Source organism: Actinoplanes sp. NBRC 101535 (assembly GCF_030269225.1).
Taxonomy (GTDB): Bacteria; Actinomycetota; Actinomycetes; order Mycobacteriales; family Micromonosporaceae; genus Actinoplanes; species Actinoplanes rectilineatus.
Map to the genome: position 1 here is coordinate 1,088,539 of NZ_BSSY01000001.1, position 57,671 is coordinate 1,146,209.

The window sequence follows — 57,671 nt, forward strand, 5'->3', positions numbered from 1 at the left end:
GGCGGGCCGGGCACCGACGACGGCCATTACTACTGGAACGGTCAGCTGCCGGCCGGCAAGACCGGCAAGCACCTGATCTACTCGGTGTGGGCGCGGTCGGACAGCCAGGAGACGTTCTACGGCTGCTCGGACGTGATCTTCGACGGCGGCAACGGTGAGGTCACCGGGGTCGGCACCACGCCCAGCTCGCCGACGCCGTCGGCCTCCACCACCACGAACCCGCCCAGCGGCGCCGGCTGCTCCGCGATGTACAACATCGTCTCGGCGTGGACCGGCGGCTTCCAGGCCGAGGTGATGGTGCACGCCGCGGAGACCGCGGTGAACGGCTGGACGGTCTCCTGGACGTGGCCGGGGACGCAGACCCTGGCGTCGGCCTGGAGCGGCAAGGCGACCAGCAGCGGTTCGCTGGTCAGCGTGGCCAACGAGAACTGGAACGCGTCGGTCCCGGCCGGTGGGCACGTCACGTTCGGCCTGCTCGGATCCGGGACGGCCCCGCCGCAGGTGAACAACCTGACCTGTACGGCGGCCTGATCTGTACGGCGGCCTGATCTGTACGGCGGCCTGATCTGTACGGCGGGCTGACCTGTTCGTCATGGTCCGACCCGCACGGCGGCCGGGCCATGACGACGGCCCGACCTGTTCGTCATGGCCCGACCCGCATGACGGCCGGGCCATGACGACGGCCTGACCGCCGGGGATCTCGCGGCGCGCCCACCGACGTGCCGCGGGGTCCCCCGGTCGGGGTCGTCCGGACGTCGTCCCCCGGTCTGCGGAGACCGCTTGACGGCTCCGGACAGCAATCCGTACGTTACCGACATAACGCAGATAAGACTCACCCCCGACCGCTTCCGGTGGCAGGAACTCCGCCGGGGCCTGACCCGGCGCACCCTGCTGCTGGCCGGCGCGGGCGCCACCGCCCTGGCCGCCACCCCCGGCTCCGCCGGACAACGCGACCCGGTCGCCGACCGGCGCCGCCGGGTCTGCTCCTGGGCCACCGCCCCGACCGCCGTTGCCGCCGGCCGGGCGACCACCGTCACCGACGTGACCCTGCGCCAGATCGTGCACCTGAGCACCGGCGGAGACCAACCGTGCGTCATGGTGACCAACGAGTTCGGCACCCGCCCGATACGGATCGGCGGCGCCCGGATCGGCCGCCGCACCGGCTCGGTGACCAGCACCGACATGCTGGCCGGCACCGGCCGTGACCTCACCTTCGACGGGTCGCCCACGGTGACCGTCCCGGCCGGCGGCACCGTGCAGAGCGACCCCGCAGGCCTGGACCTGCCACCCGCCGCGGACCTGATCGTCGACCTGTACCTGCCGGACCGCACCGAACTCGGCACGATCAGCCCGAAGGCGTACCAGACCAACCTGATCTGCCCCGGCGACGTCACCGGCGCGGCCGAGGTGTCCGGCGCCCCGGTCAGCCAGTTCCTGCTCCTAGCCGCGGTCACCGTCCGCACCGACCGGAACGCTGCGGCCGTCGTGGCGTTCGGCGACTCGATCACCGCCGGTGCCCGCACCCGCAACAACGTCAACCACCGCTGGCCCGACCTGCTCGCCGCCCGCCTCCGGCACGCCGGCCTGGACCGGGCCGTACTCAACACCGGGATCAGCGGCAACCGGCTGCTCACCGGCTCGGACGGGCCCACCGGCCAGGCCCCCGACGAGGCGCACGTCGGCCCGTCCGGCCTGGACCGCCTGGACCGGGACGCGCTCACCCTGCCCGGCGCCCGCTACCTGATCACCCTGCTCGGTGTGAACGACCTCGGCCACGTACCGTCGGCGAGCGCCGACGACCTGATCACCGCGCACCGGCAGGTGATCGCCCGCGCCCGGATCGCCGGACTGGCCGTCCTCGGCGGGACACTGCTGCCGTTCGGCGGCGCCCGCGCCCTCTACGACAACCGGGCCAACCGGGCCCGGCGGGAGACGTTCAACGCCTGGATCCGGTACGGCGGCGAATGCGACGGCGTGATCGACTTCGCGGCGGCGGTGCTGGACCCGGACGAACACGGGCGGCTGCGGCCGGACTACGACAGCGGCGACCACCTGCACCCGAACGAGGCGGGCATGGGCGCGCTGGCCGACGCGGTGCCGCTGGACCTGTTCGCCTGAGCCGCCCGGGGCCGGCCTCGTTGGCTGGCCTCGCGCGGACTCGCTTGCCCGGGCTGCTCGCGCGGAACGCTTGCCCGGAACGCTTGCCCGGACCGCTCGCTCGGACTTGCTCGCGCGGACCGCTCGCCCGACCACTTGTTCGGACCGTTCGCCCGGACTTGCTTGCGCGGACTGCTCGCCCCGACCGCTTGCTCGGACCGCTCTCGAGCTTTCTGTCCGGGCTGTTCGCCCGGCGTTCGGATAGAGCTGCGTGATGCGCCGCCGGGTGGTGCGGCGGAAAGTTGGGAGCGCCCACGACCCCCCGTGAGCCCCGTGGACGCCGGACCATGGTGACGATCATGGTTTGCAAAACGTTTGCATCGTGGGCGATCGTGTGGACTCGGCGGTACGGAGTGCCCACGGGAGACGAAAGCGGATGCAGTGGCAGTTACTCGGACAGATGCGATTGATCGGCGAGGGCGGCACGGCCGTCGACCTCGGTCCGGGCAAACAGCGCTGCGTGCTCGCCGCCCTGCTGCTCACTCCGCGCCAGGTGGTGCCGGCGAGCACGATCATCGACCGGGTCTGGGGTGACGCGCCGCCGCGCTCGGGTACGCCGGTCGCCCCGTACGCCACCCGCCTGCGCCGCATCCTGGGCGGCATCAACACCGGCATCAACACCGGCATCAACACCGGCACCGGCACCGGCACCGGCACCGGCAACCAGGACATCCTGCGCTGGACGTCCGGGGGCTACCTGATCGACTGCGACCCGGATCAGGTCGACCTGCACCGGGCCCGCCGGCTGGTGTCCGAGGCCCGCGCCGCCGAGGACACCGGCGACGACCGGCACGCCACCGCCCTGCTGCTGCGGGCACTGTCCGGGTGGGAGGACCCGGCCCTGGCCGGAGTACCGGGCCCCTGGGCCGGACGGGTCCGCGACGCGCTCGGCCGGGAACGCCTGGACGTCCTCGCGCGCCTCGGGCGTACCGCGCTGCGGCTGGGGCGCGCCGACGAGGTGGCCGAGCGGCTCGGGCCGTACGCCGATGCCCACCCCACCGTCGAAGGCCTGGCCGCCGCGCTGATGAACGCGCTCGTGGTGGCGGGCCGGCCGGCCCAGGCGCTGGAGACGTTCGCGCGGACCCGGGACGCCATCGCCGACGAACTAGGCAGCGAACCGGGACCGGAACTGATCGCCCTGCACACCCGGATCCTGCGCGGGGACACGGCCTATCCGGCGCCCCGTCCGGGAGCGCCCGCCCAGTTGCCGGCGGACGCGGTCGCGTTCACCGGGCGGCGCAGGGAACTCGCACTGGTAGACCAGGTTCTGACGGGAGGCCGGGCGCTGTCCGGAGGCCAGGCCCTGACCGGAGAGCGGGCGCTGTCCGGAGGCCGGGCGCGGTCCGGTGGCCAGGCCCTGACCGGAGAGCGGGCGCTGTCCGGAGGCCGGGCGCGGTCCGGTGGCCAGGCCCTGACCGAAGAGCGGGCGCTGTTCGGAGACCAAGCCCTGTTCGGAGTGCGGGCGCTGGTCGGAGGCCAGGATCTGACCGGAGAACAGGCACTGATCGGCTCCGGCCCGCGGGTCGTGGCGATCACCGGGCCTCCCGGTGTGGGCAAGTCGGCGCTCGCCGTGCACTGGGGGCACCGCGCCCGGAGACGGTTCCCGGACGGCCAGCTCTATCTGAACCTGCGCGGCTTCGACTCCGGCGGCGCGGTGATGACACCCGAGGAGGCGGCCCGCACCCTGCTGGCGGCGCTGGCCCCGGACCGGCCCGCGCCGCCGGGACTCGACGCCCGCACGGGCCTGCTGCGCAGCATGCTCGCTGGGCGCCGGACGCTGCTGGTGCTCGACAACGCACGGGACTCCGGGCACGTACGGCCACTGCTGCCCGGCTCCGGCGGCTGCGTCGTGGTGGTCACCAGCCGGGACCGGCTGGCCGGGCTGGTCGCCTCGCCGGGAGCACTGCCGGTGCCGCTGGAGCCGCTGGACGACGGCGAAGCACAGGAACTGCTCGCCGGACGCCTGGGGACGGGACGCCTGGCGGCCGAACCGGGCATGGCGGCGACCCTGGCCGCGGCGACGGCGGGACTGCCGCTGGCACTCGTGACGGTCGCGGCGCGGGCGGCGCTCCGGGCCGGCCAGCCGCTGGCACAGGTGGCGGCGGAACTGGCGGCGTCCCGGCTGGACGGGATGCGCAGCACGGACGCGGCTACCGACCCGCGGACGGTGTTCTCGTGGTCGTACCGGGCACTGAGCCCGGCGGCGGCACGGCTGTTCCGGTTGATCGGCGTACATCCCGGGCCGGACATCTCGGTGGCCGCCGCCAGGGCACTGAACGGTTCGGGTGGGGACGGCGATTCCGGCGGTGGGAGTCGCTCGGGTGTTCTCGGGGTGTCCGGCGGTGGGAGTCGCTTGGATGTTCTCGGGGTGTCCGGCGGTTCTGAGAGCGTCGACGAAGAGCGGATGGCCGGCGGGCTCGGCGGGGCGGACGGGACCGATCGCGGGCCGTACCAGGTGGAAGAACTGCTGCAAGCTACCGGTGGGGCTGCCGGTGAGGCCGTCGGCGGGGTTGCCGCGAGTACGGTCGGGACCGAGGATGCGCTTGCCGAACTGGTCGCCGCCAGCCTCATCAGTGAGCACCGGCCGGGGCGGTTCGTCACGCACGATCTGCTCCGCGCGTACGCCGAAGATCTCTCGACCCTGGCGGAGAACGGCCCGGCGGTGCGCCGCCTGCTGGACCACTATCTGCACACCGGCCATGCGGCGGCACTGCTGCTGGACCCGCAGCGGGAGCCGTTGCGGCTGGGCGTGCCGGTGGACGGGGCGGAACCGGAGAGCCTGGACGGGGAGGCGGCGGCGCTGGAGTGGTTCACGGCCGAGCATGCCACGCTGATGGCGCTGATCCAGCTCGCCGCGGAGAGTTCCGGAACCGGCCGATCGTCCGACGGGCGTGCGCTGCCCCGACCCCGCCGGTCGGCTGAGCTCGGTGGTGAGCCGGGGCCTCACCACGTGGGGGCTCCGGCCGGGGCTGAGCACGGCTGGCAGCTGCCGTGGGCGATGCTCGACTTCCTGGACCGGCAGGGGCACTGGGACGACTGGATCACCGCGGGGCGGATCGCGGTCACCGCCGCCCGGCGCAGTGGCGCGATCCGGGCTGAGGGGCTCGCCCAGCGCAGTCTGGCCCGCGGGTACGTACAGGTCGGCCGGTACGACGAGGCCGAGCCGCACTATCACGAGGCGGACCGGCTCTACCAGGCCGCGGACGATCCGGCCGGGCGGGCGCACACCCTGTTCAGCATGAGCTGGATGCGGGAGCAGCAGGGACGCCACGACGACTGTCTGCGGTACACCACCGAGGCGCTCGACCTGTACCGGCGGGCCGGGCACCGGGTCGGCGAGGCGCGGGCACTCAACGCGCTCGGCTGGTACCTCGGACAGCTCGGCCACCACGACCTCACCCTGGAGCACTGCGGGCAGGCGCTGGAGTTGCAGCGCGAGCTCGGCGACCGCTACGGGCAGGCGGCGGCCTGGGACAGCATCGGCTGGGCCCGCCACCAGCGGGGCGATCACGGACCGGCGGTGGACGCCTACCGGCAGGCGCTCGACCTGTACGTGGAGGCGGGAGACCTGCTCGGTGAGGCGGAGATCCGCGAGCATCTGGGGGACGCGTTCGCCGCCGCCGGGAAACGGGCGGCGGCGGACGAACAGTTCGCGCTGGCGCTCGCACTGCTGGAGAAGCTGGACCATCCGGGGGCGGCCACCCTGCGCGCGAAGGCCGGCCCGTCAACCGGGTGAACCGCCGTGACACGCGGGACGGTTCCTGGTCGTGCTGGTTCGTGAGGTGCGTCGTGCCGGTTCGTGAGGTGCGTTGTGCTGGTTCGTTAGGTGCGTCGTGCCGGTTCGTGAGGTGCGACGGGTCAGTCCGTGAAGCGCGACGGGTCACCGGCGCCCGTCCGCAGCACCTCCGGGACGCCACCGGACAGGTCGATCACCGTGGTCGGCTCGGTACCGCACTCGCCGGAGTCGACGACCGCATCCACCACGTGATCCAGCGCCTCCTTGATCTCCCAGCCCTGCGTCATCGGCTCCGCCTCGCCGGGCAGCAGCAGCGTGCTGGAGACCAGCGGCTCACCCCACTCGGCGAGGATCGCCTGGGCGGTGGTGTGCGCGGTGATGCGTACCCCCACGGTCTTCTTCCTGGGGTGCAGCAGCCGTCGCGGCACCTCCTTCGTCGCGGGCAGGATGAAGGTGAACGGCCCCGGCGTCGCGGCCTTCACGGCCCGGAACAGCGCGTTGTTGATCTGCACGAACTGGCCCAGCTGCGCGAAGTCGTGGCACATCAGCGTGAAATGGTGCCGGTCGTCCAGGTGCCGGATCGCACGGATCCGGTCGATGCCGTCCTTGTTGCCCATCCGGCTGCCGAGTGCGAAGCACGAATCGGTCGGATAGGCGATCAGCCCGTCGCCGCGGATCAGATCCACGATCTGGTGGATGCTGCGCGGTTGCGGATTGTCCGGGTGCACGTCGAAGTACTTGGCCACTCGACGCAGCTTAGGCTCCGGAGATGGAGACCGTTCACCGACCGGCCGTTCGGGTGATCTGCATCGACGTCGACGGCCGGATCCTGCTGATGAACTGGGAAGACCCGACCGACGGCCACCGCCTCTGGGAGCCGCCGGGTGGCGGCATCGACCCCGGGGAGACACCACTGGAAACGGCCCGCCGGGAATTGATGGAGGAGACCGGCCTCGATCCGGGGGCCATTCTCCCCGGCTACGTCGAGGTCCATCGGGATTCCGTGTGGAAAGGGCGCCGGATGACCGGGCCGGAACAGTTCTTCCGGGCCAGGTTCGCCACGTCCAGGCCGTTGGTGGTCAAGGACGGGCTTCTGGAGTACGAGGTGAGCGAACTGCGGGCCGTCGCATGGGTCGACCCGGCTGAACTGGCGGCGTTGACCGATCCGGTCGAACCGCCTGGCCTGCGGGAACTCTTGGATTCGGACTGGCCGTAGTAGCGGATCGGCGATCTTGGTGCGCGCCGCCCGGGCATAGCGGTCGGGACGGGGGAAGCTTGCGGTGAGTCGTACAGGTGTTCGAAGATGGGGGTGTGCGGGAGGTTGTCGAGAAGTTGAGTGAGGCGGCGTCGGCGTGTGCCGAGGCGCCGTTGTGGCCGTTGCCGGACGCGGAGCTGCTGGGGTTCCTCAACGGCGTCTACCAGGCCCAGCAGGTGCTCCACGCCGCGCTGCTGCACGCGGTCCGCGAGGTGGAGGGTCGCGGCATCCCTCAGAAGGAGAACGTGGCCACCGCGAACATGTGGATGCGCACCCGGTTGCTGATCACCTCCCGGGAGGCCGGCGGGCTGCTCGCCCAGGCCCGACTGCTCGACGCCGACCCGACGGTGGACGCCCTCGTCAAAGCCGGCGAGGTCAACGCGTCGCAGCTGGCAGTGATCAGTTCGGTCCTCGGCGAACTGCCGGCGAGCCTGGACGCGGAGAGCAGACTCCAGGCGAGCCGGCTGCTCGGTGACTGGGCGCCGGTCCTCGACCCGGTCGAACTGCGCCGTGCCGGGAACCGGATCCTCGCCCACGTCGAGCCCGACGAGGGCGACACCGCGGAGGAGGAGCGATTGCGGCGGCGCGAGCGGGACGTGCATGCCCACCGATACTTCACGCTCAGCCCGCTCGGCGACGGGCGGATCAGCCTGCGGGGCATGCTGGACGCCGAGTCCGCCGCGGTGGTGAGCGCCGCCCTGGACCCGCTGTGCAGCCCCGCGGGCGCGGCGGCCGAACAGGCCGAGACAGGCGAGGCGCGGACCCCGGAACAGCGCCGGGCGGACGCGCTGGTGGAGATCTGTCGCGGGATGCTGGCCGGCGGCACGCTTCCGGAGAACGGCGGCGACCGTCCCCAGGTGACCGTGACTGCCGCCTTCGACGTGTTGAAGGGCGAGTTGACGTCCGGCGTGCTCGACGACGGTGAACCGGTGTCGGCGTCCACCGTCCGCCGGATGGCCTGCGACGCGCGGCTCCTCCCCCTGGTCATGGACGGGCCGGGCCAGGTGCTGGACGCGGGCCGGACCCGGCGACTCGTCAGTGGTTCGCTGCGCCAGGCGCTCGTCGCCAGGGATCGCGGGTGTACGTTCCCGGGCTGCGACCGGCCGTCGCGGTGGTGCGACGGCCACCATGTGCGGCCGTGGTCCGAGGGCGGAACGACGGACCTGGGCAACGTCACGCTGCTGTGCGGCTATCACCATCGGGTGGTGCACGACGCGAACAGCGGCTGGGAGGTGCGGATGGGCGACGACGGACATCCGGAGTTCCTGCCGCCGCCCCACCTGGACCCGGCCCGCCGGCCGCGCCGCAACCAGTTCCACCGGCGGACGTGAGGGGCGGGCGGGGCCAGCGGGGTGGGAGCGGTGGGAGCGATAGGAGCGATAGGAGTGGTGGGACTGATGGGAGCGGTGGGAGTGGTGAGGCGGCCAGTGTGCGAGTCAGGCTGCGGGTATCGGGTCGTGGCATGCCGTCTAGGGTGACATCAGGGCGTGAGTCGGAGCGTGACGTTGGGTGGCAGTTTGCCGGCCGGGGTGACATCAGGGCGTGAGTCGGAGCGTGGCGTCGGGTCGCGGCATGCCGTCCGGGGTGACATCAAGGCGCGAGTCAGACCGGGGCGTCGGGTGGCAGCATGTCGCCGGAGGCGGCGTCACAGTGTGTGAGCCAAGCCGCTGCGTCGGGTGGCAGCATGCCGTCGGGCGTGAGAGGCGAGCTGGTCAGAAGAAGATCGCCGGGCGGGAGCGGCCGCATGCCCATGGCCACGACGAGAGAGAAGCGGGGGCGGCGGGCTGTCAGGCGCGCGTCGTGATCGACGGACCACACGACCGGATCGTCGGGGGAGAGGACGGCATCGGATCCGATAGCGGTAGCGCGGGCTGTTCCGTTGTCGTTGCGGCTGCGGCTGCGGCTGCGGCTGCGGCTGCGGCTGTCGCTGTGGCTGTCGGCGCCTGCGTAAGCGCAGGCACCGGTGGCCTGGGCGGGGCGCGGCGTGGTGAACGCGGAGTCGGATCCGCCATGAGTAGGAGAACTCGTCAGCGGCGTGCCGTGGAGTTGCCGGCGTAACGCGATAGCGGCCCGCACGAGCGGCAGCGTGGGCGAGTCGAGGTGATCACCCCAACCGTCGGGTACGGGAAGCCAGGGTTGCCGTGAACGGGGTGTCCGCTCGTCCGGTGCCGGTGCCGGTGCCGGTGCCGGTGCGGGTGCCGGTGCCGGTGCCAGCTCCGATTCCCTCGGTTCCCCCGAATCCAGTTCCGGCGCCGGTTCCCCCGGTTCCCTCGGTTCCCCCGGTTCCGGTTCCGGTTTCGGTCTGTCTTCGTGCTCGGGACGGTGTGACTCGTCGTCGGTTGTCGCCGAGGAGAAGCCGTAGGTGCCGGCCGGTGAGCGGGTCCAGGGCAGCGGCACGCGGCAGCCGTCCCGGGACGTGCCGGACCGGAGCCAGGCCGGGTCCTGGCGGGCGTCCGGGGGTACGTCCACTTCGGGTAGGCCGTACTCCTGCCCCTGATACAGGTACGCCGCACCGGGCAGGCCCAGCACCGTCAGCACGGCGGCACGGGCGCGGGCCTCGTTGCCGTAGCGGGTCGGGGTGCGTACCACGTCATGGTTCTCGACCACCCAGGTGACCGGAGAGTGGCGCAGCAGCCGGTCCCCGGTATCGCGCCACGTACCGGCGTCCCACGGCGCGAGCAGGAACGCGAAAGCGAACGACTGGTGCAACCGGTCGGGGCCGACATAGCGGGCGGCGAGCTCGGGTTCCAGGTTCACCTCACCGATCAGTGCCCGCGGCGGGTCGTAGGAGTCCGCGATCGTCCGCCACCGCCGGTACACGCCGGTCACCTCGGGCTGGTCGCAGGCGAGCGGGTTGGCGCGCAGCCGCCCCGGCTGTATCCGGGCGAGGTCCTCGGCCGGCAGGGACGGTAGCCCGGGCGCCTTGAACAGGCCGTGCGCCACGTCGATGCGGACACCGTCCACGCCCCGGTCGAACCAGAAACGCAGCACGTCGTCGAAGAACGGGGCGGTGCGCGGGTCGCGCCAGTTCCAGTCGGGCTGTTCGGGGGCGTACAGGTGCAGGTACCAGGAACCGTCTGGAGTCTGCGTCCAGGCGGGACCGCCGAACACGCTGGGCCAATTATTGGGCGGTCGGTCCGCGGGCGCGGCGAAATGGAAACGGGCCCTGGCCGCGGCGTCCCCGACCACCGCGGCCCGGAACAGCGGGTGTTCCGACGAGCAGTGGTTGGGGACGATGTCGATGATGAGGCGCAGGCCCCGTTCGTGGGCACGGGTCAGCATGTCGTCGAACGTGGCGAGATCACCGAACAGCGGGTCGACGCCGGTGTAGTCGCTGACGTCGTACCCATGATCTGCCTGTGGAGACGGCTGGAAGGGCGTCACCCAGATCGCGTCGGCACCCAGGCCGGCGATGTGATCGAGGTGGGCCGTCAGGCCCGCGAGATCGCCCACCCCGTCGCCGGACGCGTCCGCGAAGGACCGGGGGTAGACCTGGTAGACGACGCCGTCTCGCCACCACTCGCCGTCCACGGCGGACAACCGGCCTGGCAACCGGCCTGGCAACCGGCCTGACAACCGGCCGGACGACTGACGAGCCTGCCGTGTTGATCGCTCACAGCGCCGACCAGACGACTGGCCTGGCAACTGACCGGACAACCGGCCGGGCTACCGGCGGCGGCCTTGCAGGCGGGTGAGGAGGCTGCGCAGGCGCTGCTGGTTCTCGGGTTTGGCGAGCTGGCGGCGACCCTGCTCGACCAGACGGCGGCCGCGGGGACTGTTCAGGAACGTTTGGATGCGCTGCGTGAAGGTGGGCATACCTCCAGTGTGCCCGTCTCCGTCCAGGAACCGTGGCGCGCGCCGAAGATCAGGACGATGCTGAGGACCGGATCCGTGCTGCAACACGTGAGGAGCTACGCCGTGGAGACCGAACTGTTCATCGCCGGCAAGTGGGTGCCCGCCACCGCGGGAGGCCGCTTCGACGTGCTCGACCCGGCGAGCGGCGAGGTGATCGCCTCGGTTGCCGACGGTGGGGAGGCGGACGCGATCGCCGCCGTGGACGCTGCGGCCGCGGCGGGCCCGGCCTGGGCGGCGACCCCTCCGAGGGTACGTTCGGAAGCGCTCCGTAAGGCGTTCGAGCTGATGACGGCCCGCGCCGACGAGCTGGCCCGGCTGATCAGCCTGGAGAACGGCAAGGCTCTCACCGACGCGAAGGGCGAGGTGGCGTACGCGGCGGAGTTCTTCCGCTGGTTCGCCGAGGAGGCGGTCCGGGGCGAGGGGGTCGTGGCGACCGCGCCGTCCGGGGCGAACCGGATCCTAGTGGTCCGCCAGCCGGTCGGCGTGTGCGTACTCGTGACGCCCTGGAACTTCCCGGCCGCGATGGCCACCCGCAAGATCGGGCCGGCGCTCGCCGCGGGCTGCACGGTGGTTCTCAAACCGGCCAGCGACACGCCGCTGACGGCGCTGGCGATGGCGGCGATCCTGGCCGAGGCAGGCGTCCCCGAGGGTGTGGTGAACGTGTTGCCGTCGCGCAGTTCCGGCAAGGTGGTCGCGGCGATGCTGCGCGACGCCCGGGTCCGCAAACTGTCGTTCACCGGTTCGACCGAGGTGGGCCGGACACTGCTCGCCCAGGCCGCGGAGAACGTGGTGAACACGTCGATGGAGCTGGGTGGCAACGCGCCGTTCGTGGTCTTCGGGGACGCCGACCTGGACGCCGCTGTCGAGGGCGCGATGCTCGCGAAGATGCGCAACGGCGGTGAGGCGTGCACCGCGGCGAACCGGTTCTACGTCGAGTCCACGGTGGCCCCGGAGTTCTCCCGACGGCTGGCGCAGCGGATGTCCGCCCTGGTGGTCGGTCCGGGCACGGACGAGGCGACGCAGGTCGGGCCGCTGGTCAACGAGGACACCGTGGCGAAGGTGGACGGCCTGGTGCGGTCCGCGCTGGACGCCGGCGCGGAGGCGATCACCGGTGGTGCCCGGCCGTCCGGTCCGGGGTTCTACTACCCGCCGACGGTGCTCACCGGGGTGGCCGCGGACGCGCCGATCCTGCGCGAGGAGATCTTCGGGCCGGTCGCGCCGATCGTGACGTTCAGCGGCGAGGACGAAGCGGTACGCCTGGCCAACGACACCGAGTTCGGCCTGGTGGCGTACGTGTACACCGGTGACCTGGCGCGCGGTCTGCGGGTGAGCGAGGCGATCGAGGCGGGCATGGTGGGCCTGAACCGGGGCCTGGTGAGTGACCCGGCGGCCCCGTTCGGCGGCGTGAAGCAGAGCGGCATCGGCAGGGAGGGCGGGCACGAGGGCCTGCTGGAGTACCTCGAGTCGAAGTACATCGCCGTCAACTGGTGATCTCTTTACGCATCCGGGCCAGCGGCACGGGCACCCCCGTACGGTCGTCCGCCAGGCGTTCGACGACGGTGAACCCGGCCGCCGTGTAGAGGGGCTCGCCGGACAGGGTGGCCATCAGGTCCAGGGACCGGAAGCCCTCGGCCGCGGCTGCCTGCTCGCACGCGGCGAGCACCATCCGCCCGATCCCGCGTCGGGCGTGGTCCGGGTGCGTGTACATCGCCCGCACCCGGGCCGCGTCCCGTGCCGGGTCGAGCAGCGCGGCGTCCCGCCCGGCGGAGTGGTCCCCGCCGTAGAGCGTGGCCCGGCGGCTCCAGCCCCCGCACCCGACCGCCGTCCCGCCGGGCTCCTCGACCACGAAGTACGTCCCGTCGTCGATGAGCTGCGTGTCCAGACCCATGATCGCCTGACTGGCGGCGATCTGTTCCGGACTGAGGAACGCCTTCTGCAGCTCCGCGATCGCGGCACCCATCACTTCGCGCAGCGCCGGGACGTCGTCCGGAGTCGCTCTCCTGATCACCAGTGTCATGCCGTCATTCTGCGATGACCCGCGCTCTCTGTGGCGGCGAGGTCGTTCCAAATCCGCGACCTGACGGGCGGGGATCTGGCGGATCAGGCAGGCCGTGACGCGGGCCGCCGTGAACTGGACGACCTCGGGGTGTGGGCCGACTTGTGTGGACCGAAAGTCATATCGAGGGGTGGCCGGCATGTGGTGGACCGAGAGTCATATCGAGGGGTGTCCGGCTTGTGGTGGACCGAGAGTCATATCGAGGGGTGTCCGGCTTGTGGCGGACCGAGAGTCATACCGAGGGGTGTCCGGCTTGTGGTGGACGAGAGTTATGCCGACATGCAGTCGACGCTGGTGGTGCGCGGTACCGCCCCGATCGACGACCCGTCCCGGCAGGTCGGCCCCTCGACCTGAAGGGCATCGTGCTCGCCTACACGGGCGGCGCGGCGGAGCCTCGGCGGGTCCTGGAGCGCCAGTCATGAGTGGCACGGGGACGACGGGTACGAGCGGCACGACCACGGGGAGGCGACGATGTGCTGGTGCTGGTGCTGGTGCTGGTGCTGGTGCTGGTGCTGGTGCTGGTGCTGGTGCTGGTGCTGGTGATGGCGTTGACGTTGACGTTGACGATGGCGGTGGCGCTGCTGATCGTGGGCGCTGTGCAGATGGATGCTCCGCTGATGATTCGCCCGTTGCTGGCTGGCCCGACGACGACCCCGACGGTGGCCGATTTTGATCGGGCGGAGCGGCTCGACTTCGACGTCGACAGCGGGCGGATGAGTGTCCTTCGGGAGCACTCGCCGACCGGTGGGTGGGTGCTCAGCAACCGGACGGTGGACGCGCCCGGGGCGGTGCTCACCGGGCCGGTCGATCGCACCAAGTGCGGCCGGCGCCTGGGTCAGGGCGCTTCGAAGGCCTGCTCCGCGTGGCTCGGCGAGCGGGGTCTGCGCCAGGAGCTGGTCTACGTGCCGAGCACCCGGTTCTGGTCGTTGCCATGGCGGGAGTTCGGCATCCGGGTTGCGCCGGCCGGGCTTCCGGTCGGTCTTGCCGTCTGGCGGGTACGCCGCGGCCTGTCGTGAAGTGATCAGCCTGAGCCCTGCTTTCCCGTGAACGGCAAAATTTGTTCCGGAAACGTGCGGACCTCGGCTCTCGTTAATTGTTGCCGCACCCAACAAAAGGGTGGCGCCGACCGTAGGGGTAAACCTGCACGGAAAAGCTTGCCCAAGGAGCAAAAGAGTAGAGCGAACACCTCCTCGAGGTGCCGCACCGATCAAGATCAAAATGGCGTGTGACGGACCCCCGGCACTGCGAGAAATGACCCCTCCTGCAACACATGGCGGCGATGACCGAATTCGGTCATCGCCGTCCGCTTTCGCCCCTCGGTAGTCGCCTCACCTGGACCAAGGGGTGATCGCCACCCGCAGGCGGTCAAAGATGATCAACCGCTCGGCCGGTTCCGCCGCTACCCCAAGATCGGTGATCGTATTCGCGCGGCCCGATCGTCGGACGGCCCCCGCGTCACCCGCGGGGCCGGCTCCACCGCCGCATTAATGCCCGCTTAGGCGTATTGAGTGACGGTGAGTGCAGATAACACCTTGCATTGGTCGCTGGCAGTGATTGTTTGGCAGTTACCGGTGAGATGTGAATAATCTTGCTCCCGGACCCGCACGATGTCGCCGCCACGGGACGCTGCCCATCGTCCGGCCGACCGTTCAGCGTCTCCGAGCAGCTCGGGATATACCCTGAGAGGACACCCAACGCCATGCGTAAGTCCCTGATCGCCCTGGTCGCCGCCGGCTTGTTGAGCACGGTGGGGTTGACGGCCTGTGACGACGGCGCGGACCCGAGCGACACCAGTGGCGGCGCCGCCACCACCGGCAGCGGCGGGACCGGTGCGACCGGCAAGAACGGCATCGGCGTGATCCTCCCCGACACCTCGAGCTCGGACCGGTGGACCACGGCCGACCCGCGCTACCTGGAGGCGGCGTTCGGCGACACCCCGCACGAGATCGTCAACGCGGACGGGGACAAGGAGCGGTTCAAGGCACTCGGCAACGACATGCTCGCCGCCGGTGTCAAAGTCCTGATCATCGCGAACCTGGACTCGGCCAGCGGCAAGGCGGTCATCGACGCCGCGAAGGCCAAGAACGTCCCGGTGATCGACTACGACCGGCTGACCCTCAACGGCGGCGCCGACTACTACGTCAGCTTCGACAACGAGCAGGTCGGCGTCCTGCAGGCGCAGGCGCTGAAGAGCTGCCTCTCCTCGAAGACCACCGGCAGCCCGGTCATCGCCGAACTCAACGGGTCGCCCACGGACAACAACGCGCACCTGTTCAAGGACGGCTACGACTCGGTGCTCCAGCCGATGTACGACAACGCCGCCTACACCAAGGGCCCCGACCAGTACGTGCCGGACTGGGACAACGAGCAGGCCAAGGTCATCTTCTCCCAGATGATCGAGCAATACCCGAACATCGGCGGTGTCCTGTCCGCGAACGACGGCCTCGGCAACGCCGCGATCGAGGTGCTCAAGGAGAAGGGCCTCAACGGCAAGGTCCCGGTCACCGGCCAGGACGCGACCACCCAGGGTCTGCAGAACATCCTCGCCGGCGACCAGTGCATGACCGTGTACAAGGAGATCAAGCAGGAGGCCGACGCGGCCGCCGAGCTGGCGATCAGCCTGTACAAGGACGTCAAGCCGCAGATCGCCGACAAGCTGAAGGACCCGGAGTCCGGCGCCTACGTCCCGTTCCGCAAGCTGGACCCGAAGGCGATCACCGCCAACAACATCAAGTCGATCGTGGCCAGCGGGTACGTGAGCTACGACAAGCTCTGCACCACGAAGTACACCCGGGCCTGCAAGAAGTACGGCATCAACAAGTAGAGCATCAATCGGTAGCCGGCAGCTACCGGGTGAGCGGCGGCCCTCAGGGTGAGCGGCAGCACCGGGCAAGAGACAGCGAAAGGGCCGGCGGACGAAATCGTCCGCCGGCCCTTTCATGTCGTTGTGAAGCCGGTTCGGGTCCCGCTCAGGGCATGGTCAGGAACAGCGCCCCGGCGGGTACGAGCGGAACCCGTCCGCTGGATCAGGCGAGCAGTTCCCGCACCCGCGGGATCACCACGGTCCCGTACAACTCGATGCATCTCATCAGCTGCTCGTGGGGCAGCGTCCCGTGCGAGAACTTCAGGTCGAACCGCTGGATACCCAGCACCTTCACCGTCTCGGCGATCTTCTGGGCCACCGTCTCCGGCGAGCCGACATGCCACGCGCCGTCGGTGATGTCCGCCTCGAAACGGTCCCGGGTCGCCGGCGGCCAGCCGCGCTCCCGGCCGATCCGGTCCAGGTTGCGCCGGGCGTGCGGCCACAGGATGTCCAGCGCCTCCTGATCCGTATCGGCCACGAAGCCCGGGCAGTGCACCGCGATCGGCTGTTCCGGCTGCTCCAGCTCCTTGAGCGCCCGGTGGTACAGCTCGACGTAGGGTTCGAACCGGGCCGGCGCCCCGCCGATGATCGCCAGGACCAGCGGCAGGCCGTACCCCGCGGCGCGGACCACCGACTCCGGGCTGCCGCCCACCCCGACCAGGGTGCGGATCCGCCCCGACTCGGTCTTCGGATAGACGTGCTGGTCACGCAGTTCCGGCCGGATCGAACCGGACCAGTTCACCGGCTCCTCGGTGAGCAGATGCGTCATCAGGTCGATCTTCTCGGAGAACAGCCGCTCGTAGTCACCCAGGTCGAACCCGAACAGCGGGAACGACTCGGTGAACGAGCCGCGCCCGAGAATGATCTCGACCCGGCCGCCCGCGACGGCGTCCAGCGTGGCGAAGCGCTCGTACACGCGTACCGGATCATCGGAACTCAGGACCGTGACGGCCGTGCCCAGGGTGATCCGCTCGGTCTTCGCGGCCGCGGCCGCGAGCACGATCTCCGGCGACGAGATCGCGTAGTCGTCGCGGTGATGCTCGCCGACCCCGAAGACGTCCACCCCGACCCGGTCGGCCAGCACCGCCTGTTCCACCACGTTGCGGATGACCTGCGCGTAGGAGAGAGGTTTGCCGTCCGCGCCGACCGTGACGTCACCAAAGGTGTCGAGTCCGAATTCCATCAGCGAATCCTAGGTCCGGGCACGCCCGCGAACCCGGCCTATGCCCCAGGCAGGGGCGCTGGTCACTCTTTTCCGGGCACGCCCGCGAACCCGGCCCATGGTCCAGGCAGGGGGGCGCTGGTCACTCTTTTTCCGGGGTACGCGTCAGCGCCGCCCGCGTGCGCTGTGACCCTTGAGGCGCCGGCCCATCTCCCGGGCGATCTCGTTCTTGGCGTCCCGTTCGGCCATCACCTGACGCTTGTCGTAGGACTTGAGACCCCGGGCCATGCCCAGCTCGACCTTCGCCCAGCCGTCCCGGAAGTACAGCGAGAGCGGCACCAGGGTCAGCCCGTTGCCGTCGTGCAGCTGGTTCAGGATCTTGATGATCTCGGCCTTGTGCAGCAGCAGCTTGCGGGTCCGCCGGGGCGCGTGGTTCGTCCAGCTGCCGAAGCCGTACTCCGCGATGTGCAGCCCGTAGAGCATCAGCTCACCCTCGTGCTCCCCGGCGAACGCGTCCACCAGCGACGCGTGGCCGGAGCGCAACGATTTCACCTCGGTCCCGGCCAGCGCGAGCCCCGCCTCCCACGTCTTCAGGATGGCGTAGTCGTGCCGTGCCTTCTTGTTCGAGGCGATCAGCTTGGTGCCGGTTTCCTTGACCACCCTCAGAGATTAAGACACGCCTGCCCCAACGGTCAGGATGCATCCGCCTCCGAGGTCAGGACACGCCCGGCGTCGAGGTCAGGACACGCCCGGCGTCGAGGACGGTTCCGGGTCGAGCGGAATCGGGCGGCGCATCGCGTACGTGACGCTGCTCAGCCGGTGCGGCTCATCCTTGACATGAATGACCGCACGGTCATACGCCTGCCAGCCGGCCAGTCCCGCCCGGTTCAGGTGACGCAGGTCGTCGAACCGTTCGTCGGTGCCCCAGCGCAGCACCCCACCCGGGTGGTGGAACGTGGCGGTCCAGTCCATGAACCGATCGGATCCCAGCGTGCCCGCCGCACGGTACTCGAGCCGCGCGTATTCCCAGTTGTCCACCGGATGATTATGCCGTCCGGACTGGACACTCGCCCGCCCGGGAGATCGCCGGTTCCCGGTCCCGGCCCCACCTGCGGCTAGGCTGCCCCAACGTGACGGACACCAGCGGTGAGACAGGTATCGGCGGGTCGGCGGACTCCATCGGCGGCGCGCCCGGGGAGGCGGGTCCACGGGGCAGCGGCATCCTGCGGCACGTGCCCGTGCACGACGGTTTCGTCGCGGCGCCCGGCCAGCGCGAGGAGATGGCCGAAGCCATCGACAGGCACATCGCCGCCCACTTCGGCCCGGTCGACTTCGTCCTCCACGAGCTCGGGTCGCACCTCGTCGGCGTGCACGTCTACGTCACCGAGCCGACCGAGGAACGACCGTTCCGGACGCTGATCACCTCCGGCATGAGCGACCTGCCGATGACCGTCCCGGGCGGGCACGGCATCAGCCCGTACGCGGAAGTGATGATCGCCCTGCCCGCCGACTGGCAGTTCACCGAGGCGGTCCACCCCACCGGCGACGACACCTGGGAATGGCCGATCCGGTTGCTCAAGGAGGTGGCCCGGCTGCCGCACGAGTACGCCACCTGGATCGGCCCGTGGCACTCGTTGCCCAACGGCGACCCGATGCTGCCCTACGCTCCGTCGGTACCGTTCACCGGCGTCGTGGTCACGCCGATGCTCCGCGTACCCGCCGAGGCCCGCACCGTCGTCGTGGGCGACGGCACGGAGATCTCGCTGCTGGCGCTGGTCCCGCTCCACCCCGGCGAGGTGACGGTCAAGCTCGAGCAGGGCACCGACGCCCTGATCGACATCCTGGACCGCGGCGCCATCACGGAGCTGCTGGACCCGTCCCGCCCCTCCTACGCCTGACCGTCGTCCTCCTCGGGTGGGGACGGCCGGTCAGGTGTCCCGCAGAGGACTGAGGCGGTCGTCCTGTGGCGGGGCCTCGTCGTACGGCCGGATGGGGACGCCCGCCTCGTCCACCCGGTCGCACAGCGTGTCCCACCAGTCCAGGGCGTCCAGTTGGCGCTGGAAGTCGTCGAAGCGGACCGGCCCCCACCCGTTCAGGGAGAAGTCGATGAACATCGACATGAGGACCGCGTAGTTCTTGCGGTACCTGCCGCCGGCCGCGTTCTCGTCGATCGTGATCGTCCCGTGCAGGCCGCCGTCAGTGGTGATCGTCGCCGAGCGTGCGTCGAAGTCGCAGGCGATGGTGCCCCTGGCGAAGGCGAAGACGGCCCTCCTCGTGGCCAGGCTGTCCGGGACGTACTTGCCCACACTGAAACGGAGGCGGATGTCCCGTGTCACGCCTTCCGCGACGATCCACGTGGGGGCGATCTCCTGCCCGGTGGCGGCGCGGATCTCGTCCGCGCGGGGCGTGTACCGGCCGATGCTGCAACCGGTCCAGGTCGGCTCGCCGGGACCCACCACGTGCCGGATGACGAGAAGCGGATGAACGGTCGTCTCGACGAACGGCCGCAGCGTCCCCGGCAGCTCCGTCCAGAGGCGGCTGTCGCCGACCGGTGACCGGGACCGGCCCTCCAGGAGCTCGACGTCGACCGACTCCAGGCGGCCCAGGCGTTCCCGGACGGTGGCCAGCTCGATGCTGTCGAGCAGGGAACCCGGCTCGCTGGTCAGGAATCCGCGATACGCGGGCAGTGGGTTCATCAGGTACGTCAGGGGCAGCGCCTTCTCCAGCGTGTAGTAGCTGAGGGCGAATCCGTTCGACATCAACCCGGGTTCGGCACGGAGGATGTCACGTTCGGCCCGTGACCAGGTGATCGGTTTCTCCACGGCGAAGCGCACGCCCGCCCCGGAGAGCGTCACCAGCTGCCGGAAGTGCGCGTAGGTGGGCGAGGCGATGATCGTCGGTGACCGGTCCCGGAGCGACGTCTGCAGCACCGTGTCCGGACTTGCCACCACGAGCCGGGCGGCCCGCCGGGCGATGGCGGCACGGTCGCTCTCCGAGGTCTGCTCCACCGTGGCGACCACGATGTCGTCACGGTCGTAACCCAGGGAGAGCAGCGCGGGAAGCGTGCGATTGATGGTGACGTCACCCGCCCCGATGATGATCAGATTCTGCGGGAGGCGCGTCTCGATACCCGGGTGTGAGCTGAGCACGACTGTAATTGCTACACCGAAGTAGAACAATGACGCAATAGCCACGCCGATACCTACCGGGTCGCCGCGTTCCGGATTTCCCACGGCGTCGACGAGCAGCGCACTGATGTGGCGTCCGGATATCAGCGCACCGAGCAATGCGATGATCGTCAGCACCACGGGGAGCGTGAGGAGATATTCCGCGGGATGGAAAATCGTGTAGCGGGTCTCGAGAAATCCCCGGAGCAGGCAGTAATAGAAGATCCACACGTTGGCCTCGACGAGGAACAGCCACTCGCCGCCGAGGAGCAGGACGTCGACCGCGGGATGGCGGCCCACCAGGCTGGACCGCGCCGTATAGACGGACAGGACCACGGCGAGGAGCGCGAGGAAATACCACTCCGTGAATGCCGAGGGGAAGTCCGGACGGAGATTCGTGGTCGGGCGCGCGGTGATGCGCTGACGAACCACGAACTTTATCCACTGCAGCGGGGAGGCGAGGCGCAGATAGTGTACGGCGTAGAAGGTCGCGAGTGGGAGCGGTGAAATTCGCCCACCCCACGTGAATGACGAGGATGTCGGCTGGGTCGAGACCGCGACCACGGTGGCTCTCATCTTGTTGATCAGTTTCCGCCTGAACCCGGACGGCATGCCCCGATGATAGGTGTTTCCCGTCGGTGAACGTCAATGCCGTTCTCAGGGTCGTCGCCGTCGCACGGCGCTCTCGTCGTCCCGCCGGCTGCCGGAGCCTTCATAGTGCATCGAGAGGGTCGGTGCGGTGAGTCGCCCTGAACGCACGTGGAGCCTGAACGCACGTGGAGCCTGAACGCACGTGGAGCCTGAACGCACGTGGAGCCTGAACGCATATGGGAAGAGGCGAGCAGCGTCCCGTGTCGTTGTCACCATCTGAACGCCTGCTTCCGCCTGGCTCGCAGGCCGAGCAGAGTCCGCTGGTAAGAACGTCCCACCGACGAGAACGTCCTCCGAGCCGGGCTCTCGTCGCAGCCCCGGCGGCGCGGCGACGATGGTGGGGTGCGCGTGGACCGCGTTTGCCGACGCGCCGTCCGTGCGCCCGGCCTGACCCGGCTCAACGGTGGCCGATGCCCGGGATCCCCCGCCCGTGCTCCCGGGCATCGCCCACCCGTTGCCCGCTCCCGCGCCGCGAGAATCCGGTCGTCCGGGTCCGGTTGTTGTACGGGTTCGGTTGTTGTCTGGGTCCGGTCGTTGTCCACATCGGGTCGTTGTCCACAGGCCGCCCGCCGAGGTCCGCGCTTCGCGGGACAATGTTTGCGGGGGCTTCCCCCAGGGAGGGTGGGGTCCGCGCGGGGCGGGTCCACGCGGAGCGGGTCCATGCGGGCCGGGGGACTGCGGCGTGCGCGCGAACGAAGCGACGCCCACAGCCGGCGTGGGGCGGGTGGTCAGTTGGGGCTGGCGTGGGCCACCACCGCGCGGCTTGCGCGTACGGCGCCCAGGCGGACCACGCGTTCCAGTGCGCGCCGGTCGGTCTGCAGGCGGGCCGTCGGGAGGGAGACCGCGACCGCCCCGATGAAGCGGCCGGCGGCGTCGTTCACCGGGGCGGCGATGCAGCTCAGGTCAGGGCGGAACTCGTTGACCTCGACGGCCAGGCCGGAGCCGCGTACCTGGTGGAGTTGCCGGAGGAGGCGGCCGCGGTCGGTCACCGTGTCGGGGGTGACCGCGGGGGTGCCGGTGCGGTTCAGGAGGGCCTCGCGGTCGGCGGGGTCCAGGGTGGCCAGCATCAGTTTGCCGAAGGCGGTGGCGTGTGGGGCGCCGTGGAAGCCGACGCTGAGGGTGTCGGCGCTTGGGTGGGCGGGGCAGGCGTCGACGTGCGCGACGATCATCTCGGTGTTGCGCAGGGTGGCGTAGTAGGCGGCGGCGTGGGCCTGGCGGTGGACCACGGCGGCGACCCGGCGGACCGCGGGCGGCGGGGCGATCTGCTGGTGCAGCGCGCGGGCCAGGTCGTCGACGTGGTGGCCCAGGGCGTACGCGTGTTCGTCGGCGAGGTGGACCAGGTAGTCGCCGGTGACCAGGGTGGTCAGCAGGTGGTACGTGGTGGGCAGGGTCAGGCCCAGGTCGCGGGCCACCTCACGGGCGGTGATCGGGCCGTCGGCGGTGGCCACCCGGTCGAGGACGCGCATGGCCCGTTCCACGGATTGCAGGACACCGCTGCCGCCGCTGGTTCCGCCCCCGGTCATGCCCCCAGTCATGCCCCCAGAGTGGTGGGCCGGTCGGCCGGGCGGAACCCACCCGACCGATGGCGCGAAACAACGCGGGCGCAGGACGGGTTGCGGCCGTCAGCGCGTACCCCGGAAATGTGGTTTCAGGGAAGTGCGGCGGCGAGGGCGGGGTACCAGCGGTCGGCGATCTTGACGTTGCCGGCGTCGTTCGGGTGGACGCCGTCGTAGGTGTCGGTGGTGGTGTCGAAACCGGTCCACTGGTCGACGACGGTGATCGGGGAGGCGGTGGTGGTCAGTGACGCGGCCCAGGCCGGGATGGCGGCGTTGAGGGCGACCACCCGCTGCCCGCAGTCGGTGCAGGTGGACGGGTTCAGCGGGATGATCTGCGCGACGATGATCTTCATGGCCGGGTTGGCGGCGCGCATCTGCTGGACCAGGGTGGTGTACGCGGCGAGGATCGTGGACGTGGACAGGTTGCTCCACGCGTCGTTGGTGCCGAAGTGCATGAGCACCACGTCCGGGTCGGTGGCGGCGAGCCAGCCGGGGAGCAGGTTCTGCGAGGCGACGTTGGTGGCCAGGTAGCCGCCGTGGCCCTCGTTCTCGCCGTCGTAGTCGAAGCCGCAGCCCTGGCCGGGCAGGGTGCCGACGAAGTCGACCTCGTCGGCGGGGAGTTTCTGCCAGAGCAGGGCCCGCCAGCAGCCGGGCGAGCCGGTTATCGAGTCCCCGAGCGGCATGATCTTGACTCTCGAAGGGGAGCCGGGATCATCGGGAGTGGTCGAACCGGTGCACGTGACGCCGTTGAGGGCGAACGACGTGGGGGCCGGGTTGGAGCCCGTCCAGGAGCCGTTGAAGCCGAACGAGGCGGTGCCGCCGGTGGGGACGGCACCGTTCCAGGCGGCGTTACGGACGGTCACGGCGGCGCCGGACTGGGTGACGCTGCCGTTCCAGAGCTGGGTGACGCTCTGCCCGGCGGTGAACGTGAACACCAGCGACCAGGAGGTGAGCGGATCGCCCAGGTTGGTGATGTCGACGGCGGCGCCGAAACCGCCGGCCCACTGGCTGCCGACGGTGTACTTCACCGTGCAGCCGGCTGCGGCGTCGGCCCTGGTGGCGACGGTGAGGCTGCCGGACACCAGGAGGACGGTGAGGACGGCCGAGGTGGTACCTCGCATGGGATCTCCTTGACGTGAGGACGGAGAACGCGCAGGCTGGGAGCGCTCCCATCAATGTACATCTATGTGAGGAGGGAGAAATGGCTCTATCCCCGAGAGCTGTTTCCCGCAGATCCCTGGCGACGGCCCTCACCGTCGTCACCGTCGGTGCCGGAGCTCTGGTCGCGGCGCAGGCCGTCGCGGCACCCCCACCCCCGCCGCTCACCGACGGCAGACAGCGCGAGAACCTCGACCGCGGCGTGGTCAGCGTCCACTCCGGCGCCGGCAACCTGGTCAGCTGGCGGCTGCTCGCCACCGACCCGGCCGCGGTCGGGTTCAACGTCTACCGTGGCAGCACCAAACTCACCGCGTCACCGGTGACCACTTCGACGAACTACCTCGACGCCGGTGCGGCGGCCGGCGAGTCGTACACGATCCGTCCCGTCGTGAACGGCACCGAACAGGCCGCGTCCGCCGCGTCACTGAGCTTCGCCAACGGGTACCTCGACGTGCCGATCCAGAACCCCAACAGCTCGTTGTACGCGGCGAGCGACGCCAGCGTCGGCGATCTGGACGGCGACGGCAAACTGGACCTGGTCCTCAAGTGGGAACCGCTGAACGCCAAGGACAACTCGCAGTCCGGCGTCACCGATGTGGTCTACATCGACGGCTACAAACTGGACGGCACCCGGCTGTGGCGCATCAACCTGGGCCGCAACATCCGGGCCGGTGCGCACTACACCCAGTTCCAGGTGTACGACTACGACGGTGACGGCGACGCCGAGATCGCCATGAAAACCGCCGACGCCACCGTCTCCGGCACCGGTCAGGTGATCGGGAACGCGGCCGCGGACTACCGCAACTCCAGCGGGTACATCCTGACCGGTCCGGAGTTCCTGACCGTGTTCGACGGGCGGACCGGTGCTGCCCTGTCGACGGTCGACTACGTGCCGGCGCGCGGGACGGTCTCGTCGTGGGGCGACTCGTACGGCAACCGCGTCGACCGGTTCCTGGCCGGCACGGCGTACCTGGACGGGGCCCGGCCCAGCATCATCATGGCGCGCGGCTACTACACCCGCAGCGTCGTCGCCGCCTGGGACTTCCGCAACGGCACGCTGACCCGGCGGTGGACGTTCGACAGCAACTCGTCGACGAACGGCTCGGCCTGGACGGGACAGGGCAACCACCAGTTGTCCATCGCCGACGTGGACGCCGACGGCAGGGACGAGATCCTGTACGGGTCGATGGCGATCGACGACAACGGCTACGGGCTGTGGACCAACGGGCAGGGGCACGGCGACGCGTACCACGTCAGCGACCTGATTCCGAGCCGCGCCGGGCTGGAGTTGTGGCACGTCAACGAGAGCACGACGAAGCTCGCCGCGTACATGGCCGACGCCCGTACCGGGGCGATCATCTGGTCGAACCCGACGTGCGGCTGCGACAACGGTCGCGGCGTGTCGGCGGACATCTACGCGGGCAGTGCCGGCGCGGAGTCCTGGTCGTCGGCGGTGTCCGGCCTGTTCAACACGTCCGGCACCAACATCGGGCGTAAACCGTCGAGTGCGAACTTCGTGATCTGGTGGGACGGCGACGCGCAGCGGGAACTGCTCGACCAGACTCGGATCGACAAGTACGGCACGTCGGCGGACACCAACCTGCTGACCGCCTCCGGGGTGCACTCGAACAACAGCACCAAGGCGACGCCGTCGCTGTCCGGCGACATCCTCGGCGACTGGCGTGAGGAGGTGATCTGGCCGACGACCGACAACACCAAGCTGCGCATCTTCAGCACGCCGACGTCGACGGGCATCCGGGCGATCACCCTGCTGCACGACATCCAGTACCGCGAGGCGCTGGCCTGGCAGAACACCGCCTACAACCAGCCGCCGCACCCGAGCTTCTCGATCGGCTGAGCAACCGGGCGCGTCCGGGCGGCGTGGGGAGCTGGGGGGTTTGTCTCGCATGCCGGGGCGCGTCCGGCACGGTGTGGGCGTCGCCGGGCGCGGAGGGCGCCCGGGCGGCCACGCCGGCTGCGGGCCTGGGCACGCGCCGGATGGAGCAGTCGCGATCCGGCGCGTGTGCCGCAGCCTGTGGGGAGTGCGCGGGGAGGGGTGGTCCCGACCCTGGCCCGCGCACTCCCCATGACCGGGTGACCGGTGTGGCACGGCGGCTGGTCACCCGTGCGATGTCCAGCAGTTCTCGAAGACCGGTGCGGGCCGATCGAGAACCCTGATCGGCCCGCGTGCGGCGCCGGGCGCCTAGCGCAGTTCCTGTCCCGCCGCCCAGCCCGGAGCGTCGAGGTTGATGGGCGAGTCGCCGACGAACTGTTCGAGCTGCGTTTCCAGCTCGGCGAGTTCGGCGGTGCCCAGGCGCGTCTCCCAGCGGGCCCGCACCTCGTCGAAGATCGCCGTGCCCTCGGTGATCAGCCCGATCCCGTGATCGGTGATCCGGATGTTCTTGCGGCGGATGTCGGCGGGATCGGTCTCGGTGGTGACGTACCCGCGTTCGACGAGCGCGGCGATCGTCTTCGCCGCGGCCTGCTTGGTGATGGCGAGTCGGCGGGCCAGGTCCGAGGCGCTGTCGGCGCCGGCCCGGATGGCCCGGATCGCGTACTCGTGCGACGGCCGGGCGTCGGGGTATCCCCGGTTCGCCAGCTCCCGGACCACTTCGTCCACCAGATTGCGATAACTGCCCAGGAGGAGCAGGGCGAGATCGGCACCGGATCGTGAGGACATGACCACAGTCTAGATCCCGCCTTGACATGGACAACCAGGTTGACCAACACTGAAGTCAACCTGGTTGTCTATTTCGGGAGTCATCGCATGACCAGCTCTTTCGTGACCGCCTCGCCCGCCGTGGTGGGCGTCACGCACCACACCGCCGAGGTCAACGGCACCACGTTGCACTACGTCTCGGCGGGCGACACCGGCTCCCCGATCCTGCTGGTACACGGGTGGCCGGAGTCCTGGTGGGCCTTCCGCGACGTCATCCCGCTACTCGCCGCCACCCACCGGGTGTTCGCCGTCGACCTGCGCGGCTTCGGCGACTCCGGCATCGCCGACGGCGACCACGACTTGACCACCATGGCGGAGGACCTGCACCGGCTGGTCGCCCACCTCGGCGTCGGGCCCGTGCACGTGACCTGCCAGGACATCAGCGGCGGGCCGGTCTTCGCGTTCGCGGCCACGCACCCCGGCGACGTCCTCAGCCTCACCGCCGTCGAGACCACCCTTCCGGGGTACGGCTGGGAGATGCTGGCCGACGTGAAGAACGGCGGCTCCTGGCACGTGGGATTCCTGGCCGCCCCGGGAATTGCGGAGCTGTTCCTGGCCGGCCGCGAACGAGTGATCATCGACTGGGCCGTCTCGGCGATGACGACGGTGCCGGGCGGGGTCACCGAGGCCGACCTCGACGAGTTCGCCCGCACCTACGCGCGGCCGGACGGCTGGCGCGGCACCGCAGGGCTCTACCGTTCCTCCCTGGCCGGCGGCGACCGGATGCGGGCACTGGCCGAGTCGCGGCCGCTGACCGTTCCCGTGCTCGCCGTCGACGGCGTCAACGCTCCCTTCACCGAGCTGACCATGCGCCAGGTCGCCGGCGACGTCACCGCGGTCACGGTCCCGGACGTGGGGCATTTCGTCGCGCAGGAGGCGCCCGCCGCCTTCGCCACCGCGGTCGGCGCCTTCACCGACCGTGTCGACCGGAGGCGCGCAACGGCCGAGTCCCCGCACCGCCACCCGTGAACCTGCGCCGGCCGCCCCACCGCCGCGCCGGGACGGCAGAGCACATACGCGTCGGCGGGACCGGAGCCTGATCCATCGAACACGGCGCGTTCGACACCAGTCACCTGTACACGTGTTCGTGGTCAGGGTGCGAAGCCCGTCCGTGTGGTGACTTCAGGCGCGCTGGGTGCCCGTAGTCGCCACACCCGTCGTGGACTGTGGTGAATACGGCCGTGCTGGGTGCCCGTAGTCGCCACACCCGTCGTGGACTGTGGTGAACACGGCCGTGCTGGGTGCCCGAAGTCGCCACACCCGTCGTGGACCGTGGTGATTACGAACGCGCTGTGCCGCCCCAAATCACCACACGGACGCTGACCGCGACAGGTGTCTAGGCGGGTCTGGTCAGGCGTTCGACAGGGAGTCCGCGGATCGAGGCGTCCAGGACCTGCGCGGTGTGCGCGAGCGCTACCGGCCGGTCGCCGCGCCGGCGGATCGCGGACGCCACCTGCATGAGGCAACCGGGATTCGCGGTCACCAGCAACGACGCCCCGGTGTCCAGCACGGCCGCGGCCTTCCGGTCGCCCAGTTCGGCGGCGGGTTCCGGGTTCAGCACGTTCCACACCCCCGCCGAGCCGCAGCAGATGTCCGCGTCGGCGATCGGGCGGACCTCCAACTCCGGTATCCCGGCCAGCAACTGCCGCGGCTGCGCGCGGATGCCCTGCGCGTGCGCCAGATGGCACGCGTCGTGGTAGGCCACGGTGACCGGCAGCGGATGCCGGCGCGCCACCGGACCCAGCTCGACCAGGATCTCCGCCAGGTCGCGGACCCGCGCGGCGAACCGGGCCGCCCGCTCCGCGTACTCCGGGTCGTCGGCGAGCAGTTCGCCGTACTCCTTCAACGACGAACCACACCCCGCCGCGTTGATCACGATGTAGTCCATCGCGGTCATCTCGAACAGGTCGATCAGGCGGCGGGCGAAACCCTGCGCCTCGGCCCGCCGTCCGTTGTGCACACTCAATGCGCCACAACAGCCCTGACCGGGCGGGATCAGCACGTCACAGCCGTCGGCGGCGAGCACCCGGGCGGTCGCCGCGTTGACCTCCGGGAAGAACGCCGACTGGACACAACCGGTCAGCATGCCGACGACCGCACGCCGCTGCCCTCGCGCGGGCACGCGACCGGGCGTGCGGGGCACGCTGCGCAGCCGCGGCGCCAGGCCGTCCAGAGCGGCGAGGCTGGGTGCCACCCGGCGCAGGAGGCCGCTGCGGCCCACGAGCTTCTGAAGACCCGTTCTCTGGTACGCGTGAAGCGGCCCCCGCAGAACACGCAGGCGTCGCGGGTACGGGAACAGGGCGAACACCGCCCGCCGCAGGGCCCGTTCCCGCAGCGGCCGGTCGTGGCGGCGTTCCACCTGGGCCCGGGTGTCCTCGATGAGCCGGTCGTACCGTACCCCCGACGGGCAGGCGGTCACACAGGCCATGCAGCCGAGACAGTTGTCGAAGTGACCGGCCATGCGGGCGCTGAGCGGCTCGCCCTCGAGACCCTGTGCCATCAGGTGGATCCGGCCGCGCGGCGAGTCCATCTCCTCGCCCCACAGCGTGTACGTCGGGCAGCTCGGCAGGCAGAACCCGCAGTGCACGCAGTCGGCCACCAGGTCGGCCCGCGGCGGGCGGTCGCCGTCGAACGCGGGATCCGTTCCGCCGCCGGCCGGGCCACCGACGACGGGTCCACCCCGCTCGGCGGCTCGCAGCGCGTCGGCCGGAGGGGGATCACCGGCGGAACCCGGGAGCCGTGCCCTGGAGAGATCCGGGGCTGTAGCCGGGGCAGTAGCCGGAACCGGGGCCGGGGCCGGGGCCGTAGCAGGGGTTGGAACCTTTTTCGGATCCGGAGCTGGAGCCGGATCCTGAACCGGGTCGACGCCGACGGAAGGGGCGCGGGGCGGTGGAGTTGCGTTCGTGGGGCTGTCGGGTGGGGGAGTTGCGTTCGTGGGGCTGTCGGGTGGCGGAGTTGCGTTAGTGGGGCTGTCGGGTGGCGGAGTTGCGTTAGTGGGGCTGTCGGGTGGCGGAGTTGCGTTCGCGAGGCCGTCGGGTGGCGGAGTTCCGGGTCCCGGGTTGGCGTCCACATCGGCCATCGGCTCAGATCCCTCCCACGAAACGGCCCGGGGCGAACCGGTGCCCCGGATCGAACCGGTCCTTGACCCGCCGCATCAGCGCCAGCCCCGGAACCGGGCCCCACATGTCCAGTGCCGGGCGCACCCCGTCCGGCGCGGTGAGGACCACCGCGTGCCCGCCGGCCCGCACGGCCGCCGCGCGCAGCAGCGCGACCCGGGCGTGCGGGTCGCCGCCGTCGGCCGGGAAACCCGCGTGCAGCACACCGGCCCCGGCTGAGCCGCTGACCGTCGCGCCCGCGCCCACCGCGGTCGCCACCAGTGCCGGGACCTGGGAGAGCACCCCGGTCAGCTTGACGGTCACGTCACCCGGCGGCATCGCACCCCACCACGGTGGCGGGTCCGCGGACACCTCGCCGTCGAGCAGCCGGGCCATCTCCGCGGACCGGTCGCGGACACCGGCGGGAGTGCCTTCGAGCAGCACCGCCAGTTCCGGGTCGGCGCCGGGGACGGCGTGCACCTCGAGAGCGCTGGCGGCCGGCTGGGCGGCGAGCACCCGCGCGGCCTGACCGGGCGGTGCTTTCGCGCGTACGAAGGAATGCGCCGCAGGCTCGGGGTGCAGCCGGAACACGCACTCGGTGATCAGCCCGAGGGTGCCGAAGGCGCCGGTGTAGAGCTTGCCCAGGTCGTAACCGGCGACGTTCTTCACGACCTTGCCGCCGGAACGGGTGACCACCCCGTCCGGGCGGATCACGGTGATGCCGATCAGCAGGTCGCGGGCGGTGCCGTAGCGCAGGCGGCGCGGTCCGCTGGCGTTCGCGGCGACCGTGCCGCCGGCGGTGGCGCCGTTCGGGGCGTCGAGGGCCAGCTGCTGGCCGGGCAGCCGGTGCAACCGGGACATCGGGGTGCCGGCCCGGACCACGGTGATCAGATCCCCGGCCGCGTGCTCGACCACCCCGGTCAGCCGCCGCGTGTCGATGATCAGGTCGAGGGCGCGCGGCGGCGGTCCCCAGTGGAGTTTGGTGCCGCCGCCGCGGATCACGACGTGCAGGTCCCGGGCGGCGGCGACGAGGGCGGCGGCCTGCGCGGTGTCGGCGGGCGCGGCGACCAGGCGGGCGGGCACCCCCGCGACGTGGTCGTCGTCGCCGGCCGGGACGGCGAGGTCGTCGAGGGCGCTCATCAGAAGACCTCCCCGAGCCCGGCCTCCTGCAGCGGGTGGGCGCCGGAGTGCACACCCGGCCGTTCCCCGCACAGCCGCGGCGTGGGGAAGACCTTGCCCGGGTTGGCCAGGCCGTCCGGGTCGAACGCGCACCGCACCAGATGCATGGTCTCCAGGTCGTCGGCGGAGAACATCAGCGGCATGTACCGGGACTTGTCCATCCCCACCCCGTGCTCCCCGGTGATCGAACCGCCGTGTTCGATGCAGAGTTCCAGGATCGCCCCGGACACCGACTCGGCGCGTTCCGCCTCCCCGGGCCGGGAGTCGTCGAACAGGACGAGCGGGTGCAGGTTCCCGTCGCCGGCGTGGAACACGTTCGCCACCCGGAACCCGTGCACGCCGGCCACCTCACCGATGCGCCGCAGCACCTCGGGCAGTGCGGTCCGCGGGATCACCCCGTCCTGCACCAGGTAGTTGGGGCTGATCCGGCCGACCGCGGCGAACGCCGACTTGCGGCCCCGCCAGATCAGCTGCCGTTCGGTGTCGTCGGCGGCGACCCGGGTCTCGAACGCGCCGGCCTCGTCGCAGAGGCGGGTGACCTGCTCGAACTGGGCCTGCACCTCGGCCGCCGGACCGTCCAGTTCGACGATCAGGACCGCGCCCGCCCCGGCCGGATAGTCACAGTGCACCGCGGCCTCGGCGGCCTCGACGGCGAGCGCGTCCATCATCTCGACGGCGGCCGGCACCACCCCGGCCGCGATGATCGCCGAGGTGGCGGCGCTGGCCTGGTCGACGGTGCGGAAGGCGGCGAGCAGCGTCCGTACGGTGGCCGGCAGCCGGGTCAGCCGGACGGTGACCTCGGTGGCGATGCCCAGCGTCCCCTCCGAGCCGACGAACGCGCCGAGCAGGTCGTATCCGGGGGTGTCCGGGGCGTCCCCGCCGAGCCGGACCAGTTCACCGTCCGCGGTGACGATCTCCAGCCCGGTCACGTGGTTGGTGGTGAAGCCGTACTTGAGACAGTGCGCGCCGCCGGCGTTCTCCGCGACGTTCCCGCCGATCGAGCAGATCTGCTGGCTGGACGGGTCCGGGGCGTAGTAGTAGCCGTACGGTTCGGCGGCCCGGCTGACCTGCAGGTTGATCACACCGGGCTGGACCACGGCGCGTTCGTCGGCGGGCCGCACCGCGAGGATGTCGCGCAGCTGCGAGGTCACGATCAGCACCCCGTCGGCGTGCGGCAGCGCCCCGCCGGACAGTCCGGTGCCGGAACCCCGGGCGACGAACGGGACACCGCCGTCGGCGCAGGCGCGGACCACGGCGGCGACCTGCCCGGCGGTACGCGGGAGGACGACGAGCGCGGGGACGACCCTGTACTGGGCGAGGCCGTCGCATTCGTACGTACGCAACTGCTGCCGGTCGGTGAGCACCTGCCCCGGCCCGAGCATGTCCCGCAGCCGCGCCGCGAGGGCGTCGATGGCCGGCGAGCGGACCGCGGGTGTGCCGGACGTGAGGGCGCCGGACGAGGGCGTGCCGGACGCGGGCGTTCCAGCCGTGGGTGTGCCGGAGGTGAGGGCGCCGGGCGCGGGCGTGCCGGACCCGGACGTGAGGGCGCCGGATGTCGGCTCGTCGGCTGCCATCACGACCTCCTCGAGGTTGTCGCCTGCCCTGCCACGCTAACCCGTGATCACCGTCACGCGCGACGGGTAGCCGCGGGGTCACCGGGCGTACCGTCCGTGTCCTGGCTTTTCGCAGGCCCGGGTACGTCTGACAGGATGGCCCGATGTTCCCGACCGGCAGAACCCTCCGCGTCGCCACGATCGCCGCCTGCGCCCTGGTCCTGGCGGCCGGCTGCTCCGACGACGGCGACGACACCCCGTCCGAAGGCCTGGTCAGCGCCACCACCATGCGCGGCGCGTTCCTGCAGGCCTCCGAGATCGGGCAGTCCTGGGCCGCCCCGCAGGAGAGCGCAGCCCCGCAGCAGATGGTCAGTTTCTGCGGCGGCACGAGCACGCCACCCGAGGTGCCCCCGGGCGCCGAGGTGGTCACCTCGTCGCTCGCCGACGAGGGTGAGAAGGGCGCGCAGACACTGCACCAGAACGCCCTGGTCTACGGCGACGCGGCCAGCGCCGAGTCCGGTCTGGCGCTGCTGCGCGCGGTCGCCGTCCAGTGCCCCGGCTCGGTGAAGGTGGAGCAGACCGTCACGGCGGACCGCAACGAGCCGTCGTACACCGAGACGGTCGAGGTCCGCGAGGTCGACGAGAGCGGCTGGAAGGGCTTCGTGATCGTCCGCCACAAGCTGTACGAGGCCGAGCACCCGGGCACCGCCGACACCGCCGTGGCCGTGCTGAACAGTCGCAACGTGGTGCTCGTCGACACGTACGCGGTCTACCGGTTGGACAACGCGTCCGCGGCCCCGAGTTTCGACGCCGACTGGCAGCGCCTGGTCGGGACGGTCGTCCAGCGGGTCGGCTGACGTTTTCCAGCGATTCGCCGGTCATCTCGGACCGCCGCCGGGATGGACAACCCGTCGCTCGTCGTCTAATGTTCGGCATGCGCCGTTGCGAGTTCTTCCCCCGTGGAATTCGCAGCGGCGCCCTTAATTTCCGGGCCGGGTGACGCCTTCCCCGCCGCGGACGATCATCGCCAGCCATCGCCATGGGCATTCCGGAGCACAGGAATTCGGCTGTTCCGCATGCGGCGTCATGGGCAATGTCGCGGATCGATGCTTCCAGCGGTCCCTGCCGGCGCGGTGACCAGCGCGAATTCCGGCAGGTGGCGCTGTCGGCGGGACCTCGGCGGAGCCGCGGTGGGGCCGCGGTGGGGCCGCGGCGACGATGCCCCGGGCAGCGCCTCGGACGATCGTTGATCGGCCGTCCGTCCGATGCGGACTCGACCGTCCCGGTGACCTTTCTTGAGCGCTGTTCCACTGTGCCCTAGGCTTTCCTCCGGCTCGTCAACCACAGTTTATGGATCTGCCGACATCGGGGGATGTGCAGCCGCTCGCCGGCTGCCATGGTGGATCCGTCAACGGCGCGGTGAGCCGGTTCCGGCGGAGAACGGTGGTGCGGGGTGGCCGGCACGGAAGGCGTCTTCTCGATCGCGGAGAAGCTCGACCGCCTCTTCCGTGCCGCTGGTCGGCCGGAACCCAGTTACATGACGGTGGCTGACGGGATTCGGGACGGGCAGGGTGTCCCGATTTCCCACACCTACATCTGGCAGCTGCGCACCGGCCGCCGCGACAACCCGACGTTGCAGCACCTGACCGCGCTCGCGGCCTACTTCGGCGTGCCGGTGGCCTACTTCCTCGACGACGAGCAGGCCCGCCGGATCGACACCCAGCTGGGGCTGCTGAGCAGGCTGCGCGACGCCGGGGTCACCGAGATCGCGCTGCGGGCCGCCGACGTGTCGCCCCGGGGCCGCGAAATGATCAGTGAGGCGATCCGCCAGGTCTGGGAGTCCGAACACCCGCCCCGCTGACCGCGCCGGGGGAGCGGAACGCGGCGCTCACCCGGGACAACCAGGCGATCTCGTCGGCCATGTCCGGCCCGACCGGCGCCCAGCATCCCGGCACGGCCAGTGGCGGCTCACCGGCGGCCCGGCGGCGCAGGGCGAGCGCGATACCGCGGGCCTCCACCACCGCCGGATCGGTGCCGGCGTCGGGGACCGTCCCCGAGCCCGCCGGCGGCAGGTGTTCGCGCAGCGCCAGCATGCCGTCCCGGATCTCGATCACGCGGCGGTACTGACGCAGGCGTACCTCCGCGATGGTGATCTGATCCCGGGCGCGGGGCGCGGCAGGGAGCAGCACCACCTCCGGGAACGCGCCCCGGATCGCCGTCCACAGCGGCCGCAGCGCCCACAGCACGCGGTGGGCGCGGACCAGCTCACGCATCCGCAGGGCCGGCGGCGCCGCGCTGCCGACCAGGACCAGCGCCACCCCGGCGGTACGCAGCGCGCCGACCGGCGGGCCCACCGCGGCGAAGTCCACCGGCACGCCCGCGCCACGGGCCGCGACCAGCAGGATCCGGCCGGCGGCGTACCCGGCGATCAGCGCGATGCCCACGGCCATCGCCCGCATCCCGGTCCGGGGCACGCCCGCCGGGGCGGACCGGGCGATCCGCGCGCAGGCCCGCGCGCCCAGGACCAGGATCACCACCAGGTAGCCCTCGAAGACCGTCCAGTAGACGACCTCGGCCGGGGTGATCCCGGCGGTCTGCCGGTGCGGGCTGGTGCGCACCCCGCCGGGCACGGACAGCGCCAGCACGGACATCACCAGGATCACCGCCGTGGTGAACGCCCACCGGGCGTGGTCGCGGCGGGCGCCGGTGACCAGGTCGATGAGGCGCAGCAGCAGGTGCGCGGCGGCCACCCCGCACAGGTGCGCCGCGAACGGCACGTCCCGGCCGGCGGCGACGGCGGGCGCGGCGATGCCGCCGGCGAGCGCGGCGGCGAACAGGCTGCCCCACAGCACGCGCCGGCGGTGACCGCGGCGCAGCGTGGGCAGCCGGATCAGGACCACGGCCCAGAGCAGGCCGAGGACCACCGCGGCGGTCATCCGCCGCCGAGCGCGTCGGTCATCCGGCCGAACGGGTCGTCGGGCGCCGGGGTGCCGGCCGTGCGGATCAGCGAGGCGAGCATCTCCGCCTCGTGTTCCTGCGGGTCGGTGTGCCCGGTGCGACCGAGCGCCCGGCTGACCAGGGCCGGGTCGAGGTCCGGGAAGAGCCGGGTCAGCGTGCCGCCGGCGCCCGGCCCGGCGGAGTGCCCGCAGAGGATGTGGGCGATCTCGTGCAGCACGATGTGCTCGGCGTGCAGCGGCGAGGTGCCCGGGTCGAAGAAGACGTGGTCGGCGCCCGGCAGGCCCAGCCACAGACCGCACGGCAGGCCGGTTCCGGCGCCGAGGCCCGGCAGCGGCATGCGGTGCAGGGGCCGGTCCCGGTGGGCGGCGACCCCGGCACAGAACAGATCGAGATCGAAGGGGTACGGGACGCGCATGCCGTCCAGTCGCCGGGCGGACCTCTCCCGGACGTCGCGCATCGACCGTTGTGCTCGTCGTCCCGGGTCGCTCGAGAACAGCCGCCGCATCGACCGAAGGATACCTTGCACTACGGCAACGACCCGTCTCGTGCGCTTTCGTGCCCTCCCGTGCGCGTAGTTGCGCACTGTTAACGCTAACCGTGCAGGCTTGCCCGTGGCCCTGTGGAATTGCGCACCAGGCCGTTAACTATTCACCGTCATCGTGCTTAGCCTTACGAATCCCGGGGCAGGAACTCACTTTGAGCCGCGGATTCTTAACCGGAGGTGGGTGCGGCATGAAGTTCGTCTACGACTTCTCCGAGGGCAACAAGGATCTCAAGGACCTGCTGGGTGGCAAGGGCGCCAATCTCGCGGAGATGACCAACCTCGGCCTGCCGGTCCCGCCCGGATTCACGATCACGACCGAGGCGTGCCGGGCGTACCTGCGCGACGGCGACCACGTCGACGGGCTCGCCGCCGAGATCGACGAGCATCTCACCGCACTGGAGCGGCAGATGGGCCGGCGCCTCGGCGACGCCGACGACCCGCTGCTCGTCTCGGTCCGCTCCGGCGCCAAGTTCTCCATGCCCGGGATGATGGAGACCGTCCTCAACGTGGGCCTCACCGACGCGTCGGTGGCCGGGCTGTCCCGGCAGGCCGGCGGCAACGACCGGTTCGCGTGGGACTCGTACCGCCGTCTCATCCAGATGTTCGGCAAGACCGTGTGCGACGTGCCCGGCCACGAGTTCGAGGACGCCCTGCACGAGGCGAAGACCGCCAAGGGCGTCACCGACGACGTGCAACTGGACGCGGCGGACCTGCGGGAACTCGTCGCGGCATACAAGAAGGTGTTCGCCGAACACACCGGTCACGAGTTCCCGCAGGACCCGCGGGACCAGATGGACCAGGCAGTCGCGGCGGTGTTCCGCAGCTGGAACGCCGACCGGGCGGTGCTCTACCGGCGGCAGGAGCGGATCCCCACCGACCTGGGCACCGCGGTCAACGTGGTGGCCATGGTGTTCGGCAACCTGGGCGCCGACTCCGGCACCGGCGTGGCCTTCACCCGCGACCCGGCCAGCGGGGAACAGGGCGTCTACGGCGACTACCTGGCCAACGCCCAGGGCGAGGACGTGGTGGCCGGCATCCGCAACACGCTCGCCCTCGCCGAACTGGAGAAACTCGACAAACGCTCGTACGACGAACTGATGCGGATCATGGCCACGCTGGAGGGCCACTACCGCGACCTGTGCGACATCGAGTTCACCATCGAACGCGGCAAACTGTGGATGCTGCAGACCCGGGTCGGCAAACGCACCGCGGCGGCCGCCTTCACGATCGCCGCGCAGCTCGTCGACGAAGGCGTGATCGACCTCGACGAGGCGCTCACCCGGGTCACCGGCGCCCAGCTCGGGCAGCTGATGTTCCCCCGTTTCGACCTCGCCGGCGACCCGTCCGCGCTGACCCGGGGCGTCGGCGCGTCCCCCGGCGCGGCGTACGGCGAGGTGGTGTTCACCTCCGAGCGGGCCGTGGAGGCCGCCGCCGGGGGCAAGCCGGTGATCCTGGTCCGGCGCGAGACCAACCCCGACGACCTGCCCGGCATGATCGCCGCGAACGGCATCCTGACCAGCCGCGGCGGCAAGACGTCCCACGCGGCGGTGGTGGCCCGCGGCATGGGCAAGACCTGCGTGTGCGGGGCCGACCAGGTCGCGGTGAGCGGTACCACGTTCACGGTCGGCGAGACCGTGGTCGAGGAGGGCGACGTCATCTCGATCGACGGCACCACCGGCCGGGTCTACCTCGGGGAGGTACCGGTCCGGCCCAGCGAGGTCGTCCAGTACTTCGAGGGCGACCTGGACCCGGCCCGGGCCAACGACCCGCTCGTCGCGGCGGTGCACCGGATCCTCACCCACGCCGACTCCCGCCGGGCGCTGCGGGTACGGACCAATGCGGACACCGGCACGGACGCGGCCCGGGCCCGGCGCTTCGGCGCGCAGGGGATCGGCCTGTGCCGCACCGAGCACATGTTCCTCGGCGACCGCCGGGAACTCGTCGAACGGCTGATCCTGGCCCGGACCGACACCGACCGCGACGCCGCGCTGGCCGCCCTGCAGCCGCTGCAGCGGGCCGACTTCCTGGAGATCTTCCGCGAGATGAACGGCCTGCCGGTGACCATCCGGCTGATCGACCCGCCGCTGCACGAGTTCCTGCCGTCCCTGGAGGAACTCGCGGTGCGGGTGGCGGTGCAGCACGAACACGGCAGACGCGACGAACACGACGAACGACTGCTCGCCGCGGTCCGCCGGATGCACGAGCAGAACCCGATGCTGGGACTGCGCGGCGTCCGCCTCGGCCTGGTCATCCCCGGCCTGTTCGCGATGCAGGTGCGGGCCATCGCCGAAGCGGCGGTCGCGCTCGCCGCCGAGGGCGGCGCTCCGCGCCCCGAGATCATGGTCCCTCTGGTCGGTGCGGTGCAGGAGCTGGAGACGGTACGCGCGGAAGCCGAGCGGATCATCGCCGAGGTGATCGGCGACTCCCCGGTCGAGATCCTGATCGGCACGATGATCGAGGTGCCGCGGGCGGCCCTGACCGCCGGGCAGATCGCCGAGGCGGCCGAGTTCTTCTCCTTCGGCACCAACGACCTCACCCAGATGGCGTGGGGCTTCTCCCGCGATGACGTGGAGGGCGCCTTCTTCTGGCGGTACCTGGAACTCGGCATCTTCGGCATCTCCCCGTTCGAGTCGATCGACGCCGACGGGGTGGGCCGGCTGGTGAGGATCGCCACCGAGGAGGGCCGGGCCGCCCGTCCCGGCCTGAAACTGGGCGTCTGCGGTGAACACGGCGGCGACCCGGACTCGGTGCGGTTCTTCCACGAGGTGGGCCTGGACTACGTGTCCTGCTCGCCGTTCCGGGTGCCGATCGCCCGCCTGGAGGCCGGCCGCGCCGCCGTCGACACCGACGGCTCCGACCACCGCTGAGCGCGCTCGTCCCGCCAGGCTGAGCGCGCTCGTCCCGCCAGGCTGAGCGCGGTCGTCCCGCCAGGCTGAGCGCGCTCGTCTCTTCAGGCTGAGCCTGGTTGTCTCTTCAACGGGGGCATCGATGGGGAAAGCCCCGGCGACGGTGAATTCGCCGGGGCTTTCCTGACCGATCAGTTCATGCGGCGATCAGCGGTCGAACTTTCCGGCCTTGACGTCGTCGATGAAACCGGTCCACGATTCGTGCTCGAAGAGCAGCGTCCCGCCGTCTCGATTCTTGGTGTCCCGCACAGCGACGATGTCCGGCAGATTGTCGCAGACTTCCACGCAGTTGTTGCCGCCGCTGGACCGGCTTGACTTGTGCCAGACGGCGCCCGTCAGATCATGGTCACTCATGCTGTTTCTCCCCTTGGCTTCTGAGGATCTCAGTGATCATCAGAGTCGATTGTTTCTCGTCCGCCGCCAGCTCCGCCAACGCCTTCCATGCCTCCTCGTGCGCCTGTACCTCGTTCGGTCGATCCAGGTACAGAGCACCCGTGAGCCCCTCGGAGAAGACAGTTGACGGCTCGCCGGCGCGCCCACCCACCAGTGGCGGAAAGTTGAGCACTGTGAAGCCGCCCGCGACGGACGCCGGGTGCGGCCCCACCGAAAGAGGTAACACCTGAACGGTCACGTTCGGCAGCTCATTCGCCATCAGAAGGTGGTGGAGCTGCTGCTGCATCGCCCCCGGCGCATCAAGGGCCGCCAACAGGACCCCCTCGGAGACGATCGCCTCGTAACGCGGCGGTGGCGGGGAGAACCGCCGTATCAACCGCTGCCGCTCCTGTTTCACGGCGATCCGGGGCGCCAGCGTCTCCTCGGGGACGCGGGGCCGTTCCGCGCGGAAGACCGCCTCGATGTACGCCGGAGCCTGCAACAGCCCGGGAATGATGCCGTTCTCGAACTGGCGGATCCGGGACGCGGACGCCTCGAGCCCGACATACAGTTCCGACCATTTCTCCAAGGCGCTGCTGTAGCTCTGCCACCAGCCGATCTCCTTGGACGCCTTGGCGAGTGCGACAGCGATCTCGGTGACCTCGTCGGGCATTCCGTAGAAACGGGCCAGCGATTCGATCTCGGTGGTCTTGACGGTGACGTTGGATTCACCGCTCTCCAGGCGCCACAGACGTTGATAGGAGCATTCGAGATAAGTGAAGGCGTCCTTGATCGATACGCCGGCTCTCTCCCGGTATTCCCGGAGCAGCCGTCCCAGCTGGCGGCGGGGCACAGTCGAACCGGTGCCGTGGGACACGAATTTCCTCCCTCTCCCGCCAGGGGTCGGCGAGGGTTCTCATGGATTGTCCTTCCATCCACCATGGATGACCGGCGGTGCAACTTGCAATTTTGATAGATCCTTCGTGGATTTTTCATCTTGGCAGATTGCGGAGTGTGGGTAGGGCGGCAAGCATCAGGGCTGTGCGGCGGCCGTCGTCTTTCCCTTTGGCAGTCGGTCGCCGCGCCCGGCAAGGACACCGGCCGGCAAGGACACCGGCCGGCCTGGCAGCAGGCAGGGCGGCCAGCTCGGCAACAGGCAGGGCAGCCAGCTCGGCAGCAGGCAGGGCAGCCAGCTCGGCAGCGGGCAGGCAGTAGGGGCGACACCGGCCGGTGATCGTTCGGACGAGAGACGCCAACAGGAGGCGAAGATGGCGAAAGGTGAGCTGAGACCCCAGGTCGCCGTTCCCCCGGCGACGCACGTGGAGCAGTCACGCCGCCTCGCCGTCTGTGTGTGCGGCAAGGGCATCGTGGGGAGCTGCTTCGGCTGGGTCCACATGCCGAACATGTGGATCGCCACCGACTCGTGCGGCGGTGCGAGGCCGCGAGCAGCATGAGGTCGACAGGCGGGTGCTGCTCCGTGAGGACAGTCTGCTCCGTGAGGAAAGGCTGCTCCGTGCGGACAGTCGGGTCCTACCGGGTGGGGACAGACCGATGCTGCCCCGTGAGGACGGGACGGTTCTGCACCGTGGGGACAGCGGGGTCCTGCGGCGTGGGGACAGACCGGTACTGCCGGCTCGGTGGCCTGCTCGCCCTGGCACACCGGTTGGGCCCCGCGAGGACGGGACGGATCTGCCTCGCGGGGACCGGCCGGACCTACTCCGCAGGGATCCGGCGGACACCGTCGATCACCGGCGGGAGGTCGTCGTCGCGGAGGGCGGTGCAGGTGACCGCCCGGGAGACGGCCGCGTGCAGTGCTTCACCGATCTCCGGACCGGAGGCCTCCAGCAGCTCGTCGGCGACATGCTCCAGGATCGCCGCCGGATAGGCCCAGCCGCGGGCGGTCGCCTCGCTCAGGAACCGCAGCGCCCGGCCCGGGTCGTGCCGGAACAGCAGCACTGACAGGTCGGGAAGCAGGTCGTCCGGTATTTCCTGGCCCAGCGGCCGGTGCAGGAACGGACCCCGCTTGGGATCGTCGAGCACCCGGTCGAGCAGCGGTCCCGGATCGCCGTAACCGGCGGCGGCCAGAATCAGCAGCGCTTCCACGTCCTCCGAGGCACGCCCGGAGCCGGAACCGCCGGAGTGGGGAGCGTCCGAGCCGGAGCCGCCCGAGCCGGGAGAGGCGGAGCCGGTACCGCCGGCGACGGACAGGACCGCGGCGGCCAGCTCCGTGACCACCGGGCTGCCCGCGTTGGCCCGGACGATCTCGGCGTACGCCGGCAACCGCGCACCGTCGAGCTGCCCCACGCTGACCGGGACGCCCGGCCGGCCGGTCAGCGCGGCCCGGGTCGCGGACGCGGTGACCCGGGCGTACAACCGGTACACCGGATCCGGCACGTCCAGCTCCGCGCCGCCGAGGATCTGCTCGTTGACCGACACCACCGCGGCGAGCACCGCCGCCAGGACCGGCTCCGGCAGAGCCCCGGCCGGGTCGCGGCGGACACTGTCGTGGATCTGGGCGGCGCTCGGGTCCGGGTCGCGGCCGGCGAGACGCTGCGAGGTGTACAGCGTCGACGAACCGGCCGCGAACGCCAGCTGGAAGACCATGCTCAGGGCCGGCAGGTCGGTGAGCATGGCCAGTCCCGGGTCCGCCTCGTACGGCAGCAGACTCACCGCCGCGTCGAACCGGGACCGGTAGTCGGGCCGCAGATAGGCCAGGAAGTCCCGGTCCGCCTCCGGTCCGGCGGACGCCCAGCGCTGACCGGGCATCCGGACGATCAGGTGCCGCAGCGACTGCCAGGCCCGCTGTTCGCCGTCCGGGTCGCGGGCCAGGATCGCGGCGGACACCAGGGCGGCCTGCGCGACGGCGGCCTCACCCGCGTCGTCGATCAGGGCGGCGAGGGCGGCCGCGCGGGGCGGGTCGGTGCGGGACAGGCGGTCGGCGTACACCCGCAGGGTTCTGGCCAGGGAGTGCGGGGTGCCGATCGACGCCGGCCCGGGCGGCAGAGATTGCAGCAGGTGGGCCGGGTCGGTGTACAGGCGCCGGTGGATGCGCCGGCGCCACTGGTTCTCGATGTTGAACCGGTACTGCCAGTGCAGCATCGCCCCCAGCGAGGCGGCCTCCTCCCCGGGGTGGCCGTCGGCGGGCGCCCACGGCACCCCGACGTCCGGTTCGCGCAGCGGCGCCACCCACTCGGAGCGGGTCAGCAACCCGCCCAGCAGGGTGCGGGCCCGGTCGGTGCGGCCCGCGTCCAGATGCCGGTGGGCGAGGCCGGCGAGGACCGTCGCCGGGTCGGTCAGGAACGGCGAGTGGTGGTCCTCCGGCGCGTGCAGGGCCAGTTCCTCGGCCCGGTCCGGGTCCCGGTCGAGCAACAGGCGGGCCACGTCGGCGACGGCGCTGCCGCGCTGCATCACGGTGATGAGGTCCCGGGGTGGCGGTGCGGTGGCCAGTTCGGTGGCGAGCTGGTCGACGAGGCGGTGCCCGCCGTCCGGGTCGAGCGGGACGAGCGCCTCGGCGATCCGGATCCGTTCGGCCTGCGGCGGGTTCTCCATCAGGCGCAGGAACAGCAGCAGGCGGCCCTCGTCCGGGCGGCCCAGCGCGGCCAGTGCCCGGGCCCGGTTCTCCGGCACGGCGCGGACCGCGGCGAGCCGGTCCAGCAACGCCCGGGCCAGGGCGTCGTCGATGCCGGCCAGCTCGGCGGCGGCCGTCGCCAGCGCGACCTCGTTGGGGTGGTGGCGGCCGACCTCGAGCCGGTCCGCCTCGCGGCGCAGGGCGTCGCGGTGCCGGAGCGCACCGGCCGGGTCGAGGCGGGCCAGGCGGGCGAGTGCGGTCACCCGCTGCTCGCCGGGGAGCAGGTCGAGGCCGGACTCGGCGAGCAGCAGCAACGCGGACCGGCGCTGCGGATCGGCGGTCGTCTCCGCAGCGTCCAGGCAGGCCGCGGTGCGCCCGGCGGACATCCGGGCCAACAGCACGGCGTCGCCGGCCGCCGCGTACACCGGATCGGGTGGCTGCTGTGTCCCGGCCTTCGCCCACAGGGCCAGGGCGCGGTCCAGGTCGTGCGGGGCGAGCAGCGCGGCGGCCTTGACGGCGGCGTCCCGGAACGTGTGTCCGGGCAGGTCCTTGAGTGTGGACGCCTGCGCGGCGGCCAGTTCGGCCAGTTCACGGCTTCGGCCGGCGGGTGCGTGCGTGGCGATCTCGGCCAGGGCGGCCGCCTGTTGCGCGGACGGCGGCAGCGCCCAGGCGTGTTCCAGAGCCTCGTCGACCCGGCCCAGCCGGGCGGCCAGGCCGAGTACCGGGGGGCCGAGACGGCCGCCGGCCCGGGACAGTTCGGCCCGGGTGACGCTCAGGAACAGCACGTCGGGCAGGGCGGACAGGTCCGTGGCGCGGTCCAGCGACCGGGCCAGGGCCAGGTCGACGACCCGCACGAAGTAGCGGTCGTTCGCGAACCGGGCCCGGACCGCCCGCCGTAGACCGGGCGAGACCAGGCCGGGCAGTTCGGTGTCGCGCCCGGCGGCGGACAGGTGGTCGGCGACGTGCACCAGCTCGTAGTCGCCGGCCGCGGTCCAGTCCACGTCGGCCAGGGTCGGCCGGCCGCCCCGGCAGGCCCGGACGATCTTCTCGTGCCACTCGTGCGGGTCGACCGACCAGTCCATGCGGGCGTCCGGTCCGGCCAGGAACTCGGCGATGGACGCGTGGTAGAAGGCGAACCGGTCGCCGTGGGTGCGCAGCAGCCAGCCCATCCGGGACAGCACGGCGCCGACGACCCGCGGCACGGCGGGCAGCCCGGAGAGCCGGGCGATCTCGGCGGCGGACAGCGGCGCGCGGGCCACGGCGAGCATGCCGAGCACGGTACGGCCGACCGACTCGAACACCTCGGCGGTCCACACCCCGTCCAGCTCGACCCGGCCCAGACCGTCGACGTCGCGGCGGATGGTGTCCAGGAAGAAGGTGTACAGACCAGGCAAACCGGGCGCGATGCCACGGAACCGCAGAAGACCGGCCAGGAGTACCGGGTCCCGGTCGCGGGTGGAGACGTCCGTCAAGGCTTTGGCGTACGCGGTGAGCACCTGAAAGTTGCCCGCGGCATGGTCGGCCGTCGCGTCCAGGAAATCAGTCCAGTCCTGACCGTCGGCGGCGACCGCCGTCCGCACCGCGGCGGTGTCGAGGGTGCTCCGGGCGTACCCCAGAAGATCCTCCCGAACCTGGCGGGAATCCGCGGGAATGACCACCTCGGTGAGCTCGTCGAGGGGACGCGGGGTGCCACGCTGGGCGGGAACCGGCGGCGTCCGGGCCGACCGCAACGCGGCCAGGTCGGTGACCGGGCGGGCGGCGAGCACCAGTCGCACGTTGGCGGGCAGCTCCGGACCGCGGATCAGCCAGTCGAGCAGCCCCGACCGCGGATCGCGGACCAACTCGTCGACGGCGTCCAGCAGGATCACGATCCGGGCCTGCGGATCACGCTCGGCCAGCAGCGCGGCCGGCGCGCCCAGCGCCAGTTCGGTGAGCACCCCGGCCTCGAGCAGCCGCGGCTCCACGTGCGCGCGGCTGATCGCGATGCCGGTGACGTCACCGTCACCGCGCCGGATCTCCTGATCGACGTGGTAGCTGGCGGTGCGGTGGAACGGCGAGGCGATCAGGTCGTCGATCCGGATGCCGGTCACCCGGGAACCCGCCCCGGCGGTCTTGACCCGCTGTTTGACGACCAGATCGAGGGGTTCCGCCTCGAACAGCTCCGGCCGGGACCGGGCCAGCTGATGGCCGATCTCCAGCAGGAAACCGGTCAGGTCGGCGCCGACCAGGGCGGTCACACTGTCGCGCCGGACGAAGTAGGGCAGCCAGTCCGGATGCCGCTGTGCGAGCCCGGCCAGCACGGTGGTCTTGCCGGCGCCGGGCTCGCCGGTCAGCAGCGTGAACCGGGACGCCACGACCGACTGCTCGATCGCGGCGGTCAGCCAGGGGCGCTCGACGTAGCCGGTTCCGGTGCGCTCGGCGACGAGATCGTGGAAACCTGTCGCGGGCATTCAGCGCTTCGTCTCGTCGACGCCGAGGATCTCGCCGCCGGCCGTCACGTTGTCGATCTCCTGGCGTACGGTGGCCCGCTTCCCCTGCCCGCCGGTGCGCCGCAGGCCGGTCACCGTGCCGGCCACCCGGCGGGCACGCTGGTCGATCGTGTCCTCCTCGCTGGTGCCGCCGTCGTCCTCGGCACCGCCGGCCCGCCAGAACTCCAGGGCCACCCAGGCGATCGCGGCCACGACCAGCGCCGCGACCACCGCCAGGGGCCAGCCGTCGGTGGCGATGTTGGTCAGCACCCCGACGACCACGCCGAGAAGGGCCGAGCCCGCCGCCGTCACCTGTGACCGTTTCATGTGTACCCCTCGCGTTTCGCCGATCACCGGAATGCTACCGAGGACACGGGAGGGTGGTGGGACCGCCGACTGCCGGACAGCGTCCCGGGCCGGAACCTAGCGTGCGGGCTGTCCACAATCTCTCCTTCCCTCTCGTGGAGGCAGTCATGGCGTCCCGGCTCAACCCGTACCTGTCGTTCGACGGCGACGCCCGCGCGGCGATGGAGTACTACCGCGAGGTGTTCGGCGGCGAACTCACCCTGAGCACGTTCGGCCAGTTCGGCTCGCCCGACCCGGCGATCGCCGACAAGGTGATGCACGCGCAGTTGACCACGCCGCAGGGGTACACGTTGATGGGGTCGGACACGCCGCCCGGGATGGCGTTCCACCCGGGGGACACCATCACGGTCAGCCTCAGCGGCGACGACGGGGACGAACTGCGGGGAGCGTGGGCGAAGCTGTCCGACGGCGGGACGGTGAAAGTGCCCCTGGAGAAGCAGATGTGGGGCGACGAGTTCGGCCAGCTGGTCGACCGGTTCGGCGTTCCGTGGATGGTGAACGTCGTGCAGTCCTGATCGCCGCTTCCCGGGCCCGGGTCTCACGGTCCTGCCGCGCCGACCGGACCTCCTCCTGTGGCCGGCGCTGTCCGTATATGACCGTGGTTCGGCCGGTATCGCGTACATGAGAATCGATTTTCACAGGCTTTTCCCAGTTGGAAAGCCGGTGGTGTCGAGCATCCGACAGCACTATTTCAGTAGGCCGGATCACAGCGGGTGTGATTTGCGTTTCGCCAGTTCGGGAGGGGTTCGTCAGTGGGCGGTGATAGTCGGTGAATCGTACGAAAATGGCGATCTTGCGGAGGTGTCCGACTGTGGCGATCGACACGAATTCGATTACTCGGGGTGACACCGGGAACGAGGGAGTGCCTAGAATCGCGGCTTAACCAAGCGTGAAGCGTGTTACGCACGCCGTCCTGATGAACACGCAACGTCACCGTAGGGGGATACGTGACTGTCGACCGGCCGATCCGGCAGTGGAACGGCCTGATGATTCCGGATCCGGGTGTGTACACACTGGACGAAGCTCACAAGCGTCTCGGATTCGTGGCTCAGCACATGATGGTCAGCCCGATCCGCGGCGAATTCGCCCAGGGTTCCGCCACCATCGTCGTGGACCACGACCCGTTGCATTCGTCGATTTCCGCCACCATTCAGGCGAACACCGTCAACACCCACAACGCGGAACGCGACACGCACCTCTCCAGTGCCGACTTCCTCGACGTGGAGCGCTACCCGACACTGGAGTACCGCAGCACCGGCGTCACCTGGCTCAACGACGACGAGCCGATCTTCAAGTGGGCGCGGCTGCGCAACAACCCGCTGAGCCGCCGCACCGCCGTCACCGACCTGCCACCCGCGGCGACCCGCGCCTCCGGCCGCTTCCTGATCAGCGGCCTGCTGACGATCCGCGACGTGACCCGCCCGATCGACATGACGATGGAGTTCGGCGGGGCACGGCGCGACCCGTACGGCCGGGACATCTTCGGGTTCAGCGCCTCCGCCGAGTTCGACCGCGAAGCCTTCGGCCTGGTCTGGAACGTGCTGCTCGAAACCGGCGGCGTCCTGGTGGGCAAGAAGGTCCGCATCGAGCTGGCCGGCGAGGCGATTCGCGAGTCCTGACCGCCCGCTCGTCGTTTCGCCTGGTCGCCCGCTCTTCGTTTTGCCTGGTCGCCTGGTCGCCTGGTCGCCTGGTCGCCTGGTCGCTTGGTCGCTTGGTCGCCTGGTCGCCTGGTCGTCCGGTCGTCCGGTCGTCCGGTCGTCCGCTTGGTCGCTCGGTCGGCCGGCTGGCCTTGTAGTGGTGGCGCCCGGTCGCTTGGTCGTTATGGCGGCGGGTCGTCTGGCTGGCCGTGATCCGTGGCTCGTCGTCTGCGGTTCGTTCGTGCTGGGCTGGAATGTGCGGCAGTTCCGGCATGCGTTGCGGGCGTTGCGGGCGTTGCGGGTGCTGCCCGCTCTGCGGGTGCTGCCCGCTCTGCGGGTGTGGTCCTTGGCCCGCTCGTGAAGTGAAAGCGGCCGTTGATGACGGCCGCAGGCCCTGCAGTGCCGCTTAGCTTAAGTTGATCAACGCCGTGACCGGTAACCATGCGATCCCCTTTGCCGCGGCGACTCGTCGGCCGTTGACGGTGGTCGTGGTCGTGGTCGTGGTCGTGGCCGGGGTCGTGGCGGTGGCGGTGGCGGTCGCATCAGCTCTGCTCAGCTGTTTGTCGCAACGCGGGGTTCACGTCCATGATCAACTTAAGCTGGGTGGCGAGGCGCGACCGTCGGCCGTCGCTCACGGTCGTTTTGGGTTCGGGGATGGACCGCAGCTGACGGCCGGGCCGGTCGAGCCGTCGGCTGCGGCTGTTCGGGAGGGCGGCAACCAGCCGTGAGCGACGGCTCGAGGTCGCCCAGCCGTCGCTCACGGTCGCTTTCGGCTCGCGGATGGACCGTAGTCGGCGGCCGGGCCGGTCGAGCCGTCGGCTGCGGCTGTTCGGGAGGTTGGGAGTCAGCCATCGGCGACGGCTCGGGGTCGCCCGGCCGTCGCCTGCGGTCGTTTTCGGTTCATGGGTGGACCGTGGGAGACGGCCGGGTTGGCCGGAACGCCGCCGAACCCATTTCGATCTCGGCGACGGCCCTGGTGGGGCAGCGAGTTGCTGAACGGCACCGACGCACGGGGCGACCGGAGAAGGCGCCCGGCAGACGTGGTCGCAGCCGCGGCGAAGTCGACGGTCAGAATCATGATCCACTTAAGCCGAGTGGTGTTGGCAAACCCTGAGCCGTCGTCGGTGGTCTGTTCTGCGGCCGGGCTCATAACCGTGAGGGGCGGCCGGGTTCGGTGCCCACGTCGCTCAGTGAGTGCCTGTATGCCAGCGTCGATGCCCCTGGCTCTCGTGCCGGTGGTCGGTCTTGTCGCCTTCGTGGCCGGGCCGTGGGTGCTGGTGCCCGCGGAGTTCGGGGAGACGGTCGATTCGCCGCGGGCGGTGGCCACCCTGCTGGTTCCCGCCGCGGCCGTCGCCGCCGGCGTGGTAGGCACCCTGATCTACCACGCCTGAGCCCCGGCCCGGGCGGAAACGCGTGACTCCGGCCCTGGACCGAGAACGCGTGGCTCCGGCCCTGGACCGAGAACGCGTGGCTCCGGCCCCGGACCGAGAAGGCGTGGCTCCGGCCCCGGACCGAGAAGGCGTGACTCCAGCACCGGACAGCGCCCCAGGAATCCGGCACCCCGGCCCCGGCACGACCACCGGGACCGGGCTGAACCTCACTCCGGGCCGGCCTCGGCCACCGCGTCGAGCACCTGCTGACCGAACTTGGTCAGCTTGCTCTGGCCGACCCCGCTCACCGTCCCCAACTCGTCCATCGTCCGCGGGCTCAACGCCGCGATCGCCCGCAGCGTCGCGTCGTGGAAGATGACGTACGCCGGAACGCCCTGCTCCTTGGCGACCGACCCGCGCCACGCCCGCAGCCGTTCGAAGACCGGGACCGCCGCCTCCGGCAGGTCCACCGGCGGGGCCGCGGCCCGGCCGCCCGAACCGCCCCGGCTGCCACCGCTGGAACGGCCCGCTTTCGGGGCCGCCGTCTCGCGGCGCATCATCAGTTTGCGTTCGCCGCGGAGCACCTCGCTGCTGCGTTCGGTGAGGACCAGTGTTCCGTATTCTCCCTCGACCGCGAGGAAACCGCCCGCCAACAGTTGCCGGACCACGCCACGCCACTCGGCCTCGCGCAGGTCGGCGCCGATGCCGAAGACGGTCAGCTCGTCGTGCCGGAACTGGGTGACCTTGTCGGTGCGTTTGCCCGTCAGGATGTCGATGGACTGGCCGGCCCCGAATTTCTGGCCGCGCTCCTTCTGCAGGCGGAACACCGTGGAGAGCAGTTTCTGCGCGGGCACCGTGCCGTCCCACGATTCCGGCGGGTTGAGGCACACGTCGCAGTTGCCGCACGTCGGGGCGGTGTCCTGTTGACCGAAGTAGGACAGCAGTTGTTCGCGCCGGCAGGTCACGCTCTCGCACAGGGCCAGCATCGCGTCCAGGTGCCGGCCCGCGTTGCGCCGGTGGGCCGCGTCGCCGTCCGAACCGTCGATCATCTTGCGTTGCTGGACCACGTCCTGCAACCCGTACGCCAACCAGGCCGTCGACGGCAGCCCGTCGCGCCCGGCGCGCCCGGTCTCCTGGTAGTAGCCCTCCACCGATTTCGGCAGGTCGAGGTGGGCCACGAAGCGGACGTCGGGCTTGTCGATGCCCATCCCGAACGCGATCGTCGCGACCATCACCAGGCCGTCCTCGCGCAGGAACCGTGCCTGGTTGGCGGCGCGGGTCCGGGCGTCGAGCCCGGCGTGGTACGGCAGAGCGGGGATCCCGTTCTCGGTGAGGAACGACGCGTGTTTCTCCACCGAGGCCCGCGACAGGCAGTAGACGATGCCGCAGTGCCCGGCGTGTTCGCTGCGGAGCAGGTCGAGCAGTTGTTTGCTGGGTGCGTTCTTGCCGACGATGCGGTATTGGATGTTGGGCCGGTCGAAGCTGGCCGTGAAGTGCCGGGCGCCGGTGAGCTGCAGCCGGGTTGCGATCTCGTCGCGGGTGGCCGGGGTCGCGGTCGCGGTCAGGGCGATCCGCGGCACGTCGGGCCAGCGTTCGTGGAGCATCGACAGGTTGAGGTAGTCGGGCCGGAAGTCGTGGCCCCACTGTGCGACGCAGTGTGCCTCGTCGATGGCGAACAGCGAGATCGTGCCACGGTCGAGCAGCCGCTGCACACCGGGCGTGCCGAGGCCTTCCGGCGCGACGTAGAGCAGGTCCAGCTCGCCGGCGACGAACTCGGCCTCGACCAGGCGGCGTTCGTCGAGGTCCTGCGTGGAGTTGAGGAACCCGGCCCGCACGCCCAGGGTGCGCAGCGCGTCGACCTGGTCCTGCATGAGCGCGATCAGTGGCGAGATCACCACGCCGGTGCCCGGCCGGACCAGCGCCGGGATCTGATAGCACAGCGACTTGCCACCGCCGGTCGGCATCAGCACGAGGGCGTCGCCACCGGCGATCACGTGCTCGACGATGTCGCCCTGTTGCCCCCGGAACGCGGGGTAGCCGAAGACCCGGTTGAGGGCGTCGGTGGCGGTGGACACGGAGAGCGGGGGAACCGGCGAAGTCACCCCGCGATAGTAGAGACCCGCCATCAAGATCAGCTCACCCTGTGGATATCTATGGGGTGACCCCGGGCAGGCCCACCAGGTCGAGGATCTCCCGGGCCGGACTGCCCGGCACGGCGATCAGGGTGAGCGGGGCGTCCTCGCCGTGGCTCTCGGCGACCAGGTGCAGGGCGGACACCCCGGCGCTGGCCAGCAGGCTGACGTCGGTGAGGTCGATGGTCATCGGCACGGTGCCGCCGCGGCTGCGGCGCAGCAGTTCCTGGCGCAGGTGGGCGGCGGACGCCGCGTCCACCGCGCCGGCCAGCCGCACCTGGGCCTCGTCGCCGCCGGGCAGCTCGGCGATGGTCAGTTCGGCGGCCGCCGGGACGGCCGGCAGCGGCTCGTCGAAACGGGCGAGCAGCCGGGCCGGGCGGGTCAGCGGGTGCCGCAGGGTGGCCACCGTGCCGTTCGCACCGGGTTCGACGCGCAGGCTCTGCACCAGCTGGGCGGTCAGCGCCAGGCCGCGGCCGCGGGTCGGCCGGCGTTCCGGCACCTGCCAGCCGCCGTGGTCGGCGACCGACGCCTCGACCACGCCGGTGGCGTCCAGGGCGACCCGTACCGCGATGACGTCCTTGCCGAAGGTGCCGCCGAACGCGTGCTCGATGGCGTTGGTGGCCAGTTCGCCGATCGCGTGCTGCAGGACGAACACGTCGTGTTCGGCGGCGCCCACCGCGGTGAACCAGGTGGCGAGCCGGGCACGGGCACCGCGCAGAGCGGCCGGTTCGGCCGGCAGTTCCAGGACCAGTTCGGGTACGACCGGAACCCGCTGAGCCGCCAGCAGGGTGATGTCGTCGGCGTGGCCACCGGCCCGGACGAGCAGTTCCAGGGTCTGGGTGCAGACCCGTTCCGGCGCCGTCGACGTCGGCGCGTGCAGCGCCCGCCCGGCTGCCGCGTCCGCCGCGACCAGGGCGAGTTCCTCGGCGCTGTCCGGTCCGCTGCCGGGGCGTTCCAGGATCCCGTCGCTGTAGAGCAGCAGCAGGTCCCCGACGCCGATCCGGGTGGTCCGCACCGGGAACGTGCCGCCGGTGCCGAGCGGCATCCCGCCGGTGCCCGCGAGGTAGCGGCTGCCACCGGTCGCCGGGACCAGCAGCGGTGGCGGGTGCCCGGCGGTGCAGTACTCCACCTCGCCGGTCGCCGGGTCGAGCAGCGCCAGGCACACGGTGGCGGCGTGGGCGGCCCGGACCCGCTGGGCGAGACGGTCGGCGGCGGCCAGCGCCTCGCCGATGGCGGCCCCTGCGTCCAGGCGTTCCTGCAGCACCGCCCGGAGCTGGCCCATCACCCCGGACGCGGTGACACCGTGGCCGACCACGTCGCCGACGACCAGCGCGACCCGGCCGTCCGGGCGGGCCACCGCGTCGAACCAGTCCCCGCCGGCGGCGGTGTCCGCGTCGGCGAGCAGGTAGCTGGCCGCGATGTGCAGACCGGGCAGCACCGGCACGCCGGGCGGCAGCAGCTCCTTCTGCAGGGCGGTGATCACGTCACGGCTCTGTTCGTAGCGCCGGCGCAGCTGTTCGGCCTCGGCCTCGGCGGCCTGACCGGACCGGGCCAGGTCGGTGACGTCGAACCCGGCCCCGATCACCCCGCGCAGAGCGCCGTCCGCGTCCCGCCACGGCACGATGGTGAAGGTCGCGAACATCTCGTGGACCGAACCGTCGGGCAGGTCCAGGTGCGCCCGCCACTGCCGGCCGGCGATCGGCTGGCCGGTGCGGTACACCTCGTAGTACGCGTCGACGAACTGCTGGCCGGCGAGGTCGGCGATGACCTCGCGGATCGGCCGGCCGATCACGTCACGGCCCGGCAGGACGGCCCGGGTGGCCGCGTTGCACGCGACCAGCTCGAGCTCCGGTCCCTGGCACACGGCGAGGATGAAGGGCAACTGGTCGACGGCGGCGGCCATCGCTGCCGGCTCGCCGGGATTCAGCTCACCAGAGTCCGGAACGCTCACACCCGTCACCATCTCATCCTGCCGGACCGTCCGCGGGAAAGCGCCGGACGTCACTCGGCCAGGGGCAGATCGATCGTGTGCGCGGTGTGTGACGCCTTCACGCTCAGATAGCGTACGTTCGCCGCGGACAGGTGCACGCCGGTTGGCACACGCTGGGTCACGTCGATCCCCAGACCGGTCAACTGGGCGGCCTTGTCCGGGTTGTTGCTGAGCAGCCGGACCCGGTCCACGCCGAGGGCGAGCAACATCTGTGCCGCCGCGGTGTAGTCCCGCTCGTCCTCGCCACGGCCCAGCGCCACGTTCGCCTGGTACGTGTCCAGCCCGTCGTCCTGCAGCGCGTACGCGTCGAGCTTCGCGTACAGCCCGATCCCGCGGCCCTCCTGGCGCAGGTAGAGCAGGAAACCGCCCTGTTCGGCGATCCGCTCCACCGCCTCGCGCAGCTGCGGCCCGCAGTCGCAGCGCTGGCTGCCGAAGACGTCCCCGGTCAGGCACTCGCTGTGCGGGCGGACCAGCGGGGCCCGCCCGCCGGCCGCCGACTTGGTCAGGGCCCGCTGCCAGTCGCCGAGAGCGAGGGCCAGGTGTTCCTTGCCGTCGTCCAGACCGTCGAACGTCATCACCCGGGCGGTGGTGGAGTAGCCGTCGGGGAATCGCAGCGGCACCGTGACCTGCCGCCGGACGGACGCCTTCGTTACCGCCGCCGTCCCGGCCTCAGTTGTATACATCGGTCCTCCTCATTGGTCACCGCTGTGCTCAGCACCGTTGCCCGGAGATCGGCCGTCGAATCCTGCGGATATCGTGGGCAGGGCGACAACTTCGACCCGGGGTGAGCGGTGGCTGAGCGTCCTTACATCTTGCTGAGCTGTGGCATGTCTCTCGACGGCTACCTCGACGACGCGTCCGAGCGCAGGTTGCTGCTCTCCAACGACGCCGATTTCGACCGGGTCGACGAGGAACGGTCCCGGGTCGACGCGATCCTGGTCGGGGCGAGCACCATCCGCCAGGACGATCCGCGCCTGCTGGTGCGGTCGGCGCAGCGCCGGGCCGACCGGGTGGCGCGGGGCGAGCCGGCCGACCCGGTGAAGGTGACCGTGACCGGCCGCGGCGACCTGGATCCGGCGGCCGCGTTCTTCACCACCGGCGCGTCGGCGAAACTCGTCTACTGCGCGTCGCCCGGGGTGCCGGCCGCCCGGGACCTGCTCGGGGCGGCCGCGACGGTGGTGGACGGCGGCGATCCGGTCGACGTGTCCCGGGTCGCGGACGACCTGGGCGTGCGCGGGGTGCGCCGGCTGATGGTCGAGGGCGGCGGCCGGATGCACACCCAGTTCCTCACCGCGGGGATCGCCGACGAACTGCAGCTGGTGGTCGCGCCGTTCTTCGTCGGTGACGCGCGGGCACCCCGGTTCGTGCACGACGGCGACTTCCGCTGGGGACCCGATCATCGGGCCATTCTCGCCGAGGTGCGCCAGATCGGCGATGTGGTGCTGCTGAGATATGCGCTTTCCGACCGTTTCGGCATGCCCTGACGGGTCGTTCAAGCCGCGACACCACCGGTGAGTGCGGGCTTGCGACCCCCGGCCCGGATCGTGGCGCGGCGGGCCGGCGGGACCGCCGCCGGGATGATGATGGGCCGGGCCGCCATGGCCGGTGCGGGGGAGACCGGCGTGGTGGCGGCGATCCGGAACGCGAGGGCGGGAGCCGCGACGGGCAGCGCCGGCACGACGGGGAGAACCGGTGCGACGGGCAGCGCCGGCACCGCGAGAGCCGGGGCGCCGGCCGGGACGACCGCGCGGGACCGCACCCGGGAGACGGTCCGGACCAGCACGATCACCGCGCCGGGAGCCGCCGCCACGAAGGCCAGCAGGCCGTAGGCCACCGCGATCGTCAGGCCCTGCGACGCGCTCAGGCCGGCGGCGCCGAACGCCCAGGCCATCACGCCCTCGCGGGGACCCCAGCCGCCGATGTTCACCGGCAGGCCCATCGCCAGCAGGGCGAGCAGCAGCAGCGGCGCCAGGGTCAGCAGGGCGGCGCCACTACCGGCCGCCCGTGCCGCCACCATGAACGTCGCCAGGTGCCCGGCGAGCACCGCGGCCGAGGCCAGCAGCACGCCGGGACCGGTCCGCCGGGACAGCAGGCCGGCCCGCATCTCGGCCAGTCCGGTGCGGGCCGCCCCGGCCGCCCGGGAGGTGCCGCGCCGCATGCGCCGCAGCACGATCAGGGCCAGAACGCCGGCCAGGGCGGTTCCCACGGTCACCGCGGCCACCGTCGGTCCGTGCGCCTGGATCAGGGCCAACACCGGTGAGGGTACGAGCAGGAGCACCGCGGCCCCCACGACCAGCAGCACGATCTGTCCCGCCGTGCGTTCGAGCACCACGGCCCGCACGCCACGGCCCAGGTCACCGGAGCCCTTGCCGTGCCGCACCGCCCGGTCGACGTCGCCGAGCACACCGCCCGGCAGGGCCGCGTTGAGGAACAGCGCCTGGTAGTAGTCGGCGACCGCACCCCGCAGCGAGATCGGCATGCCCAGCCCGCGCGCGACCAGGCACCACCGCCAGGCACTCAACACGGTGGTGGCGGCACCGATGACCAGCGCCGCCACCAGAGCGTTCGCGTCGAGCACCCGCAGGCCGTCCAGGAACGCGCCGGTGCCCAGCTTCCACAGCACCGCGGCCAGGATGGCGGCACCGCCCACCAGGCGGGCCCAGGCCCAGATCGATCGCGTCACGTCCATCGTCCCCTCGTAGCTTCTGGGGATTAGTACGCCCGGCGCGCGGGGCAAGGTTCACTCGAAGATCGCTAAAACATCCTGGTGTCCCACGGAAGCGTGTGGCAGAGACGACAGCCGCCGCTCGAGATAGTCATCGAGGTCGAGGTCCGGGCGCTGTTCGCGGGCCGCCCCCGTCCAGCCGCGCAGCCACTCCGCGGTCAGTTCGGGCAGTTCCGGCCCGAGCTGCCAGGGGGTGTCGCGGACCAGCACACGGGCGCCGGCCTTCTCGAACGCGGCCGCCGCGAACGCCGGGGCGTCCGGCCCGAGCAGCCGCCGGCCGCCGGTCTCCTCACGCCGCTGGTGCTCGTTGAACGCGGCCTCGACCTCGGCGTCGCGCGGGTCGGCCGGGTCGAACCGGACCCGGCCGGTCACCGAAAGGGTGAACAGGGCGCTGGTCCGGGCCTGCGCGAGCACCGCGACCAGGTCCTCCACCTCGCCGGCGGTGAGCAGGTCGAGCAGCGCCGAGCAGGTGACCAGACCGGTGCCGGCCAGGTCGTCCGCGGTGAGCGCGGTCACGTCCCGCTCGTCGACGCCGACGCTCACCCCGTCCGGCATCCGGTCCGCCGCGATCTCCAGCAGCCGCGGGTCCCGGTCGGTGAGGATCCAGACCTGCGGCGACGGCAGCTGCGGGGCCAGCCAGCGGCCCAGCGAACCGGTGCCGCAGCCCAGGTCGCGGATCTCGGTGATGCCGGCCGGCAGCGCGGCGATCAGGTCGCCGGCCCGGGCGGCGGCGTCGGCCGGCTCGCGCAGGGCCAGCCAGTCGGGGCTGAACTCTCCGGTCATGTTGACTCTCCGTCCGTCAGGATCTCGCTCAGTCGCCGGGCGGTGTCGTCCCACCCGGTCAGGGTCGCGCGCCGGGCCCGGGCCCGGTCACGCCAGCGGGCGCGCAGCCGCGGGTCGGTGAGCCAGGCGCGCAGGACGGTGGCCAGGGCCTCCGGATCGCCGGGGGGCACCAGCTCACCGGGCGGCTCACCGCCGGGTGTCGTACCGAGCGCCTCGGGTACGCCGCCGACGGCGCTCGCCACCACCGGAATGCCGCGGGCCAGCGCCTCGGTGACCACCATCCCGTACGTCTCGGCCCGCGACGGCAGCACGAACAGGTCGGCGTTCGCGTACGCGGCGGCCAGGTCGTCGCCGCCGAGCGGGCCACGGAAGTGCAGCACGCCGGTGTGGTCCGGGGCCCGCGGCACCGGCCCGGCCCCGGCGAACGTGCACTCCCAGGTCAGGTCGCCGAGCTGCGCCAGCGCGGCGAGCAGCACGTCCTGGCCCTTACGCGGGGTCAGCGACGCGACGTTGAGCAGCCGGTGGCCGTCCGGGGAGGGCGTGGCGAGCGGCGCCGGGTCGACGCCGGGGGCGGCCACCCGCACCCGGGGCAGGCCGTGCATCCGTTCGACGCGGCGGCCCGCCTCGGCGCTGGTGGCCACCACGGTGGTCGCCAGGTGCAGGGCCCGCCGTTCCCGGGCGCGCAGCTCGGTGGCCTCGGACTCGGCGAGCCCGGTCTCGTCGCTGAGCGGCAGGTGCACCAGGATCACCAGGCGCAGCCGGCCGGCGTGCGGTTCGAGCAGCTCCGGGACACCGCAGGCGACGAGACCGTCGAGCAGGACGGTCGTGCCGTCCGCTGCCTCGGCGAGGACGGTGGACAGGGCGTCCCGCGCGTGTGCCCCGGGGCGGGGCCAGGTGCCGGGGAGTGCTTTCTCGCGTACCCCCGCAAGCCTTTGATCGTGATCTGCCAGGCGTTGGAGCACCTCGCGGTCGTAACGGTTGCCGCCGCTCGGCGCCGCCGGGTCGTCGATCCCACCCGGCAGCACCGCGATCAGCGCACGACTCACAGGATCCGCTCGTAGCTGGCCCAGGCGATGTGCGACTCGTGCAGTTTGACCTCGAGACCGGTGAGGCCGGAGGCGCCGCGGCCGAACTCGCCCGCCTTGACCCGCACCGCGATCCGGTCGGCGATCACCTTCGCCAGGAACTCGGTGGAGGTGTTGACGCCGGTGAACTCCGGGTCGTCGTCCAGGTTGCGGTAGCTCAGCCCCTGGCAGATGGTGTGCAGCTGCTCGCTCGCCTTGCCGATGTCCACCACGATGTTGTCGTCGTCGAGCTCCGGGCGGCGGAACGTGACGTCCACGACGAACGTGGCGCCGTGCAGGCGCTGGGCCGGTCCGAAGACCTCGCCGGAGAAGCTGTGCGCGATCATGATGTGGTCGCGGACGGTGACGCTGAACAAGGGCTTTTCTCCTCGCTACGGTGTTCTCGGGTGGTGACTACGGATACCCGCTGTAGAAAGATCAATTCACCGGGTAATCGATCACGTGGCACAACGCGGGAAGTGAGCCGTCGGCGATCCGGGGGAGGACCGCCGGGAGGTCGCCGAAGTCCGAGTGGCCGGTGATCAGGGCGTCGAATCTCGGGTCGGTCAGCAGGTCGAGGGCGACGGCCAGGCGTTCGGCGTAGTCGCGGTGCCGCTGGGGCTGGA

At 71.3% G+C, this 57,671-nt stretch carries 45 protein-coding genes and 1 pseudogene (2 of these 46 only partly in view); 18 read left to right on the forward strand and 28 right to left on the reverse strand.

Going from position 1 to position 57,671, the window contains the following annotated elements:
- The 3 genes from QSK32_RS04705 to QSK32_RS04715 form a co-directional block, all read left to right on the forward strand.
- Positions 1–531, forward strand: partial view of a lytic polysaccharide monooxygenase auxiliary activity family 9 protein gene (locus tag QSK32_RS04705; RefSeq protein ID WP_045745575.1) — the 3' portion only. Its footprint begins 528 nt before the window's first position; 531 of the gene's 1,059 nt are visible here — the last part of the coding sequence; its start codon lies off the left edge, out of view; its stop codon occupies positions 529–531.
- Positions 532–780: 249 nt separating this feature from the next.
- Complete coding sequence (locus QSK32_RS04710; protein ID WP_285471283.1) at positions 781–2,118, forward strand: SGNH/GDSL hydrolase family protein; 1,338 nt, start codon at positions 781–783, stop codon at positions 2,116–2,118.
- A gap of 415 nt (positions 2,119–2,533) precedes the next feature.
- The gene (locus QSK32_RS04715) at positions 2,534–5,893 is read left to right on the forward strand and encodes an AfsR/SARP family transcriptional regulator (RefSeq protein WP_285471284.1); all 3,360 of its coding nucleotides are present in this window, start codon (positions 2,534–2,536) and stop codon (positions 5,891–5,893) included.
- 122 nt (positions 5,894–6,015) lie between these two features.
- Here QSK32_RS04715 and QSK32_RS04720 read toward each other — a convergent pair whose 3' ends face one another.
- Entirely contained in the window at positions 6,016–6,639 is a 624-nt protein-coding gene (locus tag QSK32_RS04720) for an L-threonylcarbamoyladenylate synthase (RefSeq protein WP_045745577.1), read from the reverse strand.
- Positions 6,640–6,662: 23 nt separating this feature from the next.
- Between QSK32_RS04720 and QSK32_RS04725 the strand changes: the two genes are divergently transcribed.
- Positions 6,663–7,109: an NUDIX hydrolase gene (locus QSK32_RS04725; RefSeq protein ID WP_045745578.1), complete on the forward strand. Its 447-nt coding sequence runs from the start codon at positions 6,663–6,665 to the stop codon at positions 7,107–7,109.
- Positions 7,110–7,204: 95 nt separating this feature from the next.
- Positions 7,205–8,479 (forward strand): HNH endonuclease signature motif containing protein, encoded by a 1,275-nt coding sequence (locus QSK32_RS04730; RefSeq protein WP_285471285.1) that lies wholly within the window; start codon positions 7,205–7,207, stop codon positions 8,477–8,479.
- Between the two features lie 271 nt (positions 8,480–8,750).
- Here the strand turns inward: QSK32_RS04730 and QSK32_RS04735 are convergent, their stop codons facing one another.
- On the reverse strand, positions 8,751–10,679 hold the full coding sequence (locus tag QSK32_RS04735) for an alpha-amylase family glycosyl hydrolase (protein ID WP_285471342.1): 1,929 nt from the start codon (positions 10,677–10,679) through the stop codon (positions 8,751–8,753).
- A gap of 135 nt (positions 10,680–10,814) precedes the next feature.
- Positions 10,815–10,964 carry a hypothetical protein gene (locus QSK32_RS04740; RefSeq protein WP_169792503.1) on the reverse strand — a complete coding sequence of 50 codons (150 nt, stop codon included), beginning with the start codon at positions 10,962–10,964 and terminating at the stop codon, positions 10,815–10,817.
- 102 nt (positions 10,965–11,066) lie between these two features.
- On the opposite strand from QSK32_RS04740, the gene QSK32_RS04745 reads away from it, so the two are divergent.
- Positions 11,067–12,494, forward strand: coding sequence for an NAD-dependent succinate-semialdehyde dehydrogenase (locus QSK32_RS04745; protein WP_083449388.1), 1,428 nt, complete (start codon positions 11,067–11,069; stop codon positions 12,492–12,494).
- Here QSK32_RS04745 and QSK32_RS04750 read toward each other — a convergent pair.
- Positions 12,484–13,020, reverse strand: a complete 537-nt coding sequence (locus tag QSK32_RS04750; protein WP_285471286.1) for a GNAT family N-acetyltransferase — start codon at positions 13,018–13,020, stop codon at positions 12,484–12,486. The genes QSK32_RS04745 and QSK32_RS04750 overlap by 11 nt on opposite strands.
- Positions 13,021–13,532: 512 nt before the next feature.
- Here QSK32_RS04750 and QSK32_RS04755 point away from each other — a divergent pair.
- The gene (locus QSK32_RS04755; protein ID WP_285471287.1) at positions 13,533–14,075 is read left to right on the forward strand and encodes a hypothetical protein; all 543 of its coding nucleotides are present in this window, start codon (positions 13,533–13,535) and stop codon (positions 14,073–14,075) included.
- A gap of 683 nt (positions 14,076–14,758) precedes the next feature.
- Positions 14,759–15,883 (forward strand): sugar ABC transporter substrate-binding protein, encoded by a 1,125-nt coding sequence (locus tag QSK32_RS04760; RefSeq protein WP_045745583.1) that lies wholly within the window; start codon positions 14,759–14,761, stop codon positions 15,881–15,883.
- A 202-nt stretch (positions 15,884–16,085) separates the two neighbouring features.
- Here the strand turns inward: QSK32_RS04760 and QSK32_RS04765 are convergent, their stop codons facing one another.
- The 3 genes from QSK32_RS04765 to QSK32_RS04775 all read right to left on the reverse strand — a co-directional run bounded on the left by QSK32_RS04765 (position 16,086) and on the right by QSK32_RS04775 (position 18,122).
- Positions 16,086–17,105, reverse strand: a complete 1,020-nt coding sequence (locus tag QSK32_RS04765; RefSeq protein ID WP_045745584.1) for an LLM class flavin-dependent oxidoreductase — start codon at positions 17,103–17,105, stop codon at positions 16,086–16,088.
- Positions 17,106–17,249: 144 nt separating this feature from the next.
- Positions 17,250–17,744, reverse strand: coding sequence for an SsrA-binding protein SmpB (gene smpB / locus QSK32_RS04770; RefSeq protein WP_045745585.1), 495 nt, complete (start codon positions 17,742–17,744; stop codon positions 17,250–17,252).
- A 78-nt stretch (positions 17,745–17,822) separates the two neighbouring features.
- Positions 17,823–18,122 (reverse strand): hypothetical protein, encoded by a 300-nt coding sequence (locus QSK32_RS04775; protein ID WP_045745586.1) that lies wholly within the window; start codon positions 18,120–18,122, stop codon positions 17,823–17,825.
- 92 nt (positions 18,123–18,214) lie between these two features.
- Here QSK32_RS04775 and QSK32_RS04780 point away from each other — a divergent pair, with 92 nt between their 5' ends.
- Positions 18,215–18,982: a suppressor of fused domain protein gene (locus tag QSK32_RS04780; RefSeq protein ID WP_285471288.1), complete on the forward strand. Its 768-nt coding sequence runs from the start codon at positions 18,215–18,217 to the stop codon at positions 18,980–18,982.
- Positions 18,983–19,012: 30 nt separating this feature from the next.
- Here the strand turns inward: QSK32_RS04780 and QSK32_RS04785 are convergent, their stop codons facing one another.
- The 3 genes from QSK32_RS04785 to QSK32_RS45440 form a co-directional block, all read right to left on the reverse strand.
- Positions 19,013–20,683, reverse strand: coding sequence for a hypothetical protein (locus QSK32_RS04785; protein ID WP_285471289.1), 1,671 nt, complete (start codon positions 20,681–20,683; stop codon positions 19,013–19,015).
- 947 nt (positions 20,684–21,630) lie between these two features.
- Positions 21,631–22,437 (reverse strand): IclR family transcriptional regulator, encoded by an 807-nt coding sequence (locus QSK32_RS04790; protein WP_045745588.1) that lies wholly within the window; start codon positions 22,435–22,437, stop codon positions 21,631–21,633.
- Between the two features lie 113 nt (positions 22,438–22,550).
- Positions 22,551–23,579, reverse strand: a complete 1,029-nt coding sequence (locus QSK32_RS45440) for a cellulose binding domain-containing protein (protein ID WP_353050954.1) — start codon at positions 23,577–23,579, stop codon at positions 22,551–22,553.
- Between the two features lie 80 nt (positions 23,580–23,659).
- Between QSK32_RS45440 and QSK32_RS04805 the strand changes: the two genes are divergently transcribed.
- A complete protein-coding gene (locus QSK32_RS04805) occupies positions 23,660–25,474 on the forward strand; it encodes a rhamnogalacturonan lyase (protein ID WP_045745590.1) in 1,815 nt (604 codons plus the stop codon).
- 345 nt (positions 25,475–25,819) lie between these two features.
- Here QSK32_RS04805 and QSK32_RS04810 read toward each other — a convergent pair whose 3' ends face one another.
- A complete protein-coding gene (locus QSK32_RS04810; protein WP_045745606.1) occupies positions 25,820–26,296 on the reverse strand; it encodes a MarR family winged helix-turn-helix transcriptional regulator in 477 nt (158 codons plus the stop codon).
- A gap of 87 nt (positions 26,297–26,383) precedes the next feature.
- Between QSK32_RS04810 and QSK32_RS04815 the strand changes: the two genes are divergently transcribed.
- Positions 26,384–27,304: an alpha/beta fold hydrolase gene (locus QSK32_RS04815; protein WP_285471290.1), complete on the forward strand. Its 921-nt coding sequence runs from the start codon at positions 26,384–26,386 to the stop codon at positions 27,302–27,304.
- A gap of 367 nt (positions 27,305–27,671) precedes the next feature.
- On the opposite strand, the gene QSK32_RS04820 is transcribed toward QSK32_RS04815, so the two are convergent.
- From QSK32_RS04820 to QSK32_RS04830, 3 genes are all read right to left on the reverse strand, one after another.
- Complete coding sequence (locus QSK32_RS04820) at positions 27,672–29,033, reverse strand: (Fe-S)-binding protein (RefSeq protein ID WP_045745607.1); 1,362 nt, start codon at positions 29,031–29,033, stop codon at positions 27,672–27,674.
- A gap of 385 nt (positions 29,034–29,418) precedes the next feature.
- The gene (locus QSK32_RS04825) at positions 29,419–30,570 is read right to left on the reverse strand and encodes an FAD-binding oxidoreductase (protein ID WP_285471291.1); all 1,152 of its coding nucleotides are present in this window, start codon (positions 30,568–30,570) and stop codon (positions 29,419–29,421) included.
- A complete protein-coding gene (locus tag QSK32_RS04830; protein ID WP_285471292.1) occupies positions 30,570–32,183 on the reverse strand; it encodes an FAD-linked oxidase C-terminal domain-containing protein in 1,614 nt (537 codons plus the stop codon). Before QSK32_RS04830 ends, QSK32_RS04825 begins: the two co-directional genes overlap by 1 nt.
- 143 nt (positions 32,184–32,326) lie before the next feature.
- Between QSK32_RS04830 and QSK32_RS04835 the strand changes: the two genes are divergently transcribed.
- Both QSK32_RS04835 and QSK32_RS04840 read left to right on the forward strand, forming a co-directional pair.
- A complete protein-coding gene (locus tag QSK32_RS04835) occupies positions 32,327–33,019 on the forward strand; it encodes a hypothetical protein (RefSeq protein WP_045745593.1) in 693 nt (230 codons plus the stop codon).
- A gap of 596 nt (positions 33,020–33,615) precedes the next feature.
- Positions 33,616–34,023: a helix-turn-helix domain-containing protein gene (locus QSK32_RS04840; protein WP_285471293.1), complete on the forward strand. Its 408-nt coding sequence runs from the start codon at positions 33,616–33,618 to the stop codon at positions 34,021–34,023.
- Here QSK32_RS04840 and QSK32_RS04845 read toward each other — a convergent pair.
- Both QSK32_RS04845 and QSK32_RS04850 read right to left on the reverse strand, forming a co-directional pair.
- The gene (locus QSK32_RS04845) at positions 33,974–35,098 is read right to left on the reverse strand and encodes an MAB_1171c family putative transporter (RefSeq protein WP_285471294.1); all 1,125 of its coding nucleotides are present in this window, start codon (positions 35,096–35,098) and stop codon (positions 33,974–33,976) included. The genes QSK32_RS04840 and QSK32_RS04845 overlap by 50 nt on opposite strands.
- A complete protein-coding gene (locus QSK32_RS04850; RefSeq protein ID WP_285471295.1) occupies positions 35,095–35,625 on the reverse strand; it encodes a hypothetical protein in 531 nt (176 codons plus the stop codon). The genes QSK32_RS04845 and QSK32_RS04850 overlap by 4 nt, the downstream gene beginning before the upstream one ends.
- A 227-nt stretch (positions 35,626–35,852) precedes the next feature.
- Here QSK32_RS04850 and ppdK point away from each other — a divergent pair, with 227 nt between their 5' ends.
- Positions 35,853–38,531 carry a pyruvate, phosphate dikinase gene (ppdK, locus tag QSK32_RS04855; protein ID WP_285471296.1) on the forward strand — a complete coding sequence of 893 codons (2,679 nt, stop codon included), beginning with the start codon at positions 35,853–35,855 and terminating at the stop codon, positions 38,529–38,531.
- 186 nt (positions 38,532–38,717) lie between these two features.
- Here the strand turns inward: ppdK and QSK32_RS04860 are convergent, their stop codons facing one another.
- The 4 genes from QSK32_RS04860 to QSK32_RS04875 all read right to left on the reverse strand — a co-directional run bounded on the left by QSK32_RS04860 (position 38,718) and on the right by QSK32_RS04875 (position 45,305).
- On the reverse strand, positions 38,718–38,924 hold the full coding sequence (locus tag QSK32_RS04860) for a DUF397 domain-containing protein (protein WP_045745598.1): 207 nt from the start codon (positions 38,922–38,924) through the stop codon (positions 38,718–38,720).
- On the reverse strand, positions 38,917–39,819 hold the full coding sequence (locus QSK32_RS04865; protein WP_052720926.1) for a helix-turn-helix domain-containing protein: 903 nt from the start codon (positions 39,817–39,819) through the stop codon (positions 38,917–38,919). Before QSK32_RS04865 ends, QSK32_RS04860 begins: the two co-directional genes overlap by 8 nt.
- An 836-nt stretch (positions 39,820–40,655) precedes the next feature.
- Positions 40,656–44,960 carry an ATP-binding protein gene (locus tag QSK32_RS04870; protein ID WP_285471297.1) on the reverse strand — a complete coding sequence of 1,435 codons (4,305 nt, stop codon included), beginning with the start codon at positions 44,958–44,960 and terminating at the stop codon, positions 40,656–40,658.
- Entirely contained in the window at positions 44,961–45,305 is a 345-nt protein-coding gene (locus tag QSK32_RS04875; protein ID WP_285471298.1) for a hypothetical protein, read from the reverse strand. It abuts the gene before it with no gap.
- A gap of 146 nt (positions 45,306–45,451) precedes the next feature.
- Between QSK32_RS04875 and QSK32_RS04880 the strand changes: the two genes are divergently transcribed.
- From QSK32_RS04880 to QSK32_RS04890, 3 genes are all read left to right on the forward strand, one after another.
- A complete protein-coding gene (locus tag QSK32_RS04880) occupies positions 45,452–45,859 on the forward strand; it encodes a VOC family protein (RefSeq protein WP_045748408.1) in 408 nt (135 codons plus the stop codon).
- Positions 45,860–46,330: 471 nt separating this feature from the next.
- Positions 46,331–46,963: a YceI family protein gene (locus QSK32_RS04885; protein ID WP_045748411.1), complete on the forward strand. Its 633-nt coding sequence runs from the start codon at positions 46,331–46,333 to the stop codon at positions 46,961–46,963.
- 1,232 nt (positions 46,964–48,195) lie between these two features.
- A complete protein-coding gene (locus QSK32_RS04890) occupies positions 48,196–48,372 on the forward strand; it encodes a hypothetical protein (RefSeq protein ID WP_285471299.1) in 177 nt (58 codons plus the stop codon).
- A 206-nt stretch (positions 48,373–48,578) separates the two neighbouring features.
- Here QSK32_RS04890 and recQ read toward each other — a convergent pair whose 3' ends face one another.
- From recQ to QSK32_RS04905, 3 genes are read right to left on the reverse strand one after another with little or no spacing between them, the layout of a single operon-like run.
- Positions 48,579–50,453 carry a DNA helicase RecQ gene (gene recQ / locus QSK32_RS04895; protein WP_285471300.1) on the reverse strand — a complete coding sequence of 625 codons (1,875 nt, stop codon included), beginning with the start codon at positions 50,451–50,453 and terminating at the stop codon, positions 48,579–48,581.
- A 49-nt stretch (positions 50,454–50,502) separates the two neighbouring features.
- A complete protein-coding gene (locus QSK32_RS04900; RefSeq protein WP_245674359.1) occupies positions 50,503–52,434 on the reverse strand; it encodes a SpoIIE family protein phosphatase in 1,932 nt (643 codons plus the stop codon).
- Positions 52,435–52,484: 50 nt separating this feature from the next.
- On the reverse strand, positions 52,485–53,156 hold the full coding sequence (locus QSK32_RS04905) for a GTP cyclohydrolase II (protein ID WP_045748224.1): 672 nt from the start codon (positions 53,154–53,156) through the stop codon (positions 52,485–52,487).
- Positions 53,157–53,264: 108 nt separating this feature from the next.
- Between QSK32_RS04905 and QSK32_RS04910 the strand changes: the two genes are divergently transcribed.
- Positions 53,265–53,957: a RibD family protein gene (locus QSK32_RS04910; RefSeq protein ID WP_285471301.1), complete on the forward strand. Its 693-nt coding sequence runs from the start codon at positions 53,265–53,267 to the stop codon at positions 53,955–53,957.
- A gap of 245 nt (positions 53,958–54,202) precedes the next feature.
- Here the strand turns inward: QSK32_RS04910 and QSK32_RS04915 are convergent.
- The 5 genes and pseudogenes from QSK32_RS04915 to QSK32_RS04935 form a co-directional block, all read right to left on the reverse strand.
- Positions 54,203–55,162, reverse strand: a pseudogene (locus QSK32_RS04915) (lysylphosphatidylglycerol synthase transmembrane domain-containing protein); the annotation flags it as partial.
- 51 nt (positions 55,163–55,213) lie between these two features.
- Positions 55,214–55,981: a class I SAM-dependent methyltransferase gene (locus QSK32_RS04920; protein WP_045748223.1), complete on the reverse strand. Its 768-nt coding sequence runs from the start codon at positions 55,979–55,981 to the stop codon at positions 55,214–55,216.
- Positions 55,978–57,027: a glycosyltransferase family 4 protein gene (locus tag QSK32_RS04925; RefSeq protein ID WP_285471302.1), complete on the reverse strand. Its 1,050-nt coding sequence runs from the start codon at positions 57,025–57,027 to the stop codon at positions 55,978–55,980. The genes QSK32_RS04920 and QSK32_RS04925 overlap by 4 nt, the downstream gene beginning before the upstream one ends.
- The gene (locus QSK32_RS04930; RefSeq protein ID WP_045748221.1) at positions 57,024–57,422 is read right to left on the reverse strand and encodes a 6-pyruvoyl trahydropterin synthase family protein; all 399 of its coding nucleotides are present in this window, start codon (positions 57,420–57,422) and stop codon (positions 57,024–57,026) included. The genes QSK32_RS04925 and QSK32_RS04930 overlap by 4 nt, the downstream gene beginning before the upstream one ends.
- A 61-nt stretch (positions 57,423–57,483) precedes the next feature.
- Positions 57,484–57,671 carry the end of a zinc-dependent alcohol dehydrogenase gene (locus tag QSK32_RS04935; RefSeq protein ID WP_045748220.1) on the reverse strand. It continues 787 nt past the right edge of the window, so 188 of the gene's 975 nt are visible here — the last part of the coding sequence; the start codon falls outside the window, past its right edge — the gene reads right to left on this strand; the stop codon is at positions 57,484–57,486.

What these genes read in the sequence shown, in the direction of transcription:
- QSK32_RS04715 (WP_285471284.1), top strand. Translation starts at nt 2,534, where the DNA reads ATGCAGTGGCAGTTACTCGGACAGATGCGATTGATCGGCGAGGGCGGC.
- QSK32_RS04725 (WP_045745578.1), top strand. Translation starts at nt 6,663, where the DNA reads ATGGAGACCGTTCACCGACCGGCCGTTCGGGTGATCTGCATCGACGTC.
- QSK32_RS04740 (WP_169792503.1), bottom strand. Translation starts at nt 10,964, where the DNA reads ATGCCCACCTTCACGCAGCGCATCCAAACGTTCCTGAACAGTCCCCGC.
- QSK32_RS04750 (WP_285471286.1), bottom strand. Translation starts at nt 13,020, where the DNA reads ATGACACTGGTGATCAGGAGAGCGACTCCGGACGACGTCCCGGCGCTG.
- QSK32_RS04760 (WP_045745583.1), top strand. Translation starts at nt 14,759, where the DNA reads ATGCGTAAGTCCCTGATCGCCCTGGTCGCCGCCGGCTTGTTGAGCACG.
- QSK32_RS04765 (WP_045745584.1), bottom strand. Translation starts at nt 17,105, where the DNA reads ATGGAATTCGGACTCGACACCTTTGGTGACGTCACGGTCGGCGCGGAC.
- QSK32_RS04790 (WP_045745588.1), bottom strand. Translation starts at nt 22,437, where the DNA reads ATGACTGGGGGCATGACCGGGGGCGGAACCAGCGGCGGCAGCGGTGTC.
- QSK32_RS45440 (WP_353050954.1), bottom strand. Translation starts at nt 23,579, where the DNA reads ATGCGAGGTACCACCTCGGCCGTCCTCACCGTCCTCCTGGTGTCCGGC.
- QSK32_RS04805 (WP_045745590.1), top strand. Translation starts at nt 23,660, where the DNA reads ATGGCTCTATCCCCGAGAGCTGTTTCCCGCAGATCCCTGGCGACGGCC.
- QSK32_RS04810 (WP_045745606.1), bottom strand. Translation starts at nt 26,296, where the DNA reads ATGTCCTCACGATCCGGTGCCGATCTCGCCCTGCTCCTCCTGGGCAGT.
- QSK32_RS04815 (WP_285471290.1), top strand. Translation starts at nt 26,384, where the DNA reads ATGACCAGCTCTTTCGTGACCGCCTCGCCCGCCGTGGTGGGCGTCACG.
- QSK32_RS04825 (WP_285471291.1), bottom strand. Translation starts at nt 30,570, where the DNA reads ATGAGCGCCCTCGACGACCTCGCCGTCCCGGCCGGCGACGACGACCAC.
- QSK32_RS04830 (WP_285471292.1), bottom strand. Translation starts at nt 32,183, where the DNA reads ATGGCAGCCGACGAGCCGACATCCGGCGCCCTCACGTCCGGGTCCGGC.
- QSK32_RS04835 (WP_045745593.1), top strand. Translation starts at nt 32,327, where the DNA reads ATGTTCCCGACCGGCAGAACCCTCCGCGTCGCCACGATCGCCGCCTGC.
- QSK32_RS04845 (WP_285471294.1), bottom strand. Translation starts at nt 35,098, where the DNA reads ATGACCGCCGCGGTGGTCCTCGGCCTGCTCTGGGCCGTGGTCCTGATC.
- QSK32_RS04850 (WP_285471295.1), bottom strand. Translation starts at nt 35,625, where the DNA reads ATGCGGCGGCTGTTCTCGAGCGACCCGGGACGACGAGCACAACGGTCG.
- ppdK (WP_285471296.1), top strand. Translation starts at nt 35,853, where the DNA reads ATGAAGTTCGTCTACGACTTCTCCGAGGGCAACAAGGATCTCAAGGAC.
- QSK32_RS04860 (WP_045745598.1), bottom strand. Translation starts at nt 38,924, where the DNA reads ATGAGTGACCATGATCTGACGGGCGCCGTCTGGCACAAGTCAAGCCGG.
- QSK32_RS04870 (WP_285471297.1), bottom strand. Translation starts at nt 44,960, where the DNA reads ATGCCCGCGACAGGTTTCCACGATCTCGTCGCCGAGCGCACCGGAACC.
- QSK32_RS04875 (WP_285471298.1), bottom strand. Translation starts at nt 45,305, where the DNA reads ATGAAACGGTCACAGGTGACGGCGGCGGGCTCGGCCCTTCTCGGCGTG.
- QSK32_RS04880 (WP_045748408.1), top strand. Translation starts at nt 45,452, where the DNA reads ATGGCGTCCCGGCTCAACCCGTACCTGTCGTTCGACGGCGACGCCCGC.
- QSK32_RS04885 (WP_045748411.1), top strand. Translation starts at nt 46,331, where the DNA reads ATGATTCCGGATCCGGGTGTGTACACACTGGACGAAGCTCACAAGCGT.
- QSK32_RS04890 (WP_285471299.1), top strand. Translation starts at nt 48,196, where the DNA reads ATGCCCCTGGCTCTCGTGCCGGTGGTCGGTCTTGTCGCCTTCGTGGCC.
- QSK32_RS04905 (WP_045748224.1), bottom strand. Translation starts at nt 53,156, where the DNA reads ATGTATACAACTGAGGCCGGGACGGCGGCGGTAACGAAGGCGTCCGTC.
- QSK32_RS04920 (WP_045748223.1), bottom strand. Translation starts at nt 55,981, where the DNA reads ATGACCGGAGAGTTCAGCCCCGACTGGCTGGCCCTGCGCGAGCCGGCC.